This is a genomic window from Pleomorphovibrio marinus (assembly GCF_003347495.1).
Lineage (GTDB): Bacteria > Bacteroidota > Bacteroidia > Cytophagales > Cyclobacteriaceae > Pleomorphovibrio > Pleomorphovibrio marinus.
In genome coordinates this window covers 173015-230685 of record NZ_QCXY01000010.1, presented here as the reverse complement: position 1 = coordinate 230685, position 57671 = coordinate 173015, and the positions used below count along the sequence as shown (strand labels likewise).

The following is a 57671-nucleotide window of genomic DNA, read 5'->3' as shown; positions in this document are numbered from 1 at the left end:
AGTTGGCAGGCACACAAAGAAGTTTCCTATTTAAACCAGGTTTATGGTCAAAAAGATAAAGAATTTGAAAAGTTTATGGAATTACCTTCCATAACCAATCAGTCTCTTGAGATAGCCGTTCGAGGAACAAAAACCCCCGTTAAACTGCTTAATTCCAATGGTTGGAAAATCAAGAAAGCCAGCGAGATTTCTTTCACCCTCAAAGGTTACCACGATTATTTGGCCGCTTCTAAAGGTGAATTATGCATCGCCAAAAATGTTTTTGTAGCTACCAAATCAGGTTGGTTTGGTGAACGGGCAGGGTACTACATGCAGAAGGGTCGACCCGTCATTAGCCAGGAAACGGGTTTTTCGCAACATATCCCCTGTGGAGAGGGGCTTCTTGCCTTTGAAAATATTGATCAGGCAGTTAATTCAATCGAATCTGTAGTTTCTAACTATGAACACCATTCCAAAAAAGCAAAGGAAATTGTTGGGGATTATTTCGATGCCGAAAAAGTTTTAAATAAAATGTTAAATGTTATTGGAATTTAATAGAAAAACATGGGAAGAGTAATAATAACCGGAGCAATGATTAAATATCCATGGGGTGGTTTAATCCAGTTTTTTTTAGCGTGGATTATAGGGATAAAAAAAGCAGGGTATGATGTATATTATGTAGAACAGGTGGAATGGGAGTATGCATGTTACAATGTACTAAAAAAAGAAATGACCAGTAACCCCACCTACGGAATTGGAATTATTAACAATGAACTCAAAAAATATGGACTAGAGAATAAATGGGGCTTTGTCGATGACAAAGGAGATCATTATGGAATGAAAAGGAAAGATTTTATTGGCCTTTTTGAAAAGGAAAGTGTATTTATTGACCTTCAGTATGATTCCTTTCCGCAATGGTCGTACAATGTTGGAAAAAGGGTCTATGTGGATGGGGAGCCTGGGTGGAATCAATTGGGAATAGAAAAGGCGATAAGGAATGGAGAAAATGTACCTTCGTATGATGTATACGTCTCAATGGGCTTAAACGTAGGAACCCACAAATTTAAAGCACCTAATTTAAACAAAAAATGGATGCATACCTTTTGTCCGGTACTTACAGAAGTGGTAAAACCAAGTAAACCAAAAAACGATGCCCCATTTACAACAGTAATGAATTGGAAGGCTAATCCTGAGGTCAATTATAATGGTAAAATCTATGGTATGAAGGATCTGGAGTTCAAAAAGTTCATGGACCTTCCCTTATTGGTTGATACAAATTTTGAAATTGCAGTTTCTAGTGGAGCTCCAAAAGAACTATTAAGGCAAAAAGGCTGGAAAGTTATAAGTGCCGATAGTATTTCAGGGAATGTTGACCAATATCACCAGTATATTTCACAGTCTAAAGCTGAATTTTCAGTAGCAAAAAATGCCCATGTAGAAACCTGGGGAGGAATGTTTTTGGAACGGTCCGGGTATTATATGGCCAGTGGCCGGGCAGTTGTACTACAAGATACAGGATGGTCAGCATTCTTACCAACAAGCAAAGGGTTATTTGCCTTTAATAACATTGAGGAAGCTAAAAATGCAATAGAAGAAATTAATAAGGATTTCGTCAGGCATGGGGAATGGGCAAAAGATATTGTACATGAATTCCTTGATGCACCAAAAGTATTGAAAAAATTATTACAAGCCATTTTAACCTAATTGAATTCTTGGGTCTCCTATGAGGCCATTTCGGGTTTTTAAGTTAATCTATAATGCCGTTCACTTACTAGATACTTTGGGTTTAATTCAAAACGCAGGAACAAAAGTAGAATAAATGAGACCTTATTCTTAAATAATAGCATTAAAGTGTGCAACTTGCTGATATAGGGATGTTCGCTCCCGAAAATCGGGACAGGCTCTGATGTTCCTCAAATCCTATTTTGACCTCAGCGACGAAAAACTGGATGAGCGTTTCAATACCGACTGGGGCATACAGCTTTTCTGCGACAAGCTCCTGAAGGAAAACCAGCTAATAAGGGATTCGGGCATCGTCGGCAGGGTACGGGCATACGTGGCTGAACATGCCGACTGGCAGAGGGTGCAGGAAGTACTCCTGGATTCCCGGAAGGGGGAAATTGACAATATCCACGTGCTTTTCATGCCTGCTTGGAGCAGCAGTGACCCCTCCTGTTATGAAAGCTATAGTTTCCCCACGGATGTGAAACTGCTTTGGGAATGCTGCCAGTGGGTTTTCGAGAAGCAACTTTTCAAGTTCTGCTGGAAGACCGGGATCAAAAGGCCGCGTCCTAACTACCACCAACAGCAACCGGAGATACTGAACGGAGAGGAAAATATTCACCTGCTTCCCCAAAAAAGCCACTCCAAAAACTAAAAAGCTTGACGAATTGTACTTTTTCCATGTCAAATGGACTTGACATGACGCAATAAAACCTGAAAAAAAAAGTAAAAGGGCCAAAATAATCCCTTAAATATTTAGGTAGAGCAATTTTCAAGGAAACCCTACGGTATGGCTTCATTTTCAAATTTTCGTAAAAAGCAATATTATCCGAATGGTCAATCGTACCATTCAAATAGATATTCATTCTTAAAATCAATTTCGAATTTTCTCAATAGTTCAAGATACTCCACCCGGAAGGATTTTTTTCTGTGGTGTTTTTCTTGGTTTAAAATATAATTGTATATCCTTTCGACCTGGGAATGGGAATAGGAAAATGCACCATATCCTTCTTGCCATTGAAATTTACCTTTCACCCATCGCTTTTCATTGACAAAATTCGAAGAATTGTTCTTTATATCACGAACCAGATCAGGCCATAGAAGGTTTTAACCCTATAAAAGCATGGATGTGATCTGGCATTCCATTAACAATTATCGATTTTTGATCTTTCCCATTAATGATTCCGGCAATATATTTATTTAGTTCTTCCTTCCAGGAACTGAAAATTAGATTTTGTCTTCCCTTTACTGCAAAGACAACTTGGATGTAAATCTGTGAAAATGCATCTGCCATAGCTTTATATTATTTATTAGGAATAATTGAATCTCTTAAAATTTCATAGACAAATTGAAGTAGTCTATTGATCAATTAAAATTAAGGAATCTTGGAAAATAACCTTAAAAAAAATCAGTAATATACTAAACCACATTGCTGCCAGGGTCGCGTATTATTATTAGAAGAACCTTTCCCCGTATTGGAATCCACTTTTCCACCACCATGCCATTGACCCACATTCTTTTATTCGATGGGCGTTTATGCAAATGGCACCACCTTTTCGGCATGATCATGTCACCCCTCCGGGGTTTATCCCTTTGCAAACGAAGACCAACCCCAGCCGGGGTGACATTATTTTTGCCGCTATGGAAATCGCCACCGGCATCCCCGTCCCCACCGCCTGGCCAATAATCCACTCCTTTTATATTGGAACCTTTCTTTCCCCGAAACAAATTCATTTCCGTTTTCAAATTTTGACATTCGCCGGAATTTGCGTTCAGGGGAGTTCAACCCCTGCCGGGGTTGCCGGTTGCCTATTGCGTGACTGTTTCTATAATCCTGTCACCCCTCTGGGGTTGGTTTACCATTGGTAAATTGTGCACGGCCTACCTTCATGGTTGTAAATCCGGGTAATCCCCTGGGCCTGTGCTCGAGTCAATGCATCTGTGCTTGAGACGGACATCCAACAGCACCTTTGATTCCCTATCCCATGCGAACAATCTTACTGCAACCCTCCAAGGCCAAAATCGGCAACCAACCCCGGCAGGGGTGGCATTAATACAGAACTAAACCACATTACAGCCAGGGACGCATAATAATAGAACAACCCCTTTCCATATTGGAATCCACTTTTCCACCACCATGCCATTGACCCAAATTCTTTTATTCGATGGGCGTTAATGCAAATGGCACCACCTTTCCGGCATAATAATGTCACCCCTCCGGGGTTTCCCCCTTTTCACTGACTGTTTCTATAATCCTGTCACCCCTCTGTGGTTGGTTTACCATTGGTAAATTGTGCACGGCCTACCTTCATGGTTGTAAATCCGGGTAATCCCCTGGGTCTGCGCTCGATTCAATGTGTCGGCTCTTGGCACGTACATCCATCAGCACCTATGATACCCTATCCCATGCGAACAATCTTACTACAACTCCTCCAAGCAAGCCCAAAATCGGCAACCAACCCCGGCAGGGGTGGCATTATTATAGAAATCCATGAAACAGAAACAAGACCAACCCCAGGGGGGTGACATTATTTTTGCCGCTATGGAAATCGCCACCGGCATCCCCGTCCCCACCGCCTGGCCAATAATCCACTCCTTTTATATTGGAACCTTTCTTTCCCCGAAACAAATTCATCTCCGTTTTCAAATTTTGACATTCGCCGGAATTTGCGTTCAGGGGAGTTCAACCCCTGCCGGTTCAATCAATACGTTTCTTGTTTCCATAATCCTATCACCCCTCCGGGGTTGGTTTACAATTTGTAAATTGTGCACGGCCTACCTTTATGGTTGTAAATCCGGGTAATCCCCTGGGCCTGCGCTCGATTCAATGCATCGGCTCTTGAGACGGACATCCAACAGCACCTTTGATTCCCTATCCCCTACGAACAATCTTACCACAACCCCTCCAAGACCCAAATCGGTAACGAACCCCGGCAGGGGTGGCATTATTATAGAAAACAAGATTCGGAAACGAAGACCAACCCCAGCCGGGGTGACTTTTTTTTTGCCGCTATGGAAATCGCCACCGGCATCCCCGTCCCCACCGCCTGGCCAATAATCCATCTACTTTTATATTGGAACCTTTCTTTCCCCGAAACAAATTCATCTCCGTTTTCAAATTTTGACAATCGCCGGAATTTGCTTTCAGGGGAGTTCAACCCCTGCCGGGGTCAGTTTCCTATTGCGTTCCTGATTCCATAATCAGTCACCCCTCTGGGGTTGGTTTTCCTTTGGTAAATTGTGTACTGCCTACCTATTTTTTTATGGTGTAGATCCGGTTAATCCCATGCCTGTTCTCAGGTCAATGCATCTGTACTTGGGACGGACATCCAACAGCACCTTTGATTCCCTATCCTATGCGAACAATCTTACTGCAACCCTTTAACGTCCAAACCGGCAACCAACCCCGGAGTGGTTGAACTCCAATGCACGCAATGGCTAGAGTGAATGGCCTTATTGTCTTTCAAAAATATCTCCTACCTCCAAGGTAAACCCCTTGATTACCTCTGACTGCAGAGTGTCGCCTGTGGTGAAAAGCCTTGAGGCTTTATATTCCCCATTCATTAGGGTGTAGATCAACAGCGTATTTTCACTGGGGTGGATTACCCAATACTCTTTTACACCGGAAGCTTCATAAACCTTGTATTTATCTTGGAGTTCCTTACTGTTGTTACCGGGGGAAAGGATTTCCACAATGAGGTCAGGGGCTCCTACACAACCGAGCTCATCCAGTTTCTCCGGGTCGCATACCACACAGATATCCGGTTGCACTACTGTGTCTATGTCCTCATTTTTTTTGGATTTGACGGGTAGGCGAACATCAAAAGGCCCTGCATATACCTTGCAGGGTTTTTTTTCCAAATAATTGTAAATCTTGGTAAAAACCCTGCCGGAAACTTCCTGGTGAATTCTTCTCGGTGCCGCTATTTGCCTGAAAACCTTGCCTTTGATCAGTTCTACCATTTCGTCTAGCTGCCAGTTGAGGTAATCGGCGTAGGAGTAGTGGCCATATTCAGAGAAAGGCTCATTGAGGTTGTTTTTAAGCTTCTCTTTTTCCATAACCTAAAGATAATCAATTGGTATTGACCGTACAATCACCTTCAGTAAACAAAGTTCACAGTGGTTTTAGGTTTTACGATGCTGTGGTTAACTTAAAGAAACCCTAAGACAAGATGAAAATGTATAATGTGCAACTCCCCAGTTTTCAATTCCTTAGGAATGGATGGATCAAATTGAAAGTGAATATTAGCTTATCGGAGGTAGGAATAGGTCGGCCCTCTGTGCAGGCTCCGGGGAATTCACCAACAAGAGGATCAGGTTGTTTTTTTGATGGAAAGTAGCCGGATGGCCGGAATGGCCTTCCAGAAAACGGGTACGTCATTGGGAGCCGGCCGAAAAAGGTCTTCCAGGTATTCTAAGGGTTCAAACTGGATATATACGGGTATGGGTTCTTGGGTTATCACCTTAAATTCTTCCGGTAGGTTTTCCGGGTAATACAGTTCATTGTTGAATTGGATGAGAAACTGATATCCTCCCCTTGTAGTTGTATTGATCACTACCTCTGCATTCCCCTCTCTTTTGGGGTCATCATCATGTCCACAGGAACCTATTTGGAGTAAAGCTATAAATATTGCAAACAGGTTGTATGCCTTCATGTTGCCTAGACGTATAGGAATTGAGAAACGCTACATGCCACTTTTATTTTAAGACTATCTCTTTATAACGAGAGGTATTACCCAAGCTCATCTTCAAAAAGGTCCTTCAGGTCACTCAATATCGCTTCGGCTTCCTCTTTCTTAATTTCAAAAGACCCATCCGAGGGAGGGTTGTTGAGAAAATGCTTATAGTGTTTTTCGGCCTTTTTGAGGGTTCTGGGGCTCATTTCAAATTCGGTATAGTCTAGGTGTTCCTTTGCCAGGGCAGAAGCCTTGAAGTTGCCAAATAGGTAGATGCGAAAGATATCCACGAACTTTTCGCTGAGGTCAAACTCCTCCAAAAGAGAAACCAACCCACCGTTATGGTTACGGTTTGCCGGTAGGTGTATGACCTCCAGAAGGGTGTCCAGGCCCTCCTCTTTTTCCTCCATCATGGCCAAGGCCTTTGTAGCCAGGAAAGCATTTTCCATGTCTCCTTGCCTAAGCACCTCTATAAGAGCTTTCCGTGCCTGGTGACTGCCAATTTTTGCGAGCTTCTCCCCAAATCTTAAGGGCTGCTCCTCGGTTTTATCCAATAGTCGGTCTAAAAGGGACTTAATAGTATTGTCCTGTTCAGGGTCTGATGGTATCATGGTAGTAATTTATAAAATGGCTGCCAAGATACCTCAAATAATGCGCAAAAACATTCTTTGGATAGGGCATTTCTCCAGTGGAAAAACGGTCTGCCATGCTGAAGGCAAATGACTGATCCCTATTACGGATGGATTAGGCTTCGAAAGGATTTGGTCACAGAGGGCACGGAGGAGTCACGAAGGACACTGAGGTTTTGATGTAGTCTTAGTTTTAAATGGTGTTTCAATCCTGTCTTTAAGACGAAGGGACTTAGGGAGCGGGAGATATGTTTTCTTTATAATCGGGGTTGACACTTCGGGGGAATCTTGCCCTCCCCCGATAGCTAATGGGGCTATCGGGGAATCATCTGTATGTCTCTTGCTAAATACTCAATTTCCTCCTATCAGAAATTTGGCTATTTTTGGTTTGACCAATTGCAGCAAACCATGCGCACCCCTACATTCTTGTTTTTCCCACTATTTTTTTATTTCCTTGCCTTGGCATCCTCTCAAGGGGCAAAGGCACAGGTTGAGGAACAATACCGGATCTACGATACCAGGACCAGTCAGGAAATTAGCATCGAAGACCTCAATGTGGCGCTTGCCGGCGCGAATGTGGTCATGTTTGGGGAGGAACACGATGATAGCATCGCCCATATCCTTCAAGCTGATTTATATGAGGCCATGCTGGCAAGTTATGGAGATGTCACCTTGAGCATGGAAATGTTTGAAAGGGATGTGCAGTTGGTCTTGGATGAGTTTTTGGCAGACCTGATTTCGGAGGAGAAACTGGTGCAGGAGGGAAGGGCATGGCCCAATTACAGGGACTATGCCCCTATCCTGGCTTTGGCCAAGTCCTCTCAAAACCCTGTGATAGCGGCCAATGTCCCGGGAAGGTATGCCCAGATGGTGGCAAGGAAGGGATTGGCTGCGCTGAAGGAATTGGACAACAGGGCAAGTGGCTTTTATGAAACCTTTGACCTGCCCAGTAGAGATGACCCTTATCGGAAGAAATTCTTTGACGCCATGGGGGAGCATGGGCATGGTATGGGTCCGGAGGTATTCCATGCCCAGCTTCTGAGGGACGCCACCATGGCAGCCAGTATTTTCGATGCCTGGCGCGCAAATAGGAGGGGCAAGGTTTTGCATCTCACCGGGAGGTTTCATAGTGATTCCCATTTGGGAACTGTGAAACTATTACAGGATAGAAGGAGGAGACTTGAGCTTATGGTCATTTCCTGCTTTTCGGTCAATGATTTCCAGGACCCGGATTGGGGGGAATATAGGGGTTTGGGGGATGTTGTGATAGTGACAGTGGGGGATGCTGCTGGTGGGGAGTAGGTGCAGTTGATCCATCTGTTTTAGTTTAAAAATTTACTTAGAGGGGTTGATTCTCAATCCAATGGTTTAATTAGAAGAGGGGATTGGGGCGAATATTTTTATTAAATTTTGATTTATACGAAAAAAACAATTTTTTTTTAAAAAAGTATATTTTTCATAAAATTTCCGAATTAATAAGTTATTTAAAGTAAAATAAATATTAGAATTCAGTTACTCATATAGGAATGAAAAGCATTTTTATAGTTTTGAAAAACATTTTTATATATTTTATCTTTCTTTTCTCGATTTGATTTGTAAATTTGAGATCACATAGGCGGTAGTCACTCACCTAATTTGGCAAAATGGGGAGTGGTTGAAATTTTAAACTTGAAGTTGGGTAGTTATAGGTAAAATACTTGAAAAGGAAGGGAAAAGTTTTACAACAGTGACTTGGAATTCAGCAGCCCGAATTTCTTATTTTAAAGGGAAGATGGTAGATTTTTGCCCTACCGATCAAGAACTACATCAAAAATAACCCCATTTTAACTTACTGCCTATTTCATGCCATTCTTTTAAGTCCTTGGGACTGACCGGGCGAAGCTGTGTAAAAGTCTAAAAAGTAATAATTAACTATATTTTAAAAGAAACCATTGCTTGTGAAAAATATTTTTTATGCCGTAGTTTTAATGTTGCTTTTTTTTGGATCCTGCACCACGAGGAACCTTATTTATATGAGAGACTTACATAAAGAGGGTGCCAACACGGAAAAGATAAAAAATGCACTTGAATCTAGAATACAACCCATAGACCTTTTAAGTATTACTGTCAGTACGCTTAACCCGGAATCCAATATATTGTTTAACAGTGGTGTAATATCCAGTATTGGAAGTTCCGCCGGGCAAGGCAGTACCCCTAGCCAACTCAATGAAGGTTACCGGGTGGATAACAATGGGGAAATCAACTTCCCGGTATTGGGTAAGATCAAGTTAGCTGGATTGACCCTGGAGGAGGCCTCCGATAAAATGATCCAACTTTTGGAAAAAGAAGCTCGAAACCCTATTGTCAACATCAAAATTATGAATTTTAGAATTACAGTAGTGGGAGAAGTCAATAACCCCAGTACCATCCCAGTCCCCTCGGAAAAAATTAACATCATTGAAGCAATAGGTCTGGCAGGGGACATGACCCCCTTTGGTAAAAGGGAAAACATATTATTAATGCGGGAGGTTGGAGAGGACAGGACAACGGTAAGGCTTAATTTAAACGATAAAGCCATCCTTGATTCTCCCTTCTTTTACCTGCAGCAAAATGACATCATTTATGTAGAACCCGACAAGGCCAGGGCTTTGCAAGCCAATTCCGGCCGGGTAAATACGATGTTCTACCTGACCCTTCTGAATTCAATCGCCTTCGTGGCCTGGATGTTCGGCCTGTTTTAAACCTGATCAATATGGATCATTCACAGAACAGATTGTTTGGAAAACAATCACAAGATTTTAACATACGGAACCTGATTGACAAGTACCTGAGGTATTGGTATTGGTTTGTAATCTGTACATTTTTGACAATTTCCGTTACTTATTTTCACATCCGTTACAATATTGTTCCAAAATACGCCGTAAGTACTACCATTTTGATTAAAGAGGATAACCCGAAGGGAGCCTTTTTTTCCGGGGAAATGTCCGGTGGTTTGAGTGATTATGGAGTAAACAAAAATATTGGAAGTGAAATGATCGTCCTTCGGTCCAGATCACTTATGGAAAGGGTTTTTGAGGAATTAGGAATGAATACCACTTACTATATTGAAGGCCGCTTCAGGGATGTGGAGGTTTTTAAGGAAGACCTTTCTATTGGGCTTGTTATCAATAAATTGGAACCTTCAGCATATGGAAGAACGATCAAGTTAACATCCTTGGAAGACAACAGTTTTGACCTGACCGAATTTGACGGAGAAGGAAACCCCCAAGTCACTAATCATAAATTTGGGCAGGAAATCAACCGACCTTATGGCACCTTTACGGTCATTGGCTCTTCGGAATCGGAAAGCAGTAGTAATATTATTGTAAATTTTCAAAACATTAAAGACCAGGCTAAAAGTTATAGCCAATCATTAGGGGTTGAGTTGCTCAGCAAGGATGCAAATGTAGTTCGATTGGGTTTGACCGATGCCGTACCCAAAAAAAGCATGTTGGTTTTGAAAAAACTCGTGGAAGTATACAATAAAGAAGCCATTGAAGACAAAAATAAAGTGCAACTCAGTACGATTGCGTTTTTGGATGAAAGAATACAGTTCTTGTCTACCGAACTTTCTGAAGTAGAAAGGAATGTGGAAACCTATAAACAACAAAACGACCTGACCGATGTAGATGCCAATGCACAGCTCTACATGCAGTCCGCTAGTCAATATAGTAAAGAGTTGGAGGATCTGGAAATCCGAATGGACATTATCAATTCCTTGGAAAATTATGTCCACCAGGAGGAATTGAAACTTATCCCAGGATCCTTGGCGATAAACGAACCTACCCTTAATGGACTTATGGCCAAATATAACGAGCTTTTGTTGGAAAAGCAGCGGATGCTTAGGACCATTCAGCCGGGTAGTTCGCTGATACGAAACCTTGATGAACAGCTTGGTAATTTGAGAGATAATATTCGTGAAAACCTTAGGACCATCAAAAGCAATATGGAAATCACCTTGAATAACTTGAGGTCCAGCACAAGCCAGTTTCGATCTAAGGTGAGAAATGTACCCTCCATTGAAAGGGAATTGTTGGAAATCAACCGGCAACAAAGTGTCAAACAGGCCATTTACCTGTTTTTACTTCAGAGTAGGGAGGAAGCAGGCCTTACTTTGGCTTCCACCCAGGCCAATTCCCGAATCATTGATGAACCGGCCGCAGGCACCCTTCCTGTTAACGCAAGTAAATCCACCCTATATTTGGCTGCAATCAGTTTGGGGCTAGTGATCCCTTTCGGTTTTATTTACCTGAAAGACCTGCTAAACGATAAGGTAAAAGAAAGAAAGGATGTAGAAGGGCACACCCATGTGCCAATATTGGGAGAAATCTACCACAGTAAGGAAAAAGGCAACCTTCAGGTGGCTGAAGGAGATCATTCCATTATTGCCGAAACATTCCGACTTGTCAGGGCCAACCTTCATTTTGCCAATGTGGGAAAAGAAAATAAGGTGATTTTGGTGACTTCAGCCAGAAGCGGGGAAGGAAAAACTTTTTGCAGCATCAATCTAGGTGCAACCCTGGCCTTGTCTGGAAAGAAAGTGGTCATCGTGGATTTTGACCTAAGAAGGGCTAAACTAATGGAGTACTTAGGTTTAAAACCTTCAGTTGGCTTGACCGATTACCTGGCATTTCCTTCTTTGGATGTAACTGCTTTGTTGGTTTCTTTAGAAGAAGTGGCCGGTCTGTATGTTATAGGGGCCGGCACCATCCCTCCTAATCCCGCCGAATTAATGATGAGTACCAGAATAAAAGAACTGATCGAAACCTTACGCAATGAATTTGATTATATTATTCTAGACTCACCTCCCATCGGCCAAGTAGCAGATACTTTTAGTTTAGCTCCTTTAATAGACTCTACTGTATATATTATACGCTACGGCTATACCTACAAAGCCCAATTGGCGATTATAGAGGATGTGTATCAAAATAAGAAACTAAAGCAACCTATGCTCGTAATGAATGACGCCAGCAAAAGAAGTGGTCACACGTATGGATACGGGTACGGATATGGACATGACAATGGGAATTCTTCAAGTAAAGGAAAAGGGGAAAAGGTAGCGAAGATTTAGCTATGAAGAACGCCTAAAAATTAAAATCTAAAGTTCATCATTTTTTCATTTTTAAATTGAATAGACAATATATGGATACCCTAATAATTCAAGAAAATCCTAACCTTGTAAAAGATCAAAGATGGGATTTAATAATTAAACCCCACAAAAATCTTCTTGAACTACGTTTTAATGATGTGTGGGCCTACCGTGACCTTTTGTGGCTACTGGTACGAAGAGATTTTGTATCTTTTTATAAACAAACAATTTTAGGACCCCTCTGGTTTTTTATCCAACCCATTTTGACAACCATCATGTTTACCATCATTTTTGGTCAAATGGGAGGATTATCAACAGATGGTTTACCCCAACCTCTCTTTTATTTAGCCGGTATTACCGCTTGGAATTATTTCGCTGATTGCCTTACCAAAACATCCACGGTATTTAAGGATAATGCAAATATATTTGGTAAAGTCTATTTTCCTCGGCTTATAATGCCTTTGAGCATTGTATTCAGTAATTTAGTCCGATTTGGAGTCCAGTTTTTGTTATTTATTCTGGTAATGGCGTATTACGGATTGAATAATACTCATTTTCAGCCGACCTGGGGAATTTCCCTGTTTCCGATAGTGGTTTTGCTAATGGCTTTTTTGGGACTGGGAACCGGATTGACAATTTCTGCTATGACCACAAAATATCGCGACTTAGCATTTTTACTTACCTTCGGAGTACAATTACTTATGTATGCAACAACTGTTATATATCCTCTATCAGCAGCCAGCCCCAAATATTATTACATTATTGCATTGAATCCCATGACACCATTGATAGAAACTTTCCGGTTTGGATTTTTAGGCCAAGGTAGTTTTAGTTGGATATATCTTGGATATTCAGCCTTGGTAACAATAATGCTTTTATTGGCAGGAATAATTATTTTCAATAAAGTAGAAAAGGACTTTGTGGACACAGTCTAAGAGTCCTTCCTTCAAATTTCCCATAAAATTAATTCAGCAATGTCATTAGTCATTAAGGTAGAAAATCTTTCAAAAGCATATCAATTAGGGGAATTAGGAACAGGCACTTTAAGCCGTGATCTGGAGAGATGGATTGCTAAGTTAAGAGGTAAAGAAGATCCATTCTTACAAGTAGGCGAAACAAATGACCGGGAAAAGAAAGGAAGGTCCAATATAGTTTGGAGTTTAAAGGACTTAAACTTCGAAATCAACCAAGGAGATACAGTTGGAATTATTGGGCGAAATGGAGCTGGAAAAAGTACCCTGCTTAAATTGTTAAGCCGGGTTACTTCTCCTACTAAGGGTGAGATAAATGTGAAAGGACGGATTGCGAGCTTACTTGAGGTGGGTACAGGATTTCATCCTGAGTTAACCGGTAGGGAAAATATTTATTTGAATGGGGCTATTTTGGGGATGAGGAAGAAGGAGATAACCCGAAAATTTGATGAGATAGTAGATTTCGCTGGTGTAGAGCGATATATTGACACACCAGTCAAACGCTATTCTTCAGGCATGTATGTGCGCCTAGCATTTGCAGTAGCAGCCCATTTAGAATCAGAAATTTTAATAGTTGACGAGGTATTGGCAGTGGGCGATGCTGAATTTCAGAAGAAGTGTTTGGGTAAAATGGGTGATATTAGCAAATTAGAAGGTCGTACAATATTGTTTGTTAGTCACAATATGCAAGCAATAAAAACATTAACTAGAAATTGTTTATTACTTAAGTCAGGCAAACTTATTAAATATGATGAGACAGATAGTATAATAAACGCATATAATGACTTAGAAAAAAACAAAAATCTGACATACCGATCAGAATCTAGTATCAAGAAACCCAAAATAACTAAAATTGATTTAAGTACCAGTTTGCCTAATAATGTCCATGTAAATGGTGAAGATCTCATCATCAAAATTGAAGTTTCTATACCTGTAGAGATTAAATCAGCTTGGTTATCTTTACAAATCAAGGATTCAAATGATAAGGTAATTGTACATGTCTGGACAAGTAACAATGACCAACCATTTTTTGATAAATCGGGGAATTACAAAATAAAATGTACTCTACCAAAGTGTCAGTTATATATGGGGGATTATACTTTAGATTTGTACATTTCTGGCCCCCCTGGAGGTGAAACATATGAAATTCTACAAGATGTTTGCCCTCTTGAAATAGTCATGTTCAATAAAAACAGAGAATGGCCATGGCGGAAGGAAGAATGTACATATTTAGCGGATAGTAATTGGGAAATAATTCGAAACGGTTATGAGATTATTTAGTAGGTTTTTCAAGAAAAAGTTAACAAGAGAGCAAGAATATAAAAATAGAGCTATTTATGATTCCTCGGTATCTTTTGGCTGGGCAGGAATAATCACCAATTTTGCCAATGATCCCAAGGCTATAATTATAGGAAAGAATACTGTGATAAATGGTGAACTAATTATTAACCCATATGGTGGAAAAATTATAATTGGAGATTTTTGTTATATAGGGCATAATACACGGGTACAATCAGATACCCAAATCAGTATAGGTAATGATGTTCAAATTTCATATAACGTCAGTATTATTGATAACAATGCCCATGAATTAAATAGTATGGAGAGAAAAACATCATTAAGAAAAATTTTAATTGAAGGTTATGAGAATTTAAAGCAAAGAGGAAATATACTTGGCAAACATATAATTATCGAAGATGAAGTATGGATAAACTTTAACTGTATAATCTTAAAAGGTGTAAAAATAGGAAGGGGTGCAATTATTGGAGCAGGAAGTGTCGTAACAAAAAATGTACCACCATATACACTAGCTGTTGGTAACCCAGCTAAAGTAATTAAAACAATAAATTAATTATTATTCAAATTCTGTTGCATGATGATATGATATCTGAAAAAAAGCTTAATGTAGTTTTTGCAATTGATCAATTTTATATTCAACATTTTTGTGTAGCCGTAACGTCTTTATTAGAAAATAACTTAAAAATCATAAACAAAATATTCTTAATAAACGATATTGAAAATAATTTTAGTCTTAACCAGACTATAAAGTTTATTAATAAAAAATATAACATTAAAATTATAAATATATTTTTTGACACCTCTTTAGTAAAAAATTTTAAAATTGATGGCCACATAACCCATGCTTCTTATTACAGAATATTTTTAACGGAACTCTTGCCTAGGGATGTTGAACGAGTTTTGTTTTTAGACTCGGATGTTATAGTTAACGGATGCATCAAATATTTTTTAAGTTTGAATTTCCAACCTGATGTAGCAAATAATTTACCTAAAATTTTGCATCAAAAATCTAATATTAGGAAGGAGTATTTTTTATATGCTATAAGTAACCTGTTTGATCAAAATAAAGAAAGATTAAAGGACTTAGGTCTGTGTGGAGCGCAATATTTTAATGCAGGTGTTCTTTACATTGATTTAAAACAGTGGAGAGAAAATAACATAATTAATAAATTTATTTTTGTAGCCAATGAGTTTAAAGAAAAACTTTACCTACATGATCAGGATGTCATGAATATTGTACTCGAGAATTATTGGTTAGAAATAGATGAAAAATTCAATGCTATAGGCTTAGAATTTTCAAACAAAAAAATTGATATAAAGGATTATATAATTATACATTTTACAAATTTCCCTAAACCTTGGCATTTTAAGAATTCCCATCCTTTCAAGTGGCTATATTACTATTATATATGGAAAACCCCATATAGATTGTATATACCAAAAGATCTTAACCTTTATAACCTATACAAATTTAAAATAATTCCAAGAGTAAACCATTTAAAAGATAGGTTAATGCGATTAAATCTAAAAACAATAAAAAGAAAAATTTTTAGATTATATTAAGAAGAATAAAGGTTTTGTATCTAATAAAAACCATTAAATGACTTTCATTTCTATTTAAGTCGCTACCAATTTAAACGCTGTAAAGACTTCTAAAAATTTTTATTGTCATAAAATCATGAGTAATATTGAAGTTAAATCAGTTAATCCAAATCTAGGGTTTAGACCTATTTGGTCTGTAATGATTCCAACATATAATTGCGCTTACTTTTTAAAAGAAACTTTAGAAAGCGTCATCAATCAATACCAAGGGCCAGAAAAGATGGAAATCTGGGTAGTAGATGACCATTCTACTCACGACAATCCCCTTGACGTCATAAGTGGTTTAGGAAATGGAATAATTAAGTTTTTCAGACAAGAACAAAATGTGGGACAATTGAAAAACTTCGAAACATGCTTAAATTTAGCCAAAGGAAAGATTATTCATTTACTGCATGGAGATGATTTCGTACACCCCGGCTTTTATGAAAAATTGGGAAAACCATTACTTCATGACGATTCTATTGGCGCTGTATTTTGTCGGCATGAATTTGTTGATGAGAATAGCAAGTTGTTATTCCGTTCGAAGCAACTTGCTAGCCAACAAGGAGTATTGCCTGAATTTTTAAGCACAATCGCATCCAAGCAGGTAATTCAAACTCCATCAATAATCGTTAAAAGGGAAATTTACGAGAAAATTGGTGGTTTCAATTTTACTTTAAAAGGGTGTGAAGATTGGGAAATGTGGATTAGGATAGCTAGCCACGGGTATAAATTTCACTATGAACCCCAAATATTGGCTTCGTATAGATTAAGGGAAACTTCCAATTCTGGCTCTTCACACAGAACGGGGCGGTTTGTAGATGATGTTTTGGAGTGTATGAAGATTTATTTAAGGTATCTTCCGATATATGGTAAAGAACGAAGACAGATTGTTAAGAAAGCTAAAGAGCATTTTATCCAATATTCTTTGTTTGCATATTATAGAATGAAAAACGACTATGGTGATTATCAATCCTCAACCCGCATCCTTTTCAAGGCATTGAAATTATGCTATGATTTTCCTTCTTCATTTAGAATCCTTAAGGAAATTATTAAGTGCCATGTTTTTTTTATTTTTTTCAAGACTAAAAAAATAGCCAGTTGATCAACGGTATTTCAGTAATAATTTGCTGCTATAACAGTTCATCACGGATTAAGGAAACCTTAAAGCATATTGGTCTACAGGTAGTTTCAAAAGAAATTATTTGGGAGGTGATCATCGTAAATAACTGTTCTTCAGATAATACTGAGGAGGTGGCAAAAAAAGAATGGAGTAATAATAATATCTCGAATGTGCCATTTAAAATTGTAAAAGAAGATAGCCCTGGATTAAGTTATGCTAGAAATAAAGGTATTAATGAAGCAAAATTTGAATTTATAATTTTATGTGATGATGATAATTGGTTGGATAAAAACTATATCAAAAATGCTTTTACAATATTGAAAAATAAGACAATCATTGGCGCTGTGGGGGGACAAAGTATTGCTTCATCGGATGGCCCTTTTCCCAGTTGGTTTGAGAAGTATAAGGATAATTATGCAATTGGAAAACAAGGTAATATAAGTGGGGACGTCTCCGATAGAGGGTACTTATGGGGAGCGGGCATAGTCTTTAGAAAAAGCTTATATGAAATAGCTTTTTCTAAATGCCCTCCGTTACTAACCGATAGAATTGGAGGTTCCTTATCATCAGGAGGAGATTCTGAAATCTGTAAACGAATTTTACTTTTGAATAAAGAATTACATTATTGCGATGAATTAAAATTTACGCATTTTATCCCACAATACAGATTAACTGAAAATTATAGGGATAATCTTCTCAAGAGTCTAACTTCTTCAAAAAATATCCTAGATAAATACTCCGAATTAATTTTTATACGTAAAATCCATATTTCACAGAAGATATATTTTTTTTGTAGTGCTATTTTTAAGTTAATTATTTTGTCAAATTTTAATAAAAAGGGAAAGGATATACAGAGAGATAAGAGATGGATTTATTTTATTTCAGGTCTGAATTTGAATGTGGATAAAATTTCTATCCAAATAAAAAACATTAGTAAAACTTTATGATCAAAAAATTTATAAATCAACATTTTTCATTTTGCCATGAGGTAATTATCTTTTTAATCCTCGTTAGTCGAAAAAACATTGTTAAATAATAATGATAAAATACCCCATGATTTCTGTAATAATTCCATCCTATAATCAGGGTGGATATTTAGAAGAAACCATATTATCTGTCTTAAATCAAAACTATTCATCCTTGGAATTAATAATAATCGATGGAAAAAGCAAGGATAATTCGATTGATATAATTAAAAAATATAGCAATTCTATTACTTATTGGGTAAGTGAACAAGACCGAGGCCAAAGTCATGCAATTAATAAAGGGATGGATATTGCAAGTGGTGAATATATTGCTTTTCTCAATTCAGATGATTGTTACCTGCCCGGCTACCTTAATGCGATTGCTAAACAATTAATAGAAAGCAAAAAACAAATTGATTTTATCTATAGCAATGTCGGCTTGGTAGGTCCCGAAATAAAAAATGCAACATTATTTAAAAGCAGGAAAATTTCAACTTTGAAGGCCCATAACTTACTTAAGTTTTTTTATAGTGTGGATTATATTATTCCTTCACAATCTGTATTGATGCATAGAGACTTGGTTAGGAAAGTAGAATATTTTAAAGAAGATCTTCATTATTGTATGGATCTTGATTATTATGTAAGATGCGCCTTACAAAAACCAATTTGTCAAGTATATACTCAACCATCCTATTTCTTCAGAATCAATGAATTCACAAAAACTTCTACTCAGAAGATAAAGATGTATGAAGAAGCAATTATGCTGGTGGAAATTTACAAGAATCGACTTGGTATTTTACAAAAATTTAATTTGGAGCGACTTGTAGCTTTTGAAAATCAATTTCGACATATCCGAGAATATAATGAGTATTTGATTTCTGTTAAAAAGCTTCTTAGACTATTGGTATTGAGCCCTGTTCATAGTCTTTATGATCGACGTTATCTTGGGTTGTGGAAGAGATTATTTTTTGGATCGAGAGATATTCTTAGCTAAAATTTAAAATTATCAATATGCTGAGTGTAATAATACCTACTTGTCACAGGAATGATTTATTGGCTTTATGCCTAAACAAGCTAGCTCCTGGAAACCAATCTTTGCCATTCAATAATTATGAGGTAATAGTTAGCGATGATGGTATAGAAAGTACAGCAGAAGCCATGATTATGGATGATTACCCATGGGTAAAATGGATCGAAGGTCCCAAAAAAGGCCCCGCAGCTAACAGGAACAATGGTGCCAACTGTTCTTGCGGAGAGTGGTTGGTATTTACAGATGATGATTGTTTGCCTGAAAAAGAATGGTTAAAAAGTTATCAAAAACAAATTTATTCTAATCATTATTTATATGTTTTGGAAGGACGTACAATTGCGGACAGACCACAAAATCGCTTTGATGAACAGGCCCCTTTAAATTTAGTAGGAAACAAATTATGGTCTTGTAATTTTGCGATTAAGAGAGATTTATTTCTAAAGTTAAATGGTTTTGATGATTCCTTTCCATTTGCAGCAATGGAAGATGTGGACTTTTACACTAGAGTCCTAAAACATACATCTACCCATTTTGTTCCTGAGGCCATTGTGATACACCCTTGGAGAAAAGCCAAACCTTTTGATACTTTTAATAAGCATTTAAAATCTCATGTCTATTTTGCAAGGAAATATAAATCGACTAGCAGCTTAAGTTTCAGGTGGACTAGAAGTAAAATTTTTATTCATATTTTATTTTCTGATTTCAGAGAACTATTCAAATTTAGAATGAAAGGCTGGCGATATTATATAGAAAAATGTTGCTTAAATTTTTGCTTAATATTTATTTAGATAAATATATATAAACTCTTATTTAGTTTACATTCATCATTTCCAAAATTGTTTTATTAAGAAAATAAGGCTTCATATTGTATCTAGATTATTTATAAGAAGGGTTGTCTATTCAAATTTTTCCATGACAAAAAATATTTTCGAAAAAGACCACAAAAATTGATAAAATAAAAGAATGAAAATACTGTTTTTGTGTGGGTCTTTAGAACAAGGCTGTGATGGTGTAGGTGATTACGTCCGGTGTTTAGCTGGGGAATTAATGAGACAATCCCATGATATTTCTGGTATAGCTTTATTTGATTGGTATATTACCGAAGTCAAAGAGGAATTTCAAAATTCAGAAGGTTTCTTAATCCCTGTCCTTCGAATTCCAGGAACATTTTCTTCGAAAGAGCGCTATACTTTATCTAAAAATTGGATTGATAATTATAATCCTGAATTCCTCAGCCTCCAATTTGTACCTTATTCATTCAGTAAAAAAGGACTTTTTTTTAGCTTAAGCCATAATTTAAAAAAAATCGGAAAAAACCGAAAATGGCACATAATGTTTCATGAGCTATGGGTAGGAATGAATACCGAATCTTCAACACTTTTTTTTTTGTGGGGTAATCTGCAGAAAATTTTAATAAAAAAGCTATTAATAAATTTAAATCCGGATGTAATTCATACTAATACTGAAGTTTATAGAATCCAATTAGGAAATTTAGGATTTGTAGCGCATAAACTAGTTATATTTTCAAATATTAAAAATGCATGTTATAACCTAAACAAAAAGGGGAAAAATCGAAAAATTATTTCCAACAAAAATAAGATCTCATTAGTGTTGTTTGGTTCTATTCACCCTGGAGCACCAGTTGAGGAATTTGCTTCTGAAATTTTTCGTACATGGAAACAAAAAGAAATTGAAGTTCAACTTACCATTATCGGTCGATCTGGTGATTTACGAAAAAAATGGACTTCGTCCTTTAGATCAGTCGGCATTGAAGTGAGATTATTAGGTGAGCAATCCCCTGAGCATATCTCTAAAGTATTAGATAATTCAACTATGGGGATTACAACTACTCCATTTGCGTTAATAGAAAAGAGTGGTACCATTGCTGCAATGCTAACACATGGTTTGCCCATAATCTGCGTTTCAAGTTCTTGGGAAGTAAGAAAAATTGGAAAAATTCAACTTTCAATTGATGTATATGAATATAAGGTCGGACAGCTACATTTAATTCCTCCGAATGGTGAAAAAAAAAACAATAATACTCCATGTATAAGAGGTGTGTCAAGAAAGTTTACTGAGTCACTTAAATGATTAAAGTTTAATTAATAATAGGTCGTAAAATTTCCTTGTAATTATCAAATGGCATTAAAGATATTAATCTTATCACACAAATTTTATCCAGATATAGGAGGCATAGAATCAATAAGTTTAATGCTAGCAGGAGCATTTTCAAAATCGGGTCATGAAATTCATGTGGTTACCTGGTCATCAGATCATTCCAATAAAGATTTTTCTTATGTTGTAGTTAGAAACCCATCAATTATACGTCTTCTTTATGAGCATTCTTGGGCAGATGTAATATTTGAAAACAATATTTGTTTACGTCTTGCCTGGCCGAGAATATTTTTAAGAAAAGCCTCTTTAATCGCCTTACATACTTGGATAAATAGGGCGGATGGGTCATTGGGATGGCAAGACAGAATGAAACTAAAATGGTTGAGTAAAGCAGGGCAAGTAGTTGCCTGCAGTAATGCTATCAAGGAACGCTGCTGGCCAGATTCAATAGTAATTGGAAATTCATATCAAGACGAAATGTTTAAAGAGCTTCATGGAGTCGAACGTAATGCTGATTTTATATTTTTGGGGCGTTTAGTCTCAGACAAGGGGGCTGAACTTGCAATTCAGGCATTTTATAACTTATTACATAAAGGCGACATAGCTGATTCTAATGATCTCAATCTCAATTTAACTATAGTAGGAGATGGACCTGAGAGGAAAGATCTTCACAGAATGGTGAAAAGCTTATGTTTAGAAGATATTGTTATTTTTAAAGGTGCACTTCAAGGTAAAGAGTTAGTACAATGTTTAAACCAACACCGATATTTAGTTGTGCCTTCGCTATGGGAAGAACCATTCGGAATTGTTGCTTTAGAAGGAATGGCTTGTGGCTGTTTACCAATTGTATCAGATGGTGGTGGTTTGCCTGAAGCTGTCGGTAATGCTGGGATAGTTTTTCGAAGGGGCGATGTAAATGACCTCACAAGGTGTATGGAACGAGTTGTAAAAGAGCCTAGATTAAGAGAAAAATGTTATAAAGAGATGCATTCTCATTTAAAATCTCATTATTTGGGAGAAATATCTAAACGCTATCTTTCCATTATTGAGAAATTAAATTAACCTAAAATAAAATTTATTTGTCTAAATAAAATTATTGTAAACTATATGCAAGTTCAGCTTGGAAATGAAAAGAATTTAGCGTTTGAAACCTCCATATAATTTTTAAAATGAAAATTCTCCTCACCCATCCAACAAGTAATGAATTTAATCGTGCAGCGGCACTTGGATTTCATAAATCAAATGTTTTATCGGAGTTCCATACCTCGTTGGCTATTTTTCCCGGGAGTTTACTAGATAGAATTAGCCGAATTGGCCCTTTTGGGGAATTAAAAAGGCGAAGTTTCGATCCGATTCTTAAACCTTATACTCGAACCTGGCCATGGCATGAATTTGGTAGGCATTTAGCCAAAAAAGTTGGCCTTCACGACTTAATTCGTCATGAAACCGGTATTTTTTCTGTCGACGGGGTTTATAAATTTTCAGATATTAAAGTTGCTAAAGCCCTTAAGTTAGCTAACCGCCTAGGTGCTACAGCTGTTTATGCCTACGAAGATGGTGCAAATGCATCTTTTAAAGAAGCCAAAAGATTGGGTCTAAGTTGTTTTTATGACCTTCCAATTGGTTATTGGCGAACGGCACGGAGGCTTTTGGATAAGGAGCGGGAATTATGGCCCGATTGGTCTTCCACCCTCATTGGATTTGCTGATTCGGAGGCTAAACTTGCTAGCAAGGACGAAGAGCTTCGATTAGCTGATCGAATATATGTAGCTAGCCAATTTACTGCAAATACTCTTAAGGATTACCCCGGAAGTTTATGCCCAATAGAAATCATCCCCTATGGATTCCCTACAGTTACAGACAGTTTTAAACCAGCGACTAATTCATTGAGTCGGCGCTTAAAGCTACTTTTTGTTGGAGGTCTTTCCCAACGCAAAGGAATTGCCAATCTTTTTAGTGCTGTTTCATCATTAACTCACTACGTAGATCTAACAGTAGTAGGTCAAAAAATTTGTGAAGCTTGTCCTGCTTTAGACGCCGCTTTGGCAAAACACCGTTGGATTCCAACTTTGTCACATGCTGAAATACTAAAACTGATGCAGGCTAATGATGTTTTGGTATTTCCATCACTTTTCGAAGGCTTTGGCTTAGTTATTACAGAAGCTATGTCACAAGGTACACCTGTAATCACCACTGAACGTACTGCAGGTCCGGATCTCATAGAACACGGTAAAAATGGCTGGTTAGTAGAAGCAGGATCTACCTCTTCGCTTCAGGAGGCTTTAGAGAATCTTTTGTATCGTCCTCAAATTATTGGTGAGGCAGGTAAAGCTGCTATGGAAACTGCCCGCCATCGCCCTTGGGAAGTATTTGGTCGAGAGCTTGCAGAATCAGTTTCCAAACATATTTAAAATTAAAAAAATTTAGGGATTCACTAAGGATGCATGATCCGACCATTTCTAGCGCACAGTCGGAAAGTTTTAGCCATTTGGCAGAAGATCCAAACCAAAGGCTTAAGCTAGTCATTTGGGCATATTTTTTCTTAATAATATTTGAAGGTGCTCTAAGGAAGTGGTTTTTGCCAGGATTAGCAACCCCTTTATTGGTAATTAGAGATCCAATCGCTTTATGGCTAGTTTTTATGGCCTGGAAACAAAACTTACTTCCGGGAAATATATACCAGTCAGGAATGGTATTAATTGCAATATTAGGAATATATACTGCTACATTTGCTGGACATGGCAGTTTAATGGTGGCGATTTTTGGAGCACGTATTCTGCTACTTCATTTCCCTTTGATGTTTGTTATTGGAAGTATTTTTGATCTTGGTGATGTATTGAAAATTGGGAAGGTAGTTATTTTGATGACTGTCCCTATGACTCTCCTAATTGCCATACAATTTTATAGTCCGCAAGAAGCATGGGTAAATCGAGGTATTGGAGGCGACATGGCGGGGGCTGGTTTTGATGGGGCTCTAGGATATTTTAGGCCCCCAGGGACTTTTTCTTTTACAACTGGCACTACTCTATTCTTCAGTTTAGCTTCAAGTTATATTATTTACTATTGGTTAAATCTCCAAAGCATTAATAGATTGTTGCTGTTATCGGCCACATTAGCTTTGTTATTTGCTGTTCCTCTTTCGTTAAGCCGGGGTCTACTTTTTCAAATAGGTGTATCATTTATTTTTGCTCTCATAATTATAAGTAAGAAACCCAAGCTATTAGGTCATTTAATAGTAATTGGGCTAGTAGGTCTTTTGTTATTATTTGTTTTAAGTCAGATTAGCTTATTTCAAACTGCCTCTGATGTGTTTACATCCCGTTTCGATGCAGCATCTGATTATGAAGGGGGGGTAAAAGGTACTATTTTAGATAGATTTTTAGGAGGGCTGTTTGAAAGCATTACAGAATCTAATGACCTACCATTTTTAGGATATGGATTGGGAATGGGTACAAATGTGGGAAGTACGCTCTTGACTGGGAATCGTACTTTTCTGATTGCAGAAGGAGAATGGGGCAGATTGATTGGAGAGCTGGGAATAATTATGGGTATTTTAGTGATTTTAATCCGTATTGGACTAGTTACAAAGATGTTGCTATTAGGTTACCAATACATGGTTAAAGGTGATTTCATGCCATGGCTTCTCCTGAGCTTTGGTAGTTTACTTATAGTCCAAGGCCAATGGGGCCAACCCACTGTACTTGGATTCTCTACCTTAATTGGGGGATTAATTATAGCTTCCTTTAGAAAGCAATGAGTAGTTCGCCAATCCTAGTCAAACATTTACAAAATTATGCGCATAATATTAATTGGAAATTATCGACCAGATAAGCAAGAAAGCATGTTGCGTTTTTCAAAAATGCTAAAACAAGGATTTTTTAATGCGGGGATTCTTTCAGAAATATGGGAGCCTCCAATTATTTTCGGCAGACTTGCAAAATCTACAAATACAGGTTTGGGGAAATGGCTAGGTTATATTGACAAGTGGATAATTTTTCCCATAATTTTGAAATTTTTAAAACGAGAAATGATTAACGATGGTCCAGATTTTAGATTTCATATTTGTGATCATTCAAATGCACCCTATTTAAAACATCTCCCAAAAGATTTAACTAGTATAACTTGCCATGATGTTTTGGCTATTCGAGGTGCTTTTGGCTTTAAGGATGCATATTGTCCCGCCTCAACTCTAGGAAAAATTTATCAGAAGTGGATTCTTCAAAATTTAAACAAAAGCCGAAAGTTAGCAGCAGTTTCTAATCATACGCTATATCAGTTGCAAGAAATAGCTCCCCACCAAAAACTTAAGCACCAACGATGGGTAGTTATTCATAATGCGTTTAACGCAGATTTCCAACCCATGAAATCTCCGTATAGAGACCAAATAGTTAGAAAGTTAAACCTTCAAGATATCCCTTTTCTTCTTCACGTAGGGTCTGGTCTTCCTCGAAAAAACCGTAAGATGTTACTTCAAATGGCTATAAGTCTTGGTGAACAATGGGGTGGACATCTTTGCTTTGCCGGGGAAGCATTAGATGATGATTTCTTAGCACTTGTTGAGACATTTTGTTTAAGTAACAGAATAATTTCCATAGTCAACCCAAATCATGAAACCTTAGTCGCTCTTTATAGTACGTGTGAAGCTTTTGTTTTCCCCTCTTTTTCTGAAGGGTTTGGATGGCCAATAATTGAGGCCCAGTCATGTGGAGCACCTGTAATTACCAGTAATATGGAACCTATGCTCGAGGTGAGTGGAGGAGGGGCTCTTTATGCAGATGTCAATGACCCCCAATCATTTGCAAATTTATTTATTTCACTCAGGGACATTAAACTACGCTCAAATCTTATAAAAAAAGGATTTCAAAATTCTAAGCGATTTAATTTAACAAAAACTATAAATCAATATCTTAACCTTCATGAATTAACCACTATTTCAGAATAAGTATCATGTTTCTAAAAATAATCACTTTTTTATTGCCTTGGGTTATAAAAAGATGGGTATTAGAAAACGCTTTCGGTTACAAGATTCACAAAACTGCTCATATTGGTCTAGCTTGGATCTATCCAAATAAATTGATAATGGCTGCAGGTACAAAAATTGATCATTTTACTATAGCTATCAATCTTGATAAAATAGTTATGGAAAAAAAAGCAAATATTGGTCGAGGAAATTGGATTACTGGATTTCCTACCAATGTATCCTCTTTGCATTTCAAACATCAATGTGGGCGTAAAGCAGAATTGCGAATGGGTGAATCAGCAGCTATAACCAAAAATCACCATTTAGATTGTACAAATCTTATTGAGATTGGCCGGTTTGCTACCATTGCTGGTTATAATTCCCAATTTCTTACCCATTCCATTGATGTAGTGGAGAGTTGCCAAGATAGCGTACCGATTTATATTGGCGAATACACATTCGTAGGAACCAATGTAGTGGTACTAGGGGGAGCTAATCTTCCAGCACGCTCAATACTCGGAGCCAAATCACTTCTCAACAAATCCTTTAAAAATGAGTGGACTTTATATGGGGGTGTTCCGGCAAAAGAAATCAGTGAAATTTCTTCAAATGCTAAATATTTCAATCGTCAAGATGGTTTTGTCTATTAAGGCACATCAACATCTTAATGTAATTGACAACATATATGAATAAATCCTCTAAATTAAAAAATTGTCGCAGGACATATTTTTTTTTAAATTAATAGTTATAGAATATCAAAGATGATTGAAATTAAATCCGAGAAATTCTGGAAATCTTATCTTTTTGGTATTGAAGAACCATTCCTACTTCCATTTGTTGCTAAAAATACTGCAACTACAAAAGGAAGAAATGATAGTACTATTAGGGATTTACAAATAAAAATATCTAATTCAAAAGACCTTCAAAAATATGCACATTTGCACAATCTGGAGGTTAATTCAATTTTAATGGGAGTCTGGGCATTTATGCTTTCCATTTATACAAGAAAACAATATGTTGTATTTGGAGTTTCAGAAGCCCAAATAAGTTCTGGCTTTAGAAAGGAAACTAATGAAGAAAATATTACCCTCCCAGTATATGCTTCCCTTGATAGTGATCAGCTTGTAAGTGAATGGCTAAAAAATCTTCAAAAAAATAAAAACCAATCTTTAGCATATGCAGACACAAAAATAAGTTCTATTCAAAATTGGCTAGGTATAAAGGACAATCTATTCGATACATTGTTGAATTTTAAAAATAACCTAATTTCATCAAAACCAGAGAGATTTGTGAAAGATGATCAAATAGATCTATTTGAAAAATTCTCGATAATAATCAATGTCAACTTACAGCAGGATGAAGAGATATTTTTGCAATTCGGCTATTTGGATGGGATAATTGTGGAAAATATTATATTGAAAATCATTGATCACTTTAATAATGTATTACACCAAATAATCAAACAGCCTAACCTGAAATTGTCACAACTAAATATTGTGACATTACACGAAAAAGAGATTTTGCTTGAAGCCTTCAATGCCAAGGTGGTTGACTTCCCAAAAAATAAAACCTTGATAGACCTTTTTGAGGATCAAGTTATTAAACAACCAAATTCAATAGCATTGATCTATGAGGACAACAATTTAACTTACGCTCAATTGAATGATAGGGCAAATCAGTTGGCACATTTTCTAAATAAAAAAGGTATTACGCTAGAAACGATAGTTCCGATCTGTATAGATCGTTCTCTGGATATGATCGTTGGATTGCTAGGTATTCAGAAAGCCGGTGGTGCTTATTTACCAATTGATCCTTCCTACCCGCAGGAAAGAGTCGAGATCATCTTGGAGGAAACAAAGCCCCAAGTGGTGATTAGTTCCAACAAGTATAAGAGTTTATTTATAGATCGTAAGGAGATAGAACTGGTGTTGCTTGATAATGAATGGGATCAAATATCGAAAGAATCATCAAATAAAACAGTTATAAACCTTCAGCCAACCAACTTAGCATATATTATATATACTTCAGGTTCTACTGGAAAACCAAAAGGAGTTCAGGTAGAGCATATGGGTGTAGTGAATTTATTGAGTCATCAAACCAAGGAATTTTCATTCGGAAATAGTGAAAGGGTATTGCAAATTGCAAACTATGTTTTTGATGCTTCCGTGGAACAAATATACCTGCCGCTTTGTAATGGTGCAATTTTGTTGATGTTTCCACCAGAACAGTTTTATAACATTGAAAAAATACAAACCATTATTAAAAAGCAGAAAGTAACCCATATCCATTGCACTCCTTCATACCTGAAATTGCTTACTCCAGGTCATTACGGACATCTGAAAAGGGTTATTGCCGGGGGAGAAATTTGTTCAGTTCAATTAGCAAAGGAATGGGAACCATTTGTTCAGTTTTACAATAAGTATGGACCAACTGAGGTGACAATCACGTCAACTGAATTTGCATATTTCTCTCCTTTTTATAGCTCAGTATTACCAATAGGTAAACCAATATCAAATACCCCACTTTACATTTTAGATATTGAAAGAAGGCTAGTCCCCCAGTTTGTGGCTGGAGAATTATATATTGGAGGAGTCCAAGTGGCAAGGGGATACCATAATAATGCTGAACTGACGAAAGAAAGGTTTTTACCAGATCCATTCAGCAAAGATGCAGGCAATCGGATGTATCGCAGTGGAGATTTGGTAAGGTGGCTTCCAGATGGTAATGTTGAGTTTCTTGGTCGGCTTGATGATCAGGTTAAAATCAGGGGGTTTCGGATAGAACTTGGAGAAATAGAAAATGTGATAAGGCAAAGCAAATTAATTAGTCAGGTTGTTGTTTTGGCTAAAGCAGATCAAGAAGGTAACAACTTTTTGGTAGGATATATAATAGCTCCAGCGTCATTTGATAAAAATGCTATTATCAGCTGGCTCAAAGAACGTCTTCCGAATTACATGGTTCCAATGCTATGGGTGGTTTTAGATCAATTTCCTTTGAATCATAGCGGTAAGATAGATAAAAAAGCACTTCCCGAACCTAATTTGGAGACCATTGTTAAGGAAATTTTTGTCGCACCTTCAACAAAAACAGAATTATTACTTTCACAGATTTGGAAGAGAATTCTTAGTTTGCAGCAAATTGGTGTTAATGATAATTTTTTTGAATTGGGTGGCAATTCATTGTTTGCTATGCACTTGATATCCCAAATATATAAAAAGATGAAAGTGAATTTGGAAATAAAAGATTTTTTTTCAAATCCTACGATTTCATTACTTTCACACCTTTTGGAACACCGGAAGTCATCTGTTGAGGCCCCAACTCAAAGTCAAACTTACCTAATTCCAATAAAAAAAGGTAATATAGCCCCCATTTATATAGTTTGTGGAATTGGGGGATCCGCCTTTACTTTTTACAATCTCGCTAAGATGCTAGATGAAAATCAGGCCGTCCACGTTTTTCAGCAACCATCAGGAGAAGATTATATTGAAATTATTCCCAAGACTGTTGAGGAATTGGCCACAGCTTATGTTAGAGAGCTTCTAATCAATACTCCGCAGGGACCATTTATATTGGCAGCACATTGTGTAGGGGTTTCTATAGTGGTGGAAATGACAAAACAGCTGGAGAAAATAGGTAAAGAGGTAAGCTTAATTGTCTTGTTTGACCCTGAATATATTGGTAGCAATAGTAAATTTTGCGAAAATCATGAACTAAATAGCCGACCCTCTTGGAAACAAATATTAATTTCAAAAATACAGGCAAAAGCAGATTTTGAATGGTATCTGTTAAGAAATCACACAAAAGCTGCCCTATTCTATAAGTTTTCTAGACTAAACACAAAACTAAATCCGTTTTATAAAGAAGATGATAATCTGAAGGCATTTAATTCCATTTCTTCCAAATATAGATATGCTGCAAAAAAACATATTTTGACAGCATATGAAGGTAAGACAATTGCTTTCTTTCCGGAATATTTTTATTCATTCGTGGACAAGAATCAGGGTATTTATTATAAAAAACAATTTCACGATATATATTGGAGAAATAAATGGAAAGAATATTTTCCCAATATTTCAATTTATACTGTTGATGGTGAACATTCCAATATGTTTGAACCCAAATATGCCAAAAAATTGTCCAGTATTCTGCAAAAATACCTTAATGATTTTTAGGGTAGTGTAGTTGGTAAATTATAGTGATCTGTTTAAGAATATTATTTTAATGAATATTTATAAAAAAAAACCGAAAAAATTATCCTGTTGTTCTGTCTATTTGAACAGAAAAGGTAATGAATGCAGGCCTAAAAATGGCCGAAATATTTAAAACTCGGAGTTCTTTATACCTGATTGAGACAAAAAATCTTCCAAAAATTTTAGTATGCGTTTATTACATGTCATCCCACAAATGGATCCCGTAATGGGTGGTGTATGTCAAGCAGTGCGGAATATAATTGCAGGATTAACAGATTTAGGTGTTAGTAATGAAGTTGTTAGTTTAGATGGGCCTGGCTCTGAATTAATTTATGGTGATTCGTTTACTCTTCATTCAATGGGGCCAGGAAAAGGGCCTTGGTGCTATAGTAAAGAATTGGTTCCTTGGCTTATTAATAATTTTGCTTGTTTCGACGCTGTCATCGTTCATGGTCTTTGGCTTTTTCATGCCTATGCTGTGAGAAAAGCTTATACTATGGCTTTTAAAGATTGCTCTTCTAGGAAGTTGCCTAAAATTTTTATCATGCCACATGGTATGCTTGACCCATATTTTCAGCAAGCTAGAGGAAGAAAACTGAAGGCTATTCGAAATTGGTTTTATTGGAAGCTAATTGAGAAGCATATGGTGAATGATGCTGCAGGATTGCTTTTTACCTGTAAAGAAGAACTTCAGCTTGCCCGTCATTCATTTAGCCCCTACCGTCCCTGTCAGGAGGTTGTCGTCGGATTAGGGGTGAATGAACCGCCGGTATTCCTGCCCACCATGAAACAGGCCTTTTTAGAGAAATGCCCTGAATTACAGAATCGCCCTTACATCCTATTTTTAAGTAGAATTCATGAGAAGAAAGGGGTTGATATTTTAGTAGAGGCTTTTTCAGAAATTTTACATTTTAAAGAATTAGAGAAGGGCACATTGACAGCAGGAGGAATAGATGGGACTTCAGAAACAGAAAACGACAACCTTCCAATTCTTATTATTGCAGGCCCAGGAATAGAATCACCCTATGGCCGTAAAATTCAGAAACGCATCTATGGAGATGAATTACTCAAAAAATGTATTTTCTTTCCCGGAATGCTTACAGGAGATGCTAAATGGGGAGCTTTTTATGGCTGTGAAGCATTTGTATTACCAAGCCATCAGGAAAACTTTGGTATTGCTATTGTTGAAGCAATGGCATGTGCAAAACCTGTTCTTATTTCTGACCAAGTAAATATTTGGCGGGAAATTGCGGACGATGGTGCCGGTTTAATTGCCCGGGATACAACAGAGGATTTCCGTAATGAACTGGTGAGGTGGTGGAGTTTGAAGGAAGTGGAGAAACTACAGATAGGACAACTAGCCCTTTCTTGTTTCCGCAAAAATTTTTCTGTAGTCTCAGCATCAAAAAACCTTTTAAGAAATATTGGTTAGCAACGATTGCCCTTGGGAGCAATTGTATTTAAGACCAATGTTGTAAACTCTTAAGAAAAAGGTATGGAATCAAAAGTAAAGCTAAATGAGTTCGATGCGTCTGTTGGTCTTGAAAGGGGTGCTAGTAAACAAAAGGAAATACTTTGGTATTTAGTTAAAATGTTCTTTTTCATGACGTCTTTCCCTTTTTCCAGTGGTATAAAAGTGTTTTTTTTAAAGTTGTTTGGGGCAAAAGTAGGGTCGGGGGTTGTTATAAAGCCTCGGGTGAGTTTTCTTTTTCCTTGGAAGCTTGAGATTGGAAATGATGTTTGGATAGGAGAGGAAGTTCTGATTCTAAATTTTGAAAAAATTCTAATTGGTAATAATGTTTGCATCTCACAAAGAGCCTTTCTTTGTGGGGGAAATCATGATTATCGGTTTCCATCTATGCCATATCGCAATGCCCCCCTTATTTTGCAAGATGGCTGTTGGTTGGGAGCTGGTTGCTTTATTGGTCCGGGTGTGACTATTGGTATTGACACAGTAATAACGGCTGGTTCTGTAGTTAATAAAAGTGTAGAGTCTAATGGTATTTATAAAGGAAACCCATTAATATTTATAAAGAAAAGATGGAGGGATTATTAGTGGTTGATTTTCCAAAAAATAAAACCTAAATTGACCTTTTTGAGGATCAGGTTATTAAACAACCAAATTCAATAGCATTTGTCTACGAGGAAGACAGGTTAACTTACTCTCAATTGAATGAAAGGGCATACCAACTGGGACATTATCTAAGTAAAAAAGGGGTAAGTCAAGAAACAATAGTTCCGATCTGTATAGATCGTTTTCTAGATATGATCCTTGGTTTGCTGGCTATTCAAAAAGCCAGCGGTGCTTATGTACCAATTGATCCCTAATACCCGCAAAAAGGAATACGGATCATCCTGAAGCACACCAACCCGCATGTAGTGATTAGTTACGGCATGTATAGGAGTTTATTTTCTGATCATAAGGAGATAGAACTTATCCAACTTGATAATGATTGAGATAACATTGGAAAAGAACCATCTATTAAATTTACCATAAGTTTACAGTCACATAGCCTAGCTTATGTTATTTATACCTCAGGCTCTCCTGGAAAACCAAAAGGTGTGCAGGTGGAGCATAAAAATCTAGTGAATTATTTGAGTCATCAAACCATAGAATTTTCATTCGGAAGAAATGAAAGGGCATTATTGACTGCAAATTATGTTTTTGATGCTTAGGTTGAACAAATATTCCTGACTCTGTGAAATGGTGCTCTTTTGGTAATGTTTCCACAGGAACTATTATATAACATTGAAAAAATCTAAACCATTATTTCAAGGCAGATAGTAACTTATATCCATTCGACTCCTTCTTGCCTGAAATTGCTTTCTCCAGGTCATTACGGACATCTGAAAAGGGTCATTGCTGGAGGGGAAGGTTGTCCGGTCCAATTAGCAAAAGAATGGGAACCATTTGTTCAGTTTTTCAATAAGTATGGTCCAACTGAGGCGACAATCACCGCAACTGAATTTGCTTTTTATACTTCTTTTCATAACTCAATTTTACCAATAGGTAAACCAAATTCAAATACCCCTCTTTACGTTCTAGATAAAGAAAGAAGGCTGGTTCCACGATTTGTAGCTAATGAATTATATATTGGAGGAATCCAGGTGGTTTGGGGCTACCTCAATAATGCTGAGCTAACGGAAGATAGGTTTTTACCGGATCTATTTAGTAAAGAAACTGGCTACCGGATGTACCGTAGTGTAGATTTGGTAAGGTGGCTTCCAGATGGTAATGTTGAGTTTCTCGGTCGGCTTGATGACCAGGTAAAAATTAGGGGATACCGGATAGAACTTGGAGAAATAGAAAATGTGTTAAGACAAAGCAAATCATTCAGTCAGGGGGTTGTTTTGGCTAAAGCAGATCTAGAAGTCAACAAATTTTTTGTAGGATAGGTAATAGCCATAGGGTCATTTGATAAAAATGCTGTTATCAGCTGGCTCAAGGAGCGTCTGCCGAAAAACATGGAACCCTTGTTGTGGGTAGAATTAGATCAAATTCCTTTCAATCCAAGCGGTAAGATAGATAAAAAAGCACTTACCGAACTTAATTTGGTGGCAATTGTTATGGGAAACTTTGTCGCTCCTTTAACTAATACAGAATTATTGCTTGCACAGATTTGGAAAAGAATTCTTAGTTTTCAGCAAGTTGGAGTCAATGATAATTTTTTGAATTGGGTGGCAATTCATTGTTTGCCATGAACATGATATCCCAAATATATAGGAAGCTTAAAGTGAATTTGGAAATAAAAGATTTTTTTGCTAATCCTACTATTTCATTAATTTCCAACCTATTGGAACTCCGGATGTCATCTGCTGACACCCTAGCTCAAAATCAAACTTACTTAATTCCAATAAAAAAGGTAATAAAGCCCCCCTTTATATAGTTTGTGGAATTGGGGGATCAGCCTTTACCTTTTACAATCTCGCTAAGATGCTGGATAAAAATCAGGCCGTCCACGTTTTTCAGCAACCATCGGGAGGAGATTGTATTGAATCTATTCCCAAGTTAGTTGAGCACTTGGCATCAGCTTATGTTAGAGAGCTTCTAATCAATACTCCGCATGGACCTTATTTTTTTGCAGCATATCGTATCGGAGTTTCTATAGTAATGGAAATGACAAAATACCTAGAGAAAATAGGTAAAAAAGTAAGCTTAATTTTCTTGTTTGACCCTGAATATATTGGTACTAATAGTAAATTCTGCGAAAACCCTGTACTTAATAGCAAACCCTATTAGAAACAAACATTAATTTCAAAAATACAGGTTAAAGCAAAGTTTGAATGTTACCTGTTAAGAATTTATACAAAATATGTCCTATTCTATAAGGTTTCCAAACTAAACATTAAACTAAATCCGTTTTATAAGGAAGATGTAAATCAGAAAGCTTTTAATTCCATTTTTTCCAATTGAATTAGGCGCTTACTCAATAATACAATCTATGTCTATTGGCCATTAATTGCGTTTTAGATCAGGAAATTTCTCGAAATACTAAGATTACCTGAAAATTTTAACAAATAAGAATGTATAACCCAGTGATTTACAGTGTCTATTTCCTTTTTTTTCAGGTGTCTAATTCAATTAAACTATTAATTTTTGTTTTATTTCATACTGAGATAGAAGATTTAAATTGTTACTTTCAGTTCAATTTTTGTTATCGCAAAATTTCACCTGGAAAAAATAAATTTTAAATGAATGAATTTTGGTTTAATTGATTAAGATAATTAAATCATTTTTTTGTAATAAATTTAATATTGTGGACAAAATATATGTTATTTTAAAAAGTCATTATATTAAAAAAAATACTAGGGCCTATATTCGCTCTAACCTGTTTGTCAATCGTAAATAATATAATTTGTATTTAAAATTATATTATTTTTCGGGTAAGAATTGATATTTGAAATTAATAAGAAAAAGTAGCAGTAAATTACGAAAAGCAAAAAAATGTATTTGACCGGCTTTTATTAGTATTTGAATTTTGAATTTTAGTTTTAGTTGTTTACTTTTATCCCATTGTCTAATTCGGTAGTCTAAAGTTTTTTATGGGATTTTTATGAAGTGGTGTAGGGGTAAGAAAAACTATAACTATGAGTGAATTAGTTTTTCAATATGCTTTTAATCCTTTATGAAAATGAAAAAGAAAATTTTACTTATAGGCTACAATTTTAAACCCGAAATAACTGGTATCGGTAAGTATAGCGGGGAAATGCTGGAATGGCTTGCGAGTGAAGGCCACACATGTTACGCATTGACTGGGTTTCCTTATTACCCTCAGTGGAAGGTTCAAACCCCACAATATTGGCAGAAGTTTTGGTACCAAAAAGAAACGGAAACCTACCCATCTGGAGGTAGTATTAGGATTTATAGATGCCCATTATATGTACCAAAAAAACCTACTGCATTAAGAAGGATACTATTGGATTGTTCCTTTTTTGTTTCTGCCTTTTATTTCTCCATTTACCTATCCTTAACCAAGAAATTTGATTATGTAGTGACTGTGGCACCCGCTTTCCATATAGGATTGCTCGGGTTATTATTTAAAAAGTTTCACAAGAGCCATTTACAGTACCATATTCAGGACCTACAGATTGAGGCAGCCAGGGATTTGTCTATGATCAAGTCCAAGCGTATACTTTCTGCTCTGTTTAATATTGAGAACTATATTTTTAGAAATGTGGATAGTTTAAGTACTATATCGGATGGAATGAAACAAAAAATTGTGGAAAAGTTTAATCATGATGTTTATATTTTGCCTAACTGGGTAGATGTGAACTTCTTTCGACCTTTGCCAGATAAAGATACATTGAAGGCGAAATTTGGGTTTCAGTCCCATCACAAAATCGTATTATATTCTGGCTCCATTGGGGAAAAACAGGGACTTGAAATGATTTTGGAGTCTGCAAATAGAATGAGACAATTGGAATTTATTCAATTTGTAATTTGCGGCACTGGTCCATCCTTGGACAAGCTCAAGGAAATAAGGAAAAAACAAAAATTGAGTAATGTACATTTCCTTTCCTTACAGCCCCTTTCTGTTTTCAATGATTTTTTGAACATGGCTGATCTTCACCTTGTCCTTCAAAGATCCTGTGCCTCTGATTTAGTAATGCCTTCCAAATTGGCCACTATTTTGGCAGTAGGAGGCATTTCTCTGGTCACAGCTCACCCTGAATCGGATTTACACAAAATAATTTCACAGCATAAAATCGGGATTTTGATAGAGCCAGATAATCAATTGGCCTTGGATCAGGGTATTTTTGATACTGTGGATGGGGGTGTATCCCAGATTTCAAAAAATGCCAGGAATTATGCAATGGGGAAATTATCGGTGGATGCTGTCTTGAAAAATTATTTCGTTCCCTTTCTCAACAATGACTCCTTATTTCCCTCTGGCCATATTAAACAACCTGCATTGAGGAAAGCGAATCCTTATTCCGAAGTCCAGAAGGCGTGGTGGTCAGTATGGTGAATGGGTGATTTAAATTAAATTCCAGCCCACATCCTTACCCATATCAAGAGCATCGTTACCACAAAGCAGGCAAAGGTAGTCTTGTGTTTTTTCAGGAAAGTAAGAACCAAGCTGGCACAGCATAGACCGAAAAATAGCAACCCAAATGTGAGGAGCTGGCCTCTTTCCAGCACAGGAAGGCTGGATTGGATATGGGCTATTTCTTCAGTGGGCTGGATGTTTCCAGATTGGATTTGCCAATAGAGCATCAAATGGGCATAAGCCAGTACCCCACTGCTGAGGATACTGGCAAATGCTATGATGATGCGGTTTACCATTACACCACAATATTTACGATCTTTCCGGGTACCACGATCACCTTCTTGGGGGTCTTGCCTGCTATCCACTTCTGCAGCCCTGCATCAGCCAGTGCACGCTCCTGTATTTCTTCTTTGGACAGGTCCAGGGGCAGGCTTACCTTTGCCCGCATTTTTCCGTTTACGGATACCGGATACTCATGGGATTCTTCGGCGAGAAATTCTTCCCTGGACTCGGGATAGGATGCTGATAGTATGGATGAGCTGTGTCCGAGTTTTTCCCAAAGCTCCTCGGCAATGTGCGGGGCATAGGGGGACAAAATCACCAATAATGGCTCCAAAATAGCCCTCTTGTGGCATTTAAAGGCAGAAAGCTCATTTACGCATATCATAAACGTGGAGACAGAAGTGTTGAAAGAATAACGCTCTACGTCCTCCTCCACTTTTTTGATGGCCTTATGTAAGGTTTTGAGTTCCTCCTTGCTGGGCTCGTCCTCCTTTACGCACCACTTTTCTTGCCCATCATAAAACAGGCGCCAGAGTTTTTTGAGAAACTTGGATACCCCATCTATGCCGTTGGTGTTCCATGGCTTAAATTGCTCCAAAGGACCTAGGAACATCTCGTAAAGCCTCAGGGTGTCTGCTCCGTATCTTTCGATGATGTCATCGGGGTTCACCACATTGTATTTGGATTTGGACATTTTTTCCACCTCTGCCCCGCAGAGGTATTTGCCCTCCTCCAGGATAAATTCCGCATCGGATAGGTCTGGCCTCCATTTCTTGAAGGCCTCCAAATCCAGTCGGTCATTTTGCACAATGTTCACATCCACATGCATGGGGATGGTGTCGTACTGGCTTTTTATCCCTGCACTCACGAAAGTGTTGCTGCCTTTTTTTCGGTAGACAAAATTAGACCTCCCCTGTATCATTCCTTGGTTGATCATTTTCCCAAATGGCTCTTCTATGGAAACAAAGCCCCTGTCATACAGAAACTTGGTCCAAAACCTGGAATATAGCAAGTGTCCGGTGGCGTGCTCTGCACCCCCTATGTAGAGATCTACCTGGCCCCAATATTTTTCGGCCTCCTGACTTACCAATCGGTCTTCGTTTTTGGAATCCATATAGCGGAAAAAATACCAGCTTGACCCTGCCCAACCCGGCATGGTGGATAGTTCCAAAGGAAACTCGCCCTCCCCGGTCTTGTAGGTCCAGTCCTCAGCCCTACCTAACGGAGGCTCCCCCTCCTCGGTGGGTAGGTACTTGTCCACCTCCGGCAAAACCAAAGGCAAGTCCTCTTCCTTGATCAAATACGGAAGTCCCTCTTTAAAATAAACCGGCAGTGGCTCTCCCCAATACCTTTGTCGGGTGAAGATGGCATCCCTCATCTTATATTGTATCTTTCCCTTCCCGATTTTCTTTTCTTCCAAAAATGCGATGGCTTTATCCATGGCTTCCTGCATAGGCATGCCACTGATAAACCCGGAATTCATGATGGTGCCGTGTTTTCCGGGGAAACTGCCTTCCTCCATACTTCCCTCGATAACCTGACGGATTTCCAAGCCAAAATGCTGGGCGAAATTATAGTCCCGCTCATCGTGGGCGGGGACTGCCATCACCGCACCTGTACCATAGCCTGCCAGTACATAGTCAGCCACCCAAATAGGGATGCGCTCATTATTAAAGGGGTTAAGGGCATAGGCACCGGTAAAAGCGCCGGATATGGTTTTCACGTCACTCATTCGGTCCCTTTCCGATCGGTTCTTTGCTGAAGCCACATAGGCTGCCACTTCCTCTTTTTGATCTGCAGTGACCAGCTTTTCCACAAATTCATGCTCGGGGGCCAAGGCTAAATAAGTTACTCCATATATGGTGTCTATCCGCGTAGTAAAAACTTTGATGGTAAGGTCGTGTTGCTCCACCTGAAACACCATTTCGGCACCTGTGGAACGCCCTATCCAGTTCCGTTGCATTTCCTTGACAGGTTCCGGCCACTCCACCTTTTCCAAGTCATTGAGAAGGCGTTCGGCATAGGCGGTGATGCGCATGTTCCATTGCATCATTTTTTTTCGCTCCACAGGGTGGCCACCCCTTTCGGAAAAGCCGTCTTTTACCTCGTCATTGGAGAGTACGGTTCCCAGTGCAGGGCACCAGTTTACGGTGGTCTCAGCCAGGTAGGTAAGACGATATTTCAAAAGGACTTCTTGCCTTTTATGCTCGGAATAGCCTTTCCAATCTTCCGAAGTAAATTCCTCCACATCCTCGTCACAAGCGGCAGAAAGACCTATGTTTCCACTTTTCTCAAAAATTTCCAATAGCTCAGCAATGGGTTTTGCTTTATCAGCTTTGTAGTCATAGTAGCTGTCGAAGAGTTGCATAAAAATCCATTGGGTCCATTTGTAATAGGAGGGGTCAGAGGTCCTGACTTCTTTGTCCCAATCAAAAGCAAAACCTATACGTTTCAACTGCTCCGTGTACCTTTTGATGTTTTCTTCCGTGGTAATAGCAGGATGCTGCCCCGTTTGAATGGCAAATTGCTCTGCGGGGAGCCCAAAGGAATCATAACCCATGGGATGAAGCACATTAAATCCCTTCAGCCTTTTATAACGGGTTACAATATCCGAGGCGATATATCCAAGTGGGTGCCCTACGTGCAACCCTGCCCCCGAAGGATAGGGAAACATGTCCAAGGAGTAAAATTTTGGCTTATTAGGGTTTACCCTGGCAGTAAAAAGCCCCTGGCTTTCCCATTTGGCTTGCCATTTTTTTTCTACCTCTTGAAAATTGTATGCTGACATTTTGCTTTTTGTAAGATTTTATGGAAAATGGTTCCAAAAGTAAAAAAAAATATCCGCAATTGGTTGCCAATTTCATAATGATCTGGGGATTATCTTACAAGCGAGCCATCCGGGAAAGGCTTAAGAGAATATGGGTATTACCACCACCTGTATCCTCTTCTTCTTTTTCTAAAAATCCAGTTGTCCCAGATATCCTGCGCAAAGTAAATCTCAACGCCGAAGTTAAGGGTAAAGTAGCCATCGTACCTGGCACCGGGTTCATTTTGCCTGGGATCCCCACTTCCCCTTCTTGGTGCGCCTCCAGATCTTCTGATCCTTTCTACGTCCGGTTCTCCATTTTCTAATAGGTACCTAGCCTGCCTTACGGAAAGCCTAAGCCTGTCCGGGTTTTCCCCGGAAACATAGTCGGCGATAAGGTCTTCATAGAAACCGGACATGTTGAAAGAACTTACATCATCCAGGTAATCGGTAAGGGTAAATCTGTAATTGCCTTCCAGAAACACATCCATGTACACGTTGGCCTTGTATTTGACTCCCATTCCCATAGGAAACACCATGACTACCCCTGGGTAGGCCTCGTTTTCTGTGCGAAGGGGTCGCAAGGCCACCCAATCCCCTCTATAATTGGCATAGGGGTCGTTTGTGCTGGCGCCAACCCCGGCAAAAATATAGGGGTTGAAAAACTCCCTAGTGATATTGTAGACTTTCACTGGTTTTAAGTAGTACTCCACCAAAAATGCAGCCTCCCAATTGCGGGCCCTGAAATTGACATCCCGTGGGATCCGGCCACTTCTTGGGTCGGCCTTTGTGTCTTGACCGGAAATTTGGTAAAAACTGATATCCGTACGTGCCTTTAAATTTGTCCCAAAAGTATATCTGGCGGAGAATCCCGCATTAAAATCTGGTTGCACACCTTCGTAATATTTCCACAGAGAATAGAGATCTCCAAAATATTGAGATGGGCCTGCTTGCAATGAAAAGGACCAAGGCTCCTCAAATCTGGCCCTATAATGACTCTGAGCCATGGTAATGTGATAGGTCAGTATAAAAAATAGCACCAACCCCGCAATCTTCCAGTCTACCGTCAACTTTTTAAAAATCAACTTTATAAAAAAAAACATGCTACATTAAAATTAACGCCCTAAATATAAGGGAATAATGGGCAAATATAAAAAATTAGGACGGCTTTATTTTATCCCATCCAGAACGAATATGGATGTCCCGTTGTGGGAAAGGGATCTCTATACCTGCCTCTGCAAAGCGTTTGAATGTTTCATAGTACAACTGGCTTTTGAGGACATTTGGCCTATTGATAAACTCGGTGGTCCAAACCCGCAAATTAAAGTCAATACTGCTGTCGTTGTAACTTGAAAAGAGCACGTCGGGTGGAGGGCTCTTCATTACCCCTTTGTTCGATTTTGCCACCTCAATCAGAATGGCCTTTACTTTTTCGGGGTCCTCTTTGTAGGAAACACCTACGGGAATGTTAAACCTGATGTTTCTGTCTTGGTGTGACCAGTTGGTCACCGAGCTGTCAATAAATTGGCTATTCGGCACGATGATAGTGATATTGTCATTGGTGACCACCATGGTGGAACGGGCGGAGATCTTTATTACATCCCCGTTTACGTTGTTTACTTCTATGCGGTCCCCCACCTTAATAGGGCGCTCGAAAAGAATGATTAGCCCGCTGATGAAGTTGTTGGTGATATTCTGCAAACCAAAGCCGATACCCACACCCACTGCACCGGCCAAAATTCCCAGAGCACTTAAGTCTACATTAGTGTTCTGTAGGATGGTGAGTAATCCAAGGATTATCAGCACGTATTTGACAATGGTGCCAATAGACTGTCTGATACCAATATCCAACCTATACCTTGCCAGAACCCTATTCACCAACACCTTCTTTATCAATTCCGATAAAACGAGGATAATAGTAATCGAAATGGCCAACCAGATTAGCACCCCCAGCGTCAACTTGGAATCCCCAACTTTTATGATGACCACCTGCAAAAGTTCATTCAATTGTTGTAGAAACCCACCGAAATTTCCGTCTTTAATATCTTGGTAAAGTTCTTCCATGGTGAATTCGGGTTACTTTGTTTTGTTTTGCTAGGCTAAAATATGGTAAATTTGGATAGAATTTACCACCAAATTTTTGAAAGATTAAGGAATTTATAAAAGAATAGATGGAACTGACGACTGAGAATATCCTACTAGTAGGTTCAACCCTTCTTATTATTAGTATTTTAGTAGGCAAGACTACCTATAAATTCGGCGTTCCCACCTTGATTTTCTTTTTGGGTATTGGTATGTTGGCAGGATCGGATGGAATTGGAAAGATTCATTTTGATGATCCTAAAACCCACGGATATGTTTCTGGAAGAACACCCCAGAACTGTGATGCGAGAGATTACCATTGACATGAAAAGCCGAATAGTTGGCAAACGAATAGTGGATCTTAATTTTCCCAAGACTGCAATTATAGCCATGATCCAGAGGGGTGAAAAATACATTACCCCAAGTGGAACCACGGAAATTGTCCCAGGGGATATATTGATTGTACTCTCGGATTCCTATAACGGCATACAGGAAGTTTATAACATTTTAGAAATTACCCCAAAGCCTCAGAGCAACTAATATTATGAAGAGAAGACTGATTATCGCCCTGGATTTTTCGGAATACGCCATTAAACTGTTGGAATATGCCCAAGGATTGGCCAGCCTGAGTGATGCCAGCATCCTGTTGGTGCATCAAAGCACTGTGATGGCACCCTCCCTCGCGGACGCTGAAATCCGAAAGGATATAGCAAAACGTACAAATGCAGAAAATCTGGCCAAGCTTAAGGTAATGGCCAGGGAGGCAAATTTGCCTGAATCTGTTACCAAATATATAGTGAGCGATGAGCATCTTCATTCCACCTTGGAAAAGTTGATGGAAGAGCCCTATGACCATTTTTTGATGATGGGCGTTAAGGGTACTGGTGTTTTGAAGCAAATTTTTTTGGGCAGCAATGTGTTGACTGCCATCCAGCAGCTTTCCTGCAAAATTCTCGCTTTACCGAAAGAAGCAAAGCGTTCTCTACCCAATAAACTTCTGGTGGGCATTCATCCCCAGTTTGACCTGAATACCGAACAGCTGGAAAAACTTATTGCTTATTACGGAAACCAAATCAACAGCTTGGTCTTTTTTTCAGTACTCAAATCCTCCGATGATACTGAGAAAACAGTTCAAAATTTGGCTCAAATTTCCGAAAAATTCAAGGGTTCATTCGCTACCAAAACAGAAATTGTAAGGGAAATGGACGTGAAAACCCAAACTAAGGCCTTGATGGCGGCAAACCCTGAAAGCTTATTGGTGCTTCAACGGGGCTCCAGGTTCTTTTCGGACTTGGTTTTCCGTAAAATGCTGATCAATGAGCTGATTTATGAAGGTGAGGTTGCCATGGCTGTTTTGCCGTAAAAAATAAAACTCTGCATGATTGTTGTGCCTAGTCCCTGTTTAAACAATGATTGCATAAAATTCACATACATTTTAAAAAGAATAGATTTAATTAATTTTGTTGCATGAGCAAGCAGAAAGAAGAGCTGGAGCACAGGCTAAAGCTAAGGAACATTAAATTGTCCGACTTTGAGGATATCAAGGATATCATGACAAGTATCTACAGAAATCAGGGGATGGGTTGGACCAAGGATGAATTTAAGAACCAAATCAAGGCTTTTCCGGCAGGCCAAATTTGTATAGAGGACAATGGCAAGGTGGTGGCAGTGGCCATGAGCCTTATCGTGGATTACTCTAAATATGGGGATACCCATACCTATGATCAAATTACTGGATTCGGAAAATTCGATACCCATGATGACAACGGGGACACGCTGTATGGCACAGATGTTTTCGTGGATAAGGAATACCGAGGACTCAGGTTGGGCAGACGACTTTATGATGCCAGAAAAGAGCTTTGTGAGAATTTGAACCTCCGGTCAATAATAGCAGGGGGACGGATTCCGGGGTACAACAAGTATGCAGACCAGATGACCCCAAGGAAATACATAGAACTGGTAAAAAACAAGGAGATTTTCGATCCGGTTCTTTCTTTTCAGTTGGCCAACGAATTTCACGTACGAAAGGTCATCACCAAATACCTACCGGAAGACGTGGACTCCAGGGCCTATGCCACCCTGCTGGAATGGATCAATATTTATTATGAGAAGGACGAAAAGCTTATAGGTAACCAAAAGACCATTGTGAGGCTTGGCTTGGTGCAGTGGAAAATGAGGAGATTTGCCAATGTGGATGACCTTATGCAGCAGGTGGAATTTTTTGTGGATACAATTTCCAACTACAAATCGGATTTTTGCTTGTTTCCTGAGTTTTTCAATGCCCCTTTATTGGCCGAATTCAACGATATGGAAGCCTCGGAGGCCATTCGGAACCTTTCGGAGTTTACCGAGGAGATTCTGGACCGGATGAGGGACCTTGCCCTGAGTTACAACGTGAACATCATTGCGGGAAGCATGCCTGAATATGATGGCAAAAAACTAAGGAATGTCAGCTACCTCTGCCGAAGGGACGGTACCATGGACAAACAGTACAAACTACATATCACCCCGGATGAGCAGGCTTATTGGGGACTGCAAGGAGGGAATGGCATCAGGGTTTTTGATACGGATGCAGGGCGTATCGGCATTTTGATCTGTTACGATGTTGAGTTCCCGGAGTTGGGTCGGATATTGGCTGAACAGGAAATGGACATTTTGTTTGTCCCATTCTGGACCGACACCAAAAATGCCTTCCTAAGAGTGAGCACCTGTGCCAAGGCAAGAGCGATTGAGAACGAATGCTATGTGGCTATTACCGGGTCTGTAGGAAATTTGCCAAAAGTTGAAAATATGGACATCCAGCATTCTCAGGCTGCCATTTATTCCCCTTCGGATTTTTCTTTTCCTCATGATGCCACTGTGGCGGAAGCCTCCCTAAACACGGAAACCACCATTGTGGCGGACGTGGATTTGGACTTGCTCACCAAACTTCGCAAGGCAGGTAGTGTGCGAAACCTAGAACAAAGGAGGCTGGACTTATATTCTATCCATTGGAAGAAAAAGAGGTAATATGGCCGAGATGAACAACCTAATCCATCAAAAAGCCAACCTTGTCAAAGCAGTCATAACGGACATTGACGGTGTACTTACAGACGGGGGTATCATTCTGGATGACCAGGGGATGGAGTACAAAAGGTTCCAGGTGAAAGACGGGCAAATCATTAGGTACCTGAAAAGATCCCTTATTCTTACTGTGGCCATTTCAGGAAGGGATGTTTCTGTATCCAAAAAAAGGTGCGAACAAATGGGATTTAACTTTCATTTTCACGGAGTAAGGGATAAATTGGCAAGGATAAAAGATTGGATAGCTCAGCAGGGGCTGAGCATGAAAGAATGTGCTTATATAGGGGATGACTTGATTGATTTAGAACTGCTAAGCCAGGTGGGCTTTTCAGCGGCTCCCAGTGATGCCCTTAGCTACGTGAAGGAAAATGTGGACTACACAACTGTTGCCAAAGGCGGGGAAGGTGCATTTCGGGAGCTTGCAGATTTGATTTTGAGTGCCAAGGGGATTTTGCCGGGTTTGGTAAATGAAATAAAAAACGGTCAGCTAAAGGAGGGTTGAAATTGAAAGCAACTGACAGTGACCAAAAACACATCACAATGAAGAAATCGAATTTCGGCATGCAGATAGACCCAAAAATCCTTTTGGGTGGGGAAAAACCAGTTTTGTTTGCGGGTCCTTGTGCAGTGGAAAGCATGGAATTGTGTTTGGAAGTTGCAGAAAGGGTCAGTGAATGGGCTACCCAATATGGGTTCCACTATGTTTTTAAAGGAAGTTTCGACAAGGCCAACCGTACTTCGGCCGGTTCGTATAGGGGTTTAGGTATGGATAAAGCCCTGCAGGTGTTACAGGCAGTAAAGGATAGGTACAAGGTTCCGCTGCTTACGGATGTTCATGAGCGCTCCCAGGTCAAGGAAGCGGCTGAGGTGATAGATGTATTGCAGATACCTGCATTTCTTTGTAGGCAGACTGATCTATTGGTAGCAGCAGCGGAAACCGGCAAAGCGGTAAAAATCAAAAGAGGACAATTTATGGCTCCTGAGGATATGCGATTTGCCGTTGATAAGGTAAGGGCAGTGGGAAATGACAATGTTTGCCTTACTGAGCGGGGTTTCTCACTGGGATACCACAATTTGGTGGTAGATATGCGTGCACTCCCTCAGATGAGGCAATTTGCCCCTGTGGTATTTGACGTGACCCATTCCATACAGCAACCTGGTGCTCAAGGTGGAAGCAGTGGTGGGCAAAGGGAATTTGCTCCTTATTTGGCCAGGGCAGCAGGAGCTGCAGGGGTGGATGGTTTTTTCGTGGAAACACACCCTAATCCCTCTCAGGCATTGAGCGATGGCCCCAATATGGTACCTCTGCATAACATGGAATCCTTTATAAATATGCTTTATGAGAGTTGGAGCCTAGGTAATAAATATGAAAACTTTGAGTTGGAGTAAAAATGTTTGGAAATGAAATCTAGCCTGAAAAAAACTTCACCCGGAAGGACGATAATATTCATGCGTGATCCTATCCCGACCTTTGGTACTGGGCAAGTTATGACCACTGAAAAGCCAATAATAATCCTATGAACCGCCTGAACAAGTATTTGTCAAAAATTTCGTTTTTTACTGGAATTACACTCTTTTTCCACTGCCATTCCCTATTAGCCCAAGAGGTGAAACTAGATGACGGGGTAACTTTTGAAATTCGAAACCTATACGAAAGCCATGCCATGGAGTCTTCCTGGATGATTGGTGAAAGGAGGCTATACCACCCAAATACTGGTTTGCAATTTTATGCCCAAAGGAATTTCAAGCCTGCTTGGTCCTCTCTTTACGAGTTAAGTTGTAAGGCCTATGAGATGAAATACCATCTCCATCAGAGCAAATTTGACGGGTTGACGCCATCTGATTATCATGTAGAAGTAATTGATCAACTGGTGGCACAGGTGGAGGAGGCAAAAAGAGAAGGAGAGACATTGAGTTCTTTGGAATTGGCCGCCCTGGATATTCTTCTCACAGACGCCTTTATTACGTATGGAACACATCTTAACGTGGGCAAGATCGATCCTGAACACAGTAAAACGGGCTGGGAAATTCAGAAAAAGCAACCCAATAAGGATATTTTAAGGAAGTTGGAGCTTGGCTTGGAAGAAACTAGTATTCGTGTTCAATTAGAATCGCTTTGGCCAGGCTTCACGATGTATGGGAGGATGCGTACCAGCCTTATGGAGCTTTATGAAATGCTTGCCGAAATGCCCAATCAATGGCCACAACTTTCCCTTTCCACTGCCATAAAGCCCAATGAAAGCCATGCCCTAATTCCAGCCATTAGGGAAAGAGTAGCCTATTGGGAAGGATCCGATGCAGATGAGGAAAGGGTTACGGATGGGGTCAATTACGATTCTACCCTATTGGAACAACTTAAGGATTTTCAAACCAAAAACGGCTTACAACCAGATGGGGTAATCGGGCAAGCCACACTTCGGGCACTTAACAAATCCCCTAATGACCTAATCCGACAGGCAACTGTAAATATGGAGAGGCTGAGGTGGCTTCCAGATACCACCTTGTCGGAATTTATCCTGGTGAATATCGCAAATTACTCCATGGATTACATTAGAAAGGGGGATACCCTCTTACATTCCAAGGCGATTGTAGGGAAATCCTACCGAAAGACACCTGTATTTAATGCTGCGATGACTTATTTGGTGTTTAGCCCTACCTGGACAGTCCCACCCACTATTCTCAGAAACGATGTGATCCCTGCCGTTAAAAAAGACCCGGGGTACTTGAAGGCAAAAAACATGCGCTTACTGACCTATAGTGGGCAGGAAGTTAGCCCGGCTAATGTGGATTGGAACAGTATAAGTGCCAGCAATTTCCCCTACATGGTCAGGCAGGACCCAGGTCCCAGTAATTCCTTGGGCTGGGTCAAGTTCATGTTTCCCAACAAATACAACGTCTATATCCATGACACCCCCTCCAGGGAGCTGTTTATGCGGGAGGACAGGGCCTTAAGCTCAGGTTGCGTGAGGATCCAAAAACCGCTGGAGCTCGCCACCTTTTTATTGGCAGACCAGCCTTTATGGACTCAAGACAGGATCAGGTCTTCCATGTTTGGCGGAAAGGAGCAAACGGTGATGTTGAAAAGACCAATACCCGTGGTTTTGTTGTACTTGACGTTCTGGACGGACTCTGAAGGAGTGGCTATGTTCCGGCAGGACATTTACAGTAGGGATGAAGATCTCTTTAAGGCGCTCAGTCAACCCATTAAAATTAGCTTTGGCTGAGGATTGGGGAGTTGGAAAGGTATTCCTGGTCTTCCGCATAGATAAACAAGCAGCTTTTATCCTTGATAAGGTCTATGATGGGTTGGGTCAGATCGGGCGGTAAGGCCGGGCAGCCAAGGCTTCTGCCTAATCTTCCATAGGTCTGAATGAAGCTCTCTTCCACATATTCGGCACCATGGATCACAATGGCTCTTGGTCTTGCTTGATCGTTGAAGCCAGGTTCTATACCGTCCAGTTTAAGGCTGTAGCCATGTTTTCCTTCATAAGTTTCTGCGGTGATATAAAAACCCAAACTGCTCATGTAGCTGGAGTGGGTATTGGAAAATTGCCTTGCCCACCTGTTTCCGGAGTTTTTTCCGTGGGACACATAGGTTTGATAAAGCAATTCCGTTTTGTTAATATCAAAAATCCACAACCTTTCCTGTGTGGAGGGTAGAGAAAAGTCTATCAATGTGAGCGGTTTGTCCTTGTCAATCTCATGGGTATCCAATACCTTTAGATAGCCCAAAATAGCTTTTTCCAAGGCTTCCTTTTTGGGTATGGAATTTGATTTGTCTAGTTTGTCCCATATTCGGGAAGTTAGAAAACTGGATTTACCTTCCAGGCTTTCCGGATATATTTCCAATCCACCTTCCTCCGTGCTGCCCTTTTGTAGGAATACATGTGAGGAAAAAAAAGGTGCTATAATGAATAATACCAGTAAAACTAAAAATCTGTTCATAATAGGATCAATTGCTGTAACTTTCACGTTTTGAATAAAGAAGCCTTGAAAAATAAGCAATTATTTCCATGTTCAAATGTAAATTTATTTAATTATTCGTTTTTGGATTACAGATGGCGAACCTATACGGTACTGTGTTTTGTTGCAATACTGTTTATTACATTTCGGGTTTTGGGTAATTATCTGATAATAAGGAAAATCCTTCTGGGAAGGTAAGCCCAAAATAAATTTGTTTAATTAATTTCTATTTGTATTAAACAAAAAATTTAAAACGCTGTTTAAAACACATGAAATCGAGCCTGTCCTGACGGCAGTCAGGGCATGACGCGAGCGACATACGAGGGGATGATCGAAGCAAGCTCCCCGAAACGAGTTCGGGGCAGGCAAGGGCAGGCTATGTGACCGCTAAAAAAAAATATAAACACATGAAATGCCCATGAAAAAGAATTCTCACACAGGGGGGTGATTTTTCTGGGCATTCCATCTGACCGCTTAAAAGAAATTATAAACAGATGAAAGTTGCCGTATATAGGAAAGCGCATTTCAATGCAGCGCACAGATTACATAACCCTGCATGGAGTGAGGAGAAGAACAATGAGGTATTCGGTAAATGCAACAACCCCAATTTTCATGGCCATAACTATGACCTGGAAGTAAAGGTAGTGGGTCCTATAGATCCTGACACTGGATATGTTTTTGACATGAAGTTGCTCAAGGACATCGTAAAACAACACGTCACAGACAAATTTGATCATAAAAATCTAAACCTAGACACTAATGAATTCAAACAACTCAACCCAACTGCAGAAAACATTGCTGTGGTTATTTGGAATATTTTAAGGGAAAAAATAGATAAGGAATACGACTTAATGATTCGACTATATGAAACAGAAAGAAACTTTGTTGAATACGACGGGAATTGATTTCAGTGATGCCATCGAAGAAATGGGAGATGCCCACGTGGGTACTTCTCATGAGACACCCCTAAGGGAAGACGCCTTTGAAATGGATGATGATTTGAAAATGGAGTTAATAGAGAAACATTTCAAAGAAATCATGCATGTATTAGGGCTAGACCTGACAGATGACAGTCTTCGGGGCACCCCAAGAAGAGTGGCAAAGATGTTTATCAAAGAGGTATTCAGTGGACTCGACCCAAAAAACAAACCCGCTGTCAAACTTTTTGAGAACAAATACAAGTACAATGAGATGCTTGTGGAAAAGGACATTACCTTTTTTTCACACTGCGAGCATCATTTTGTACCTATTTATGGAAAGGTTCATGTAGCGTATATTTCCGAGGGAAATGTGATCGGGTTATCTAAAATCAATAGGATAGTTCAGTACTTTGCCAAAAGGCCACAAGTTCAGGAAAGGCTGACCATGCAGATAGGAAATGAGCTCAAAGAGATTCTGGGCACTGAAAATGTGGCGATAATTGTGGACGCTTATCACATGTGCGTTTCCTCTAGGGGAATTCAAGATGTCAATTCGAGTACGGTCACCTCTTTTTACAGTGGCAAGTTTGAAAAAGAAGACCAAACCAGAAATGAGTTCATGAAATACATTAGTCTAAAAAAATAATGTAAATTTATTGAGGTTTACAGGAAGTTATTGGATAAATACATAAACTGCCTAAAATATAGTATGAAAAGCTGGAGGAAACTCTGGCTTTTTTATTGCAGTTGGTCCGAATAAACAATTTCTTTTCAATTTCATTATAATAGGTAAATTGACATTACTATGAGGGATAAAAAAATTGTGATTATCGGTGGAAATAGTGGAATTGGGGAGACCTTGAAGGATAAACTTGAGGCTTCAGGTGCTGAGGTTAGTACCTATTCCCGATCTCAGGAGAAGACTCACCAACTCGATGTCACGACAGATTTTGGGGGAATCGATAGTTTACCTGAAAAAATAGATGGATTGGTATATTGCCCCGGAACGATAAACCTTAAGCCTTTCCACCGTTTCAGCGTGGAGGATTTCAGGACTGATTTTGAAATTAACGTGTTGGGCGCAGTAAAGACGCTACAGGCATCCTTGAAGTCTTTGAAAAAAGCTGGTTCTGCCTCAGTGGTTTTGTTCAGTACTGTAGCCGTACAGACAGGGCTGGGTTTTCACTCCTCCATTGCCAGCGCAAAGGGCGCATTGGAGGGACTTACAAGGTCCTTGGCTGCAGAGTGGGCCGCCAATGGGATCAGGGTTAATGCTGTGGCCCCATCTTTGACGGATACACCTCTGGCCAATACGTTACTTTCTAGTGAGGACAAAAAGGAAGGCGCCAAAAAAAGGCATCCCCTTTCCCGATATGGGAACACAGATGACATAGCATCTGCTGCTTATTATCTTCTTTCTGACGATTCCTCTTGGGTCACAGGGCAAATAATTAAGGTAGATGGCGGTTTATCCGCCTTGAGATAAGTAATTTTAGTGAAACGTGAATTCGGTCAAGGGTTACGCATCCTTTGGAACAAGAGAAATAACATGAAGACTCCACCTGAATCGTATTTAATTTTTAAGGCTGAATTAAAGAAGGCCCAGCTTGAGAAGGAGAAGCTGAGAAAAGCCTATGAAGATAAATTGGGTGAAATGAACAGGGAATTGTGCAGACTTAAGGAGCAGATTGCCTCTCAGCAGGAACTTATGAAGACAACCATCAACTATGCCATCAAACTGGAAGAGGATATGGAACACTTCAAACAGGAGGTGGAGGAGCAAAAGAAAAATAGAAGAAACTCATTTCATTAAATGACGTATATGATTTTGTACGTTAACGTAAGTTAAATAAGCTTCATTGATAGGGCAAGTAATTGTTTCTTTCGATGATTAAATTGGTAATCCAAATGAAAGAAACCTTAAATAAGTCAGCATTAGATAACTTTGACTTATCTTTTGAGGAAAGGTATGCTAAAGTTTTTGTAAACCACGAAGATGGGATTGTCATCTGCGTACTTTTAGCAGATTATGTGCCCATTGAGGACTTCAAGTTGACCTTTGATAAGATTTCCGAGATCATAAAAAAGGGCAAAATACAGAAATTCATATTCGACAAGAGAGCCTTAAGGGCATTTCACCAACCTAGCATGGAATGGTATTTTTTGGTTTGGAAAAAGGAAATGTTACAATATGGGCTGTCCATTCACAGGAAAATCCTTCCGGATGAGAAGTGGTTCGAAAAAATGGTGATGATTGCCAAGGAACAGATCATGGCAAATAATCCCAGCAACATCGTGGACAAACTCGATATCAAATATTGTGACACTTTGGAGGATGCCATTCATGTATAAAGCCTTTGATCTAGAGTCTTTGATGCATGCAGAGCAATCCTTTAGAAGGGATTTTGTAAACTGCCTTTCAGGCTACAAAAGCTTAAACCTTATAGGTACCAAATCCACGGAGGGTACTACGAACTTGGCTCCTTTTTCCCAGGTTTTTCATATTGGGGCCTCGCCTCCCCTCGTGGGCATATTATTTAGGCCGCATACGGTACAGCGACACACCTTGGAGAATATTTTGGCTACCGAAAAATTCACCCTCAATCATGTCACGGAAGATTTTTATAAAGAGGCCCACCATAGTAGCGCAAGATGGGAAAAGTCCGAGTTTGAGGCCACAGGTTTGGAGGAAGAGTACCTTCAGGATTTTTTTGCCCCTTTTGTCAAACTTAGTCCCTTGAAAATTGCCTGTCATCTGGCGGATAGCCAAACCCTGAAAATTAATGGGACGGTAATGATTATTGGTGCGGTTCAGCAGGTGTGGGTGAAAGAAGAGGCCTTGGGGGAGGATGGGTTTATAGATCTAAACTCCTTGGGTACAGTCACCGTGTCCGGCCTTGATGAATACCACCTGGGTAAGAAGTTGGCACGATTGAGCTATGCTAAACCCGGCAGGGAAAGTTTGGAAAAATAAACTCCCGATGTTCAATGGCGCTTTTAGAACTGCATGACCATGGACTTTACTGCCCTCAGGCAGACATTTACATAGACCCATGGAAACCCGTGGATAAAGCCGTGATCACCCATGCACATGCCGATCATGCAAGGTGGGGGATGAAAAACTATCTAGCCCACCATCAATCTGAAGGAATCATGAGATATAGGCTGGGTCAGGACATCCGTTTGCAGACCCTGCCCTATGGGGAAGCTATATCGGTAAATGGGGTTAAGGTTTCCCTGCATCCTGCCGGTCATATTCCTGGTTCCGCTCAGGTGAGGTTTAGCTACAAAGGAGAGGTAGCTGTAGTGACCGGGGACTTTAAGACAGAATCCGATGGGGTAAGTACTCCTTTCGAACCTTTGAGGTGCGATCTGCTTGTTTCTGAATGTACCTTTGGCCTTCCTATATACAGGTGGGAAAACCAAGCTAAAGTGATGGATAAAATCAACGTATGGTGGGCCAATAACGCAGCGGCCGGAAGGTGTTCTGTGCTTTTTACCTATGCTTTAGGTAAGGCACAACGTATTCACCATCACTTAGACCCAAATACAGGTCCTGTTTATTTACACGGAGCGATATGGAATACCCACCAAGCATTGTCTTCGGATGGGTTTATATTTCCAGAAGCCAAAAAGGTAAGCCAGGATCTTCCAAAATCTGTTTACAGAAATGCTTTGATCATTGCTCCTCCATCTGCAGCGGGAACACCCTGGATGAAGAAGTTTTCGCCCTACCGAACCGGCATTTGCTCAGGCTGGATGCAGGTTAGGGGTGCCAGGAGACGAAGGGCGGCGGATGTGGGTTTTGTGGTCTCCGACCATGCAGATTGGCCCGGCCTGAATGCGGTTGTACAGGCCTCAGGTGCAGGGGAAGTTTTCCTCACCCATGGATACACGGATTCCTTTGCAAGGCATTTGTGCGAACAGGGTATTAATGCCAAGGTACTTGAAACCCTTTTTATGGGAGATTCCGCAGATGGGGATGCTGCGGAGTAAAACGAAAACTCCATAATTTTTTCGGGATTTCCACAAGGCTGCTTACATTTGCGCATGGCAGAACAGATTTTGATCTTAGATTTTGGTTCTCAATATACCCAACTGATTGCTCGAAGGGTGAGGGAGCTTAACGTATATTGTGAAATACACCCCTATAATAAAATCCCTACCCTTAGCGATGACATCAAAGGAATTATTCTTTCCGGAAGCCCTTGCTCCGTAAGGGATGAAGGCTCCCCAGATTTGGATTTTGGCCGATTGAGGGGTGAAATCCCAATTTTAGGAATTTGCTACGGAGCACAACTCATGGCTCAAAAATATGGGGGTAATGTAGCCCCCTCTGAAATACGGGAGTACGGCAGGGCCAACCTAAGCCACCTGGATATGCATTCGGAATTGTTTAAAGAAATGACGCATGGTTCCCAGGTATGGATGTCCCATGGGGATACTATCAAGGAGCTTCCGAAGGGCTTCGATATTATTGCAGGAACGCCATCCGTAAGAATAGCTGCTTACAAGGTACAGGGGGAGCAAACCTACGGTATACAGTTTCACCCCGAGGTTACCCACAGCGCCGAAGGAAAAAACCTGTTGAGAAACTATGTGGTTCATATCTGTGGATGTTCCCAAGATTGGACTTCGGATGTATTTATCGATGCCACTATAGAGGAACTTAAGAAGACCATTGGCGATGACAAAGTAGTCATGGGTCTTTCTGGTGGGGTTGACAGCTCCGTAGCCGCCACTTTGATAGACAGGGCAATCGGTGAAAACCTCACTTGTGTTTTTGTGGACAATGGCCTATTGCGTAAAAATGAATATGAGGAAGTATTGATCTCCTATAAGGATATGGGGCTCAATGTGATAGGTGTAGATGCAAAGCAAAAGTTCTATACTGCCCTAAAGGATATTTCAGACCCCGAAGGTAAACGTAAAGCCATAGGAAGGACCTTTATAGAGGTCTTTGATGAGGAGGCACATAAAATTGAGGGCGTAAGATGGTTGGGACAAGGCACCATTTATCCGGACGTGATTGAATCGGTTTCCGTCAATGGCCCCTCAGCCACTATCAAGTCCCACCACAATGTGGGTGGCTTGCCGGAATTCATGAAATTAAAGGTGGTGGAACCCTTGAAAACCCTTTTTAAGGACGGAGTAAGAGAAGTAGGCAGGGCCTTGGAAATCCCCGAAAACATCATTGGTAGGCATCCCTTTCCGGGGCCAGGCCTAGCCATACGCATATTGGGCGATATCACACCGGAAAAGGTAGCTACTCTACAAGAGGTAGATCATATTTTCATACAAGGTTTGCGAGAGTCAGGTCTTTATGACCAGGTTTGGCAGGCCGGAGCAATTCTCTTGCCTATACAGTCTGTAGGGGTGATGGGGGATGAAAGAACTTATGAAAGAGTGGTGGCCTTGAGAGCAGTGTCTTCTGTGGATGGGATGACTGCGGATTGGGTACACCTTCCCTATGAGTTTCTTGGGAAGATTTCCAATGACATCATCAACAAAATTAAAGGGGTTAACAGGGTGGTTTATGACATCAGTTCCAAACCTCCTGCAACCATAGAATGGGAGTGAAAAACTGAGTGGTTTAGAACCTTAATTTTTTTTTCTAAACATCGCTTTAATTTTTCGGAAAACTCTGCCTAATGCCTCTCATTGGGAGAGAGTTCTTGGTGCTTTCTGAATTGGGTGTGGGATTTAGGTTAAAAACCATTAATTTCGCGTCGGTTAAAAATGAAAAGGTATAATAGTTGTAGCAATGATTTTCAAAAACATAATGCCCATGAAATCCTTTTCTTTTTCTTTGGTTTTTCTTTATCTGCTGTTAAGTGTGCACTCTCTTCTAGCCCAGTCAGCTTTGGAGAATTACCATGAGGGGATAGGGCTTTTAGAAGGAGAACAGTATCAAGAGGCCATGGAGCTACTTAGGCCTTATATGGATGAGCAAAGGTACGGTGAGCTCAGTCCTTTTGCCACCTTCCACTTTTCCAAAGCGGCATTGGGAAACAGACAGTTTGAGCTTGCCAAAACTGCCCTAAAACAACTATTGGAGGAAGGCACCTGGCAGAAAATGGATGAAGCCCGATATCTGTTGGCCTTGGTGAATTTTGAGCAGAACAAACCCAATGAGGCTTTGCCAATTATCCAGAATATAGAATCCGAAGAACTTCAAATGGAAGCCTATAGAGCATCCTTCAACTACCTCAAAGGGGTACCCTCCAGTGTTCTTATGGTGCAATATGAACAGTTTGGGGAAAACCTTGGTTTGTTGATGGCTTTGAGGGAACAGTTGGTGGATAAAACCTCGCTTTCTTCCCAAGAGAAGGCAGTTTTTGAAAAAATTAAGGACATCCAACTTCCTGGAAAGGAAGAGGAGGTAGTTCAAAGAGAGATCAACGAGACCTTGGAAGTTGCCATTGTTTTGCCGTTCAACTATAATGGGGGCTCGGGTGTAAAAAGGCTCGAGTCCAATAATTTTGTTTTTGAACTGTACAGGGGAATTACCCTTGCTTTGGAAAATGCCAAGAGCAGGAACTTGGATTTAGAAATTAAGACATTCGATACCGAGAGAAATCCAGATCGTGTAGCAGGAATTCTCCAGGATCCTTTTTTTAAAAAGGCAGATGTAATCATTGGTCCTATCTATCCGGAGGAGGTAGAGGCCGTTTCGGAATATGCCCAGAAATGGGGGATTCCTTTTGTGAACCCTTTGTCCAATATTGGTGAGCATTTATCCTCCACAGGCCATTCTTACCTTTTTAGGCCTTCGGTGGAGGCCATTACGGATAATATGGTTAAATATATTAGAAACCTTGGGGACAAGAACAGGATAGCTGTAGCCTATTCGGGCACCTCCAGAGATGAGCTCCTGGCCAAAAGTTTCGAGGAAAAGGCAAGGAGCATGGGGTATCAACTGGCAACCGTACAAAAGGTAGAAGGCAGGGCTATGCGGGATTTTTTCGAAAGCATAGGATTGATGGAGAGTGGGGGGAGTAGAAAAGCAGATGTACTGGTAATTTTCTCCGATGACCCCAACGTGGCCTCACCTACCTTTTCCTTGGTGGAATCCTCCAGCTCTTCCATACCTGTAGTCGTTATGGACAGTTGGTTATACTTTAATTTTGCCAGTTATGAAATGATGGAAGCCCAAGATTTTCACTTTATAAGCAACAACAGCCTACGTCTAGGAGACCAAGAAATCGATAGATTTAGGGAGGACTTTTTCGATAGGTATAAAAGCTTTCCTGGGTTAAATGCATACCTTGGCTATGAGCTGGTGTATTTAATCACAGAGGTGATCAATGTACAAAAAGGATTTGATTTCAGGGAAAACCTGAAATCCTCAGATTTTATTTCGGGTAAGCTAACCTTTGGGTTTGATTTTACACAAAACAGTTCCAATAACTATGTTCCTATTTTAAGGTTGGAAGAAGGTGTGTTGGTAATAGAATGATGCAAATGAATATCAAGAATAGTAAAAATTTATTTTCCCAAGCAAAGCAGTTTATTCCTGGAGGCGTGAATTCGCCGGTAAGGGCATTTAAGGCAGTAGGTGGGGATCCTCTTTTTATCAAAAGTGCAAATGGTGCCTACCTTTATGACGAGGACGATAATGCCTATATTGAGTTGATCAATAGCTGGGGACCCATGATTTTGGGCCACAATCACCCGGATGTTCGTGAGGCAGTGGTAAAAGCTATAGCAGGTGGAA

General features: G+C 39.5%; 56 protein-coding genes and 2 pseudogenes (2 of these 58 running past the window's edge). 46 read left to right on the top strand and 12 right to left on the bottom strand.

Annotated features, from left to right (window positions below; translation table 11 throughout):
- From DB520_RS21285 to DB520_RS21275, 3 genes are all read left to right on the top strand, one after another.
- Positions 1-534, top strand: the 3' portion of a protein-coding gene (locus DB520_RS21285) for a hypothetical protein (protein WP_157972184.1). It extends 465 nt beyond the left edge of the window; only the last 534 of its 999 coding nucleotides appear in the window; the start codon falls outside the window, past its left edge; its stop codon occupies positions 532-534.
- Between the two features lie 9 nt (positions 535-543).
- Complete coding sequence (locus tag DB520_RS21280; protein WP_114751788.1) at positions 544-1683, top strand: glycosyltransferase; 1140 nt, start codon at positions 544-546, stop codon at positions 1681-1683.
- 202 nt (positions 1684-1885) lie between these two features.
- Positions 1886-2356 carry a hypothetical protein gene (locus DB520_RS21275; protein ID WP_114751787.1) on the top strand — a complete coding sequence of 157 codons (471 nt, stop codon included), beginning with the start codon at positions 1886-1888 and terminating at the stop codon, positions 2354-2356.
- A gap of 182 nt (positions 2357-2538) precedes the next feature.
- Here DB520_RS21275 and tnpA read toward each other — a convergent pair.
- From tnpA to DB520_RS21245, 7 genes and pseudogenes are all read right to left on the bottom strand, one after another.
- Positions 2539-2995, bottom strand: a pseudogene (tnpA, locus tag DB520_RS27755) (IS200/IS605 family transposase).
- A 125-nt stretch (positions 2996-3120) separates the two neighbouring features.
- Positions 3121-3435, bottom strand: coding sequence for a hypothetical protein (locus tag DB520_RS21265; protein WP_114751786.1), 315 nt, complete (start codon positions 3433-3435; stop codon positions 3121-3123).
- Between the two features lie 745 nt (positions 3436-4180).
- The gene (locus tag DB520_RS26805; RefSeq protein ID WP_157972183.1) at positions 4181-4336 is read right to left on the bottom strand and encodes a hypothetical protein; all 156 of its coding nucleotides are present in this window, start codon (positions 4334-4336) and stop codon (positions 4181-4183) included.
- A 146-nt stretch (positions 4337-4482) separates the two neighbouring features.
- Positions 4483-4764 carry a hypothetical protein gene (locus DB520_RS21260; RefSeq protein ID WP_114751785.1) on the bottom strand — a complete coding sequence of 94 codons (282 nt, stop codon included), beginning with the start codon at positions 4762-4764 and terminating at the stop codon, positions 4483-4485.
- A 390-nt stretch (positions 4765-5154) separates the two neighbouring features.
- Entirely contained in the window at positions 5155-5760 is a 606-nt protein-coding gene (locus DB520_RS21255) for a Uma2 family endonuclease (protein WP_114751784.1), read from the bottom strand.
- 254 nt (positions 5761-6014) lie between these two features.
- The gene (locus DB520_RS21250; RefSeq protein WP_114751783.1) at positions 6015-6356 is read right to left on the bottom strand and encodes a hypothetical protein; all 342 of its coding nucleotides are present in this window, start codon (positions 6354-6356) and stop codon (positions 6015-6017) included.
- Positions 6357-6433: 77 nt separating this feature from the next.
- Positions 6434-6988 carry a HEAT repeat domain-containing protein gene (locus DB520_RS21245; protein ID WP_114751782.1) on the bottom strand — a complete coding sequence of 185 codons (555 nt, stop codon included), beginning with the start codon at positions 6986-6988 and terminating at the stop codon, positions 6434-6436.
- A gap of 426 nt (positions 6989-7414) precedes the next feature.
- On the opposite strand from DB520_RS21245, the gene DB520_RS21240 reads away from it, so the two are divergent.
- The 26 genes and pseudogenes from DB520_RS21240 to DB520_RS21110 all read left to right on the top strand — a co-directional run bounded on the left by DB520_RS21240 (position 7415) and on the right by DB520_RS21110 (position 36817).
- On the top strand, positions 7415-8308 hold the full coding sequence (locus DB520_RS21240) for a ChaN family lipoprotein (RefSeq protein ID WP_198675408.1): 894 nt from the start codon (positions 7415-7417) through the stop codon (positions 8306-8308).
- 710 nt (positions 8309-9018) lie between these two features.
- Positions 9019-9726, top strand: coding sequence for a polysaccharide biosynthesis/export family protein (locus DB520_RS21235; protein WP_232835087.1), 708 nt, complete (start codon positions 9019-9021; stop codon positions 9724-9726).
- Positions 9727-9737: 11 nt separating this feature from the next.
- Positions 9738-12095, top strand: coding sequence for a GumC family protein (locus DB520_RS21230; protein ID WP_114751779.1), 2358 nt, complete (start codon positions 9738-9740; stop codon positions 12093-12095).
- 71 nt (positions 12096-12166) lie between these two features.
- Complete coding sequence (locus DB520_RS21225) at positions 12167-13048, top strand: ABC transporter permease (protein ID WP_114751778.1); 882 nt, start codon at positions 12167-12169, stop codon at positions 13046-13048.
- A 39-nt stretch (positions 13049-13087) separates the two neighbouring features.
- Positions 13088-14365 (top strand): ABC transporter ATP-binding protein, encoded by a 1278-nt coding sequence (locus DB520_RS21220; RefSeq protein ID WP_114751777.1) that lies wholly within the window; start codon positions 13088-13090, stop codon positions 14363-14365.
- Positions 14352-14936, top strand: a complete 585-nt coding sequence (locus tag DB520_RS21215) for an acyltransferase (protein WP_114751776.1) — start codon at positions 14352-14354, stop codon at positions 14934-14936. The genes DB520_RS21220 and DB520_RS21215 overlap by 14 nt, the downstream gene beginning before the upstream one ends.
- Before the next feature lie 29 nt (positions 14937-14965).
- Positions 14966-15946: a glycosyltransferase family 8 protein gene (locus tag DB520_RS21210; protein WP_114751775.1), complete on the top strand. Its 981-nt coding sequence runs from the start codon at positions 14966-14968 to the stop codon at positions 15944-15946.
- A gap of 115 nt (positions 15947-16061) precedes the next feature.
- Positions 16062-17069, top strand: coding sequence for a glycosyltransferase (locus DB520_RS21205; protein WP_114751774.1), 1008 nt, complete (start codon positions 16062-16064; stop codon positions 17067-17069).
- On the top strand, positions 17066-18034 hold the full coding sequence (locus tag DB520_RS21200; protein ID WP_114751773.1) for a glycosyltransferase: 969 nt from the start codon (positions 17066-17068) through the stop codon (positions 18032-18034). Before DB520_RS21205 ends, DB520_RS21200 begins: the two co-directional genes overlap by 4 nt.
- Before the next feature lie 91 nt (positions 18035-18125).
- Positions 18126-19046 carry a glycosyltransferase family 2 protein gene (locus DB520_RS21195; protein WP_114751772.1) on the top strand — a complete coding sequence of 307 codons (921 nt, stop codon included), beginning with the start codon at positions 18126-18128 and terminating at the stop codon, positions 19044-19046.
- 17 nt (positions 19047-19063) lie between these two features.
- Positions 19064-19870 (top strand): glycosyltransferase family 2 protein, encoded by an 807-nt coding sequence (locus DB520_RS21190; RefSeq protein ID WP_114751771.1) that lies wholly within the window; start codon positions 19064-19066, stop codon positions 19868-19870.
- A 175-nt stretch (positions 19871-20045) separates the two neighbouring features.
- Positions 20046-21173: a glycosyltransferase family protein gene (locus DB520_RS21185; RefSeq protein WP_114751770.1), complete on the top strand. Its 1128-nt coding sequence runs from the start codon at positions 20046-20048 to the stop codon at positions 21171-21173.
- A 48-nt stretch (positions 21174-21221) separates the two neighbouring features.
- Positions 21222-22259, top strand: coding sequence for a glycosyltransferase family 4 protein (locus tag DB520_RS21180; protein ID WP_114751769.1), 1038 nt, complete (start codon positions 21222-21224; stop codon positions 22257-22259).
- 107 nt (positions 22260-22366) lie between these two features.
- Positions 22367-23608 (top strand): glycosyltransferase family 4 protein, encoded by a 1242-nt coding sequence (locus DB520_RS21175; RefSeq protein ID WP_114751768.1) that lies wholly within the window; start codon positions 22367-22369, stop codon positions 23606-23608.
- 29 nt (positions 23609-23637) lie between these two features.
- The gene (locus tag DB520_RS21170) at positions 23638-24954 is read left to right on the top strand and encodes a hypothetical protein (protein ID WP_114751767.1); all 1317 of its coding nucleotides are present in this window, start codon (positions 23638-23640) and stop codon (positions 24952-24954) included.
- A gap of 36 nt (positions 24955-24990) precedes the next feature.
- On the top strand, positions 24991-26139 hold the full coding sequence (locus DB520_RS21165) for a glycosyltransferase family 4 protein (RefSeq protein WP_114751766.1): 1149 nt from the start codon (positions 24991-24993) through the stop codon (positions 26137-26139).
- Between the two features lie 5 nt (positions 26140-26144).
- A complete protein-coding gene (locus DB520_RS21160; protein ID WP_114751765.1) occupies positions 26145-26807 on the top strand; it encodes an acyltransferase in 663 nt (220 codons plus the stop codon).
- Between the two features lie 111 nt (positions 26808-26918).
- Positions 26919-30329, top strand: coding sequence for a non-ribosomal peptide synthetase (locus DB520_RS21155; protein ID WP_114751764.1), 3411 nt, complete (start codon positions 26919-26921; stop codon positions 30327-30329).
- A 205-nt stretch (positions 30330-30534) separates the two neighbouring features.
- Positions 30535-31779, top strand: a complete 1245-nt coding sequence (locus DB520_RS21150) for a glycosyltransferase (protein ID WP_114751763.1) — start codon at positions 30535-30537, stop codon at positions 31777-31779.
- Between the two features lie 63 nt (positions 31780-31842).
- Positions 31843-32403, top strand: a complete 561-nt coding sequence (locus tag DB520_RS21145) for a WcaF family extracellular polysaccharide biosynthesis acetyltransferase (RefSeq protein WP_114751762.1) — start codon at positions 31843-31845, stop codon at positions 32401-32403.
- 29 nt (positions 32404-32432) lie between these two features.
- Positions 32433-32675 carry an AMP-binding protein gene (locus DB520_RS27710; RefSeq protein ID WP_114751761.1) on the top strand — a complete coding sequence of 81 codons (243 nt, stop codon included), beginning with the start codon at positions 32433-32435 and terminating at the stop codon, positions 32673-32675.
- Between the two features lie 135 nt (positions 32676-32810).
- Positions 32811-33743 (top strand): annotated as a pseudogene (locus DB520_RS21130) (AMP-binding protein).
- Between the two features lie 69 nt (positions 33744-33812).
- The gene (locus tag DB520_RS21125; protein ID WP_114751758.1) at positions 33813-34049 is read left to right on the top strand and encodes a hypothetical protein; all 237 of its coding nucleotides are present in this window, start codon (positions 33813-33815) and stop codon (positions 34047-34049) included.
- The gene (locus DB520_RS27705) at positions 34046-34234 is read left to right on the top strand and encodes a hypothetical protein (RefSeq protein WP_114751757.1); all 189 of its coding nucleotides are present in this window, start codon (positions 34046-34048) and stop codon (positions 34232-34234) included. Before DB520_RS21125 ends, DB520_RS27705 begins: the two co-directional genes overlap by 4 nt.
- Positions 34231-34587, top strand: coding sequence for a thioesterase domain-containing protein (locus tag DB520_RS21115; protein WP_114751756.1), 357 nt, complete (start codon positions 34231-34233; stop codon positions 34585-34587). The genes DB520_RS27705 and DB520_RS21115 overlap by 4 nt, the downstream gene beginning before the upstream one ends.
- An 892-nt stretch (positions 34588-35479) precedes the next feature.
- Positions 35480-36817, top strand: coding sequence for a WcaI family glycosyltransferase (locus tag DB520_RS21110; protein ID WP_114751840.1), 1338 nt, complete (start codon positions 35480-35482; stop codon positions 36815-36817).
- A 14-nt stretch (positions 36818-36831) separates the two neighbouring features.
- Here DB520_RS21110 and DB520_RS21105 read toward each other — a convergent pair whose 3' ends face one another.
- From DB520_RS21105 to DB520_RS21090, 4 genes are all read right to left on the bottom strand, one after another.
- Complete coding sequence (locus DB520_RS21105; protein ID WP_114751755.1) at positions 36832-37134, bottom strand: hypothetical protein; 303 nt, start codon at positions 37132-37134, stop codon at positions 36832-36834.
- Positions 37134-39908, bottom strand: a complete 2775-nt coding sequence (gene leuS / locus DB520_RS21100) for a leucine--tRNA ligase (RefSeq protein WP_114751754.1) — start codon at positions 39906-39908, stop codon at positions 37134-37136. The genes DB520_RS21105 and leuS overlap by 1 nt, the downstream gene beginning before the upstream one ends.
- A gap of 137 nt (positions 39909-40045) precedes the next feature.
- On the bottom strand, positions 40046-41029 hold the full coding sequence (locus DB520_RS21095; RefSeq protein WP_394340951.1) for a hypothetical protein: 984 nt from the start codon (positions 41027-41029) through the stop codon (positions 40046-40048).
- A 55-nt stretch (positions 41030-41084) separates the two neighbouring features.
- Positions 41085-41990 (bottom strand): mechanosensitive ion channel family protein, encoded by a 906-nt coding sequence (locus tag DB520_RS21090; protein ID WP_114751753.1) that lies wholly within the window; start codon positions 41988-41990, stop codon positions 41085-41087.
- Between the two features lie 107 nt (positions 41991-42097).
- On the opposite strand from DB520_RS21090, the gene DB520_RS27305 reads away from it, so the two are divergent.
- The 7 genes from DB520_RS27305 (at position 42098) to DB520_RS21055 (ending at position 48295) form a co-directional block, all read left to right on the top strand.
- Complete coding sequence (locus tag DB520_RS27305; protein ID WP_232835085.1) at positions 42098-42331, top strand: hypothetical protein; 234 nt, start codon at positions 42098-42100, stop codon at positions 42329-42331.
- Positions 42282-42548 (top strand): TrkA C-terminal domain-containing protein, encoded by a 267-nt coding sequence (locus DB520_RS21080; protein WP_232835084.1) that lies wholly within the window; start codon positions 42282-42284, stop codon positions 42546-42548. Before DB520_RS27305 ends, DB520_RS21080 begins: the two co-directional genes overlap by 50 nt.
- Before the next feature lie 4 nt (positions 42549-42552).
- Positions 42553-43371: a universal stress protein gene (locus tag DB520_RS21075; RefSeq protein WP_114751751.1), complete on the top strand. Its 819-nt coding sequence runs from the start codon at positions 42553-42555 to the stop codon at positions 43369-43371.
- Positions 43372-43475: 104 nt separating this feature from the next.
- Positions 43476-45017, top strand: coding sequence for a bifunctional GNAT family N-acetyltransferase/carbon-nitrogen hydrolase family protein (locus DB520_RS21070; RefSeq protein ID WP_114751750.1), 1542 nt, complete (start codon positions 43476-43478; stop codon positions 45015-45017).
- Positions 45018-45027: 10 nt separating this feature from the next.
- Positions 45028-45573, top strand: coding sequence for a KdsC family phosphatase (locus DB520_RS21065; protein WP_232835083.1), 546 nt, complete (start codon positions 45028-45030; stop codon positions 45571-45573).
- A gap of 38 nt (positions 45574-45611) precedes the next feature.
- A complete protein-coding gene (kdsA, locus tag DB520_RS21060) occupies positions 45612-46460 on the top strand; it encodes a 3-deoxy-8-phosphooctulonate synthase (RefSeq protein ID WP_114751748.1) in 849 nt (282 codons plus the stop codon).
- 128 nt (positions 46461-46588) lie between these two features.
- Positions 46589-48295 (top strand): L,D-transpeptidase family protein, encoded by a 1707-nt coding sequence (locus DB520_RS21055; protein ID WP_114751747.1) that lies wholly within the window; start codon positions 46589-46591, stop codon positions 48293-48295.
- Here DB520_RS21055 and DB520_RS21050 read toward each other — a convergent pair.
- Positions 48282-49016, bottom strand: coding sequence for a murein L,D-transpeptidase catalytic domain family protein (locus DB520_RS21050; protein WP_114751838.1), 735 nt, complete (start codon positions 49014-49016; stop codon positions 48282-48284). The two genes, DB520_RS21055 and DB520_RS21050, sit on opposite strands and share 14 nt — an antisense overlap.
- 512 nt (positions 49017-49528) lie before the next feature.
- On the opposite strand from DB520_RS21050, the gene DB520_RS21045 reads away from it, so the two are divergent.
- From DB520_RS21045 to hemL, 10 genes are all read left to right on the top strand, one after another.
- Positions 49529-49939, top strand: a complete 411-nt coding sequence (locus DB520_RS21045; RefSeq protein ID WP_114751746.1) for a 6-pyruvoyl trahydropterin synthase family protein — start codon at positions 49529-49531, stop codon at positions 49937-49939.
- On the top strand, positions 49899-50600 hold the full coding sequence (folE, locus tag DB520_RS21040) for a GTP cyclohydrolase I FolE (RefSeq protein WP_114751745.1): 702 nt from the start codon (positions 49899-49901) through the stop codon (positions 50598-50600). The genes DB520_RS21045 and folE overlap by 41 nt, the downstream gene beginning before the upstream one ends.
- 159 nt (positions 50601-50759) lie before the next feature.
- Positions 50760-51440, top strand: a complete 681-nt coding sequence (locus tag DB520_RS21035) for an SDR family NAD(P)-dependent oxidoreductase (RefSeq protein WP_114751744.1) — start codon at positions 50760-50762, stop codon at positions 51438-51440.
- 63 nt (positions 51441-51503) lie between these two features.
- Complete coding sequence (locus DB520_RS21030) at positions 51504-51767, top strand: hypothetical protein (protein WP_114751743.1); 264 nt, start codon at positions 51504-51506, stop codon at positions 51765-51767.
- Positions 51768-51862: 95 nt separating this feature from the next.
- Positions 51863-52306 (top strand): hypothetical protein, encoded by a 444-nt coding sequence (locus DB520_RS21025; RefSeq protein ID WP_114751837.1) that lies wholly within the window; start codon positions 51863-51865, stop codon positions 52304-52306.
- Positions 52299-52928, top strand: a complete 630-nt coding sequence (locus DB520_RS21020; RefSeq protein ID WP_114751742.1) for a flavin reductase family protein — start codon at positions 52299-52301, stop codon at positions 52926-52928. Before DB520_RS21025 ends, DB520_RS21020 begins: the two co-directional genes overlap by 8 nt.
- A 14-nt stretch (positions 52929-52942) precedes the next feature.
- Positions 52943-53950 (top strand): ligase-associated DNA damage response exonuclease, encoded by a 1008-nt coding sequence (locus DB520_RS21015; RefSeq protein WP_114751741.1) that lies wholly within the window; start codon positions 52943-52945, stop codon positions 53948-53950.
- Between the two features lie 54 nt (positions 53951-54004).
- Positions 54005-55534 (top strand): glutamine-hydrolyzing GMP synthase, encoded by a 1530-nt coding sequence (gene guaA / locus DB520_RS21010; RefSeq protein ID WP_114751740.1) that lies wholly within the window; start codon positions 54005-54007, stop codon positions 55532-55534.
- Between the two features lie 208 nt (positions 55535-55742).
- Positions 55743-57413 carry an ABC transporter substrate-binding protein gene (locus DB520_RS21005; RefSeq protein ID WP_157972181.1) on the top strand — a complete coding sequence of 557 codons (1671 nt, stop codon included), beginning with the start codon at positions 55743-55745 and terminating at the stop codon, positions 57411-57413.
- 5 nt (positions 57414-57418) lie between these two features.
- Positions 57419-57671 carry the 5' end (the start) of a glutamate-1-semialdehyde 2,1-aminomutase gene (gene hemL, locus DB520_RS21000; protein WP_114751836.1) on the top strand. The gene runs 1040 nt beyond the window's last position, so 253 of the gene's 1293 nt are visible here — the first part of the coding sequence; the start codon lies at positions 57419-57421; the stop codon falls past the right edge of the window.

Excerpts from the sequence above, each read along its gene's own strand:
- DB520_RS21280 (WP_114751788.1), top strand. The coding sequence starts at position 544 with ATGGGAAGAGTAATAATAACCGGAGCAATGATTAAATATCCATGGGGT.
- DB520_RS21275 (WP_114751787.1), top strand. The coding sequence starts at position 1,886 with ATGTTCCTCAAATCCTATTTTGACCTCAGCGACGAAAAACTGGATGAG.
- DB520_RS21265 (WP_114751786.1), bottom strand. The coding sequence starts at position 3,435 with ATGAATTTGTTTCGGGGAAAGAAAGGTTCCAATATAAAAGGAGTGGAT.
- DB520_RS26805 (WP_157972183.1), bottom strand. The coding sequence starts at position 4,336 with ATGAATTTGTTTCGGGGAAAGAAAGGTTCCAATATAAAAGGAGTGGAT.
- DB520_RS21260 (WP_114751785.1), bottom strand. The coding sequence starts at position 4,764 with ATGGATTATTGGCCAGGCGGTGGGGACGGGGATGCCGGTGGCGATTTC.
- DB520_RS21255 (WP_114751784.1), bottom strand. The coding sequence starts at position 5,760 with ATGGAAAAAGAGAAGCTTAAAAACAACCTCAATGAGCCTTTCTCTGAA.
- DB520_RS21250 (WP_114751783.1), bottom strand. The coding sequence starts at position 6,356 with ATGAAGGCATACAACCTGTTTGCAATATTTATAGCTTTACTCCAAATA.
- DB520_RS21245 (WP_114751782.1), bottom strand. The coding sequence starts at position 6,988 with ATGATACCATCAGACCCTGAACAGGACAATACTATTAAGTCCCTTTTA.
- DB520_RS21240 (WP_198675408.1), top strand. The coding sequence starts at position 7,415 with ATGCGCACCCCTACATTCTTGTTTTTCCCACTATTTTTTTATTTCCTT.
- DB520_RS21235 (WP_232835087.1), top strand. The coding sequence starts at position 9,019 with ATGAGAGACTTACATAAAGAGGGTGCCAACACGGAAAAGATAAAAAAT.
- DB520_RS21230 (WP_114751779.1), top strand. The coding sequence starts at position 9,738 with ATGGATCATTCACAGAACAGATTGTTTGGAAAACAATCACAAGATTTT.
- DB520_RS21225 (WP_114751778.1), top strand. The coding sequence starts at position 12,167 with ATGGATACCCTAATAATTCAAGAAAATCCTAACCTTGTAAAAGATCAA.
- DB520_RS21220 (WP_114751777.1), top strand. The coding sequence starts at position 13,088 with ATGTCATTAGTCATTAAGGTAGAAAATCTTTCAAAAGCATATCAATTA.
- DB520_RS21215 (WP_114751776.1), top strand. The coding sequence starts at position 14,352 with ATGAGATTATTTAGTAGGTTTTTCAAGAAAAAGTTAACAAGAGAGCAA.
- DB520_RS21210 (WP_114751775.1), top strand. The coding sequence starts at position 14,966 with ATGATATCTGAAAAAAAGCTTAATGTAGTTTTTGCAATTGATCAATTT.
- DB520_RS21205 (WP_114751774.1), top strand. The coding sequence starts at position 16,062 with ATGAGTAATATTGAAGTTAAATCAGTTAATCCAAATCTAGGGTTTAGA.
- DB520_RS21195 (WP_114751772.1), top strand. The coding sequence starts at position 18,126 with ATGATAAAATACCCCATGATTTCTGTAATAATTCCATCCTATAATCAG.
- DB520_RS21190 (WP_114751771.1), top strand. The coding sequence starts at position 19,064 with ATGCTGAGTGTAATAATACCTACTTGTCACAGGAATGATTTATTGGCT.
- DB520_RS21185 (WP_114751770.1), top strand. The coding sequence starts at position 20,046 with ATGAAAATACTGTTTTTGTGTGGGTCTTTAGAACAAGGCTGTGATGGT.
- DB520_RS21180 (WP_114751769.1), top strand. The coding sequence starts at position 21,222 with ATGGCATTAAAGATATTAATCTTATCACACAAATTTTATCCAGATATA.
- DB520_RS21175 (WP_114751768.1), top strand. The coding sequence starts at position 22,367 with ATGAAAATTCTCCTCACCCATCCAACAAGTAATGAATTTAATCGTGCA.
- DB520_RS21170 (WP_114751767.1), top strand. The coding sequence starts at position 23,638 with ATGCATGATCCGACCATTTCTAGCGCACAGTCGGAAAGTTTTAGCCAT.
- DB520_RS21165 (WP_114751766.1), top strand. The coding sequence starts at position 24,991 with ATGCGCATAATATTAATTGGAAATTATCGACCAGATAAGCAAGAAAGC.
- DB520_RS21160 (WP_114751765.1), top strand. The coding sequence starts at position 26,145 with ATGTTTCTAAAAATAATCACTTTTTTATTGCCTTGGGTTATAAAAAGA.
- DB520_RS21155 (WP_114751764.1), top strand. The coding sequence starts at position 26,919 with ATGATTGAAATTAAATCCGAGAAATTCTGGAAATCTTATCTTTTTGGT.
- DB520_RS21150 (WP_114751763.1), top strand. The coding sequence starts at position 30,535 with ATGCGTTTATTACATGTCATCCCACAAATGGATCCCGTAATGGGTGGT.
- DB520_RS21145 (WP_114751762.1), top strand. The coding sequence starts at position 31,843 with ATGGAATCAAAAGTAAAGCTAAATGAGTTCGATGCGTCTGTTGGTCTT.
- DB520_RS21125 (WP_114751758.1), top strand. The coding sequence starts at position 33,813 with ATGGAACCCTTGTTGTGGGTAGAATTAGATCAAATTCCTTTCAATCCA.
- DB520_RS27705 (WP_114751757.1), top strand. The coding sequence starts at position 34,046 with ATGAACATGATATCCCAAATATATAGGAAGCTTAAAGTGAATTTGGAA.
- DB520_RS21110 (WP_114751840.1), top strand. The coding sequence starts at position 35,480 with ATGAAAAAGAAAATTTTACTTATAGGCTACAATTTTAAACCCGAAATA.
- DB520_RS21105 (WP_114751755.1), bottom strand. The coding sequence starts at position 37,134 with ATGGTAAACCGCATCATCATAGCATTTGCCAGTATCCTCAGCAGTGGG.
- leuS (WP_114751754.1), bottom strand. The coding sequence starts at position 39,908 with ATGTCAGCATACAATTTTCAAGAGGTAGAAAAAAAATGGCAAGCCAAA.
- DB520_RS21095 (WP_394340951.1), bottom strand. The coding sequence starts at position 41,029 with ATGTTTTTTTTTATAAAGTTGATTTTTAAAAAGTTGACGGTAGACTGG.
- DB520_RS21090 (WP_114751753.1), bottom strand. The coding sequence starts at position 41,990 with ATGGAAGAACTTTACCAAGATATTAAAGACGGAAATTTCGGTGGGTTT.
- DB520_RS27305 (WP_232835085.1), top strand. The coding sequence starts at position 42,098 with ATGGAACTGACGACTGAGAATATCCTACTAGTAGGTTCAACCCTTCTT.
- DB520_RS21080 (WP_232835084.1), top strand. The coding sequence starts at position 42,282 with ATGTTTCTGGAAGAACACCCCAGAACTGTGATGCGAGAGATTACCATT.
- DB520_RS21075 (WP_114751751.1), top strand. The coding sequence starts at position 42,553 with ATGAAGAGAAGACTGATTATCGCCCTGGATTTTTCGGAATACGCCATT.
- DB520_RS21070 (WP_114751750.1), top strand. The coding sequence starts at position 43,476 with ATGAGCAAGCAGAAAGAAGAGCTGGAGCACAGGCTAAAGCTAAGGAAC.
- DB520_RS21065 (WP_232835083.1), top strand. The coding sequence starts at position 45,028 with ATGAACAACCTAATCCATCAAAAAGCCAACCTTGTCAAAGCAGTCATA.
- kdsA (WP_114751748.1), top strand. The coding sequence starts at position 45,612 with ATGAAGAAATCGAATTTCGGCATGCAGATAGACCCAAAAATCCTTTTG.
- DB520_RS21055 (WP_114751747.1), top strand. The coding sequence starts at position 46,589 with ATGAACCGCCTGAACAAGTATTTGTCAAAAATTTCGTTTTTTACTGGA.
- DB520_RS21050 (WP_114751838.1), bottom strand. The coding sequence starts at position 49,016 with ATGAACAGATTTTTAGTTTTACTGGTATTATTCATTATAGCACCTTTT.
- DB520_RS21045 (WP_114751746.1), top strand. The coding sequence starts at position 49,529 with ATGAAAGTTGCCGTATATAGGAAAGCGCATTTCAATGCAGCGCACAGA.
- folE (WP_114751745.1), top strand. The coding sequence starts at position 49,899 with ATGAAACAGAAAGAAACTTTGTTGAATACGACGGGAATTGATTTCAGT.
- DB520_RS21035 (WP_114751744.1), top strand. The coding sequence starts at position 50,760 with ATGAGGGATAAAAAAATTGTGATTATCGGTGGAAATAGTGGAATTGGG.
- DB520_RS21030 (WP_114751743.1), top strand. The coding sequence starts at position 51,504 with ATGAAGACTCCACCTGAATCGTATTTAATTTTTAAGGCTGAATTAAAG.
- DB520_RS21025 (WP_114751837.1), top strand. The coding sequence starts at position 51,863 with ATGAAAGAAACCTTAAATAAGTCAGCATTAGATAACTTTGACTTATCT.
- DB520_RS21020 (WP_114751742.1), top strand. The coding sequence starts at position 52,299 with ATGTATAAAGCCTTTGATCTAGAGTCTTTGATGCATGCAGAGCAATCC.
- DB520_RS21015 (WP_114751741.1), top strand. The coding sequence starts at position 52,943 with ATGGCGCTTTTAGAACTGCATGACCATGGACTTTACTGCCCTCAGGCA.
- guaA (WP_114751740.1), top strand. The coding sequence starts at position 54,005 with ATGGCAGAACAGATTTTGATCTTAGATTTTGGTTCTCAATATACCCAA.
- DB520_RS21005 (WP_157972181.1), top strand. The coding sequence starts at position 55,743 with ATGAAATCCTTTTCTTTTTCTTTGGTTTTTCTTTATCTGCTGTTAAGT.